The organism is uncultured Agrobacterium sp. (assembly GCF_913777885.1).
Classification (GTDB): domain Bacteria; phylum Pseudomonadota; class Alphaproteobacteria; order Rhizobiales; family Rhizobiaceae; genus Agrobacterium.
The window spans coordinates 336,625-393,965 of the sequence record NZ_CAJYTV010000003.1; the positions used below are offsets into that span (position 1 = coordinate 336,625).

Genomic DNA, 57,341 nt, shown 5'->3' on the forward strand with positions numbered 1-57,341 from the left:
TTCCGGGCCTAGCGGAATGTCGAGCGCATCGACATTTGTTCTGCCCTCCAGCATGGCGCGCGCATGATCGATCGCCATATATTCGAATTGACCGCCGCCGATCGTTTCCCAGATGCGGGTTGCCGAGACCAACATGAAGGTGCCAGCCTCACGCGGAGAAGAGCCCTTGACGGCTTCGATCTCCACGAGGATGGCCGGGGCTTGAGCGAGGAAGGCGGTCAGTGGTTCCGGCACGGGTTTGCCTCACACCTTCTTCAACCGCTCCACCGCCATCAGCACCCGCTCAGGCGTTGCCGGGGCATCGAGGCGTGGGCAGACCTTGTAATCGGCAACCGAGGCAACCGCCATGGACAGCGCTTCCAGCACCGAATTGGCCAGCATGAAAGGCGGCTCGCCGACGGCCTTGGAGCGGCCAATGGTGGGTTCGGCGTTTTCGGACCACTCCGCCAGCTTGACGTTGAAGATTTTTGGCCGGTCGGAGGCAAGCGGGATCTTGTAAGTGGAGGGCGCGTGGGTGCGCAGTCGGCCCTTGCCATCCCACCACAGTTCCTCCGTCGTCAGCCAGCCCATGCCCTGAACGAAGCCGCCTTCGATCTGGCCGATATCGATGGCCGGGTTCAGCGACTTGCCGACATCGTGGAGAATATCGGTGCGCTCCATCATATATTCGCCAGTCAGCGTATCGATGGTGACTTCCGAGCAGGAGGCGCCATAGGCATAGTAATAGAAGGGCGTGCCGCGTCCGGCGGCGCGGTCCCAGTGGATTTTGGGGGTCTTGTAGAAGCCTGCGGCAGAGAGTTGCACGCGGGCGAAATAGGCCTGACGCACAATATCATTGAAGGCGATTTCTTCATCGCCAATGCGGACGCGGTTCGGCAGGAAGGCGATATCCTGTTCCGTGACGTTCCATTTTTCCGCGGCAAACTTGATCAGCCGTTCCTTAATCTGACGGGCGGCATCGAGCGCTGCCATGCCGTTGAGATCCGTGCCGGAAGAAGCGGCAGTCGCCGAAGTGTTCGGAACCTTGCCGGTGGTGGTGGCGGTGATCTTCACCCGGCTGATATCCACCTGGAACGTATCGGCAATGACCTGCGCGACCTTGGTGTAGAGGCCCTGGCCCATTTCCGTCCCGCCATGGTTCAGGTGGATGGAGCCGTCATTGTAGACATGCACCAGAGCACCCGCCTGGTTGAAGGCGGTCATGGTGAAGGAGATGCCGAATTTGACCGGTGTCAGCGCAATGCCCTTGCGCAGGATCGGGCTTTCGCGGTTGAACGCGACGATCGCCTCACGGCGTGCGCGGTAGTCGCTGGAGGTCTCCAACTCCTCCACCACGCGGGCAATGATGTTGTCTTCTACTTCCTGATGATAGGGCGTAGTGGTGCGGCCCGAGCCGGTCTCGCCGTAAAAATTCAGCTTGCGGATATCGAGCGGGTCCTTGCCCACCGCATAGGCGATTTCCTCGATGAAGCGTTCGGCCCCGAGCATTCCTTGCGGGCCGCCGAAACCGCGAAAGGCGGTATTGGAAACCGTGTGGGTTTTCAGTGGCTTGGAGGCAAGCTTTACATGCGGATAGAAGTAGCTCGAATCCGCATGAAAGAGCGCTCGATCCGTGACGGGGCCTGAGAGATCCGATGAGAAGCCGCAGCGGGCGGCGTATGTTGCATCAACGGCATGAATGCGGCCTTCGTCATCGAAGCCGAGTTCGTAATCGACGCGGAAATCGTGGCGCTTGCCGGTGGCGACCATATCCTCGTCGCGGTCCGGACGGATTTTGACAGCACGCTTCAGCTTCTTGGCGGCAATCGCGCAGAGTGCGGCAAACTGGTTGCCCTGCGTCTCCTTGCCACCGAAGCCGCCGCCCATGCGGCGCACCTGCACGGTGACGGCATTGGAGGGCACTTGCAGAATGTGGCTGACGATATGCTGGATTTCGCTTGGATGCTGGGTGGAACTCCACACCGTCACCTCGTCATCCTCGCCGGGCACGGCCATGGCAATGTGGCCCTCGAGGTAAAAATGTTCCTGACCGCCGATGCGCATCGTGCCGGTCAGGCGACGCGGCGCGACATCCATCTCCACTTCAGCCTCACCGCGTTGCAGCACCATGCCGGGCGTCACCAGCGGCTCGCCATTTTCAAGGGATGAGTCGATATCGGTAAAGTGCGGCAGATCCTTGTAGGTGATCTTTGCTTTGCGGGCCGCATGGCGGGCAATCCCGCGGGTCTCGGCAAAAACCGCGAAGATCGGCTGGCTGTGGAATTGCACCAGCGTTTCGGCCAGCAGTGGCTCGTCATGGCGCCCACCGGAGGAGACATCGTTTTCCCCCGGCACGTCCTTGCCTGTCATGACCCAGACAACGCCGGGCGTTGCCTCGACTTCGGAGAGATCGATGGACAGGATTTCGGCATGCGCCCGGTCCGACAGGCCGAGCGCGCCATGGATCAGGCCTGCGGGTTCCGGGATATCGTCGATATATTCGGCACTTCCGGTGACATGCTTATGCGCTGAATCATGGCGAAGCGACCCGTGCATCTTGCCATCGACTTCGTTCTTGGCGCGTTCGAATGTGGTGGTGTCCATGTGTCAGACCTCCTCAAGCGCAAAGCGCCTGATTTCCTGCGGCGTCCCCGATGTCTCCAGGAAGAAACGGGTCAGCAGGTTCTTTGCCGTTAGCTGGCGGTACTGCGCGGTGGCGCGCCAGTCGGTCAGCGGCTGGAAATCCGCGTCGATGGTATCGCGTGCGGCATCCATGGTACTTTGCGTCCAGGCCTTGCCCTTCAGCGCCTCTTCCAAAGCCGTGGCGCGCTTTGGCGTACCGGCCATGCCGCCGAAGGCGATGCGGATATCGCTCACCGTGCCGTCTTCGCCAAGCGCGAGATGATAGGCGGCGCAGAGTGCCGAGATATCCTCATCGCGGCGCTTGGAAATCTTGTAGATGGCAAAATGAGTGTCGGTTGCAGGCAGCGGCACCTCGATCTTCTCAACGAATTCCCCGGGCAGACGGTCCTGCTTGCCATATTCAATAAAGAAAGTTTCGAGCGGGATCGTGCGGCTGCCGGAAGTGGAGCGCAGCGTCAGCGTCGCGCCGAGTGCAATCAGCGGCGGGGGCGTATCGCCGATGGGCGAACCATTGGCGATGTTGCCGCCGATCGTTCCCATGTTGCGCACCTGTTGCCCCCCGAGGCGGTCGATCAGGCGACCGAAAGCCGGGATATGGTCGGCAAGCGTGTTGAAGGCCTGCGCGTAAGTCACTCCGGCGCCAATCGAAATCATGCCTTCCGACACGGAGATCGATTGCAGCTCGCTCAGGTGATTGATGAAGATGACGGTCTTAAGCTCCCGCATCTGCTTGGTGACCCAAAGGCCCACGTCGGTGGAACCGGCAACGATAGTGGCCTTCGGTTCCGCAGCATAGGCATTGGCAAGATCGGTGAGGTTGCCCGGAATGATGGTGCGATGACCATCCTTGGTCACGGTGATCGTGTCGTTCTGCTGGATGCCCCAGAGACGCGACATGATGGTGGAGCGCTCGCTTTCGATGGGGTCGAAAAGCGTGCTGGGCCGTGCGGCGGTGACACTCTCGGCGGCTTTGACGATGGGCTCATAGCCGGTACACCGACAGAGGTTGCCTTGCAGCGCTTTCTCGATCTCAGCCCGCGAGGGCTTGTCGCTGGAAAGCCAAAGACCGTAGAGCGACATAACGAAGCCCGGCGTGCAAAAGCCGCATTGCGAGCCGTGATAATCCACCATGGCCTGCTGGACCGGGTGAAGCGTACCGTCCTTTCGCGCCAGATGCTCGATCGTGACGATATGGGTGCCATGCAGCGAGCCTAGGAAACGGATGCAGGCATTGACGCTTTCGTAGCGCAGCGAGCCTTCCAGCAACCTGCCGATCAACACCGTGCAGGCGCCGCAATCGCCCTCCGCACAGCCTTCCTTGGTGCCCGTCAGGCGTTTGCGCAGCCTCAGATAATCGAGCAGGGTTTCCGTCGGCGCAAAGTCCGACAGAGTGATCGTCTCGTTATTGAGGATGAAGCTGATTGCGTCTTTCATGCACTGCCTTCGTATCTGTTTCGGAGTCCACCCGAATGAAGTGATTTATTCGGGTCTATTGCGCCGTCCAGCCGCCGTCGATGGAAATATGCGTGCCGGTTATCTGCTTGGCCGCGTCACTTGCCAGGAAGAGCGCGGTGGCGGCCACATCCTCGACATTGACGAATTCCTTAGTTGCCTGCAGGCGTAAGAGAACATCGTTCTTCACGGCTTCCTCGCTGATGCCACGCGCCTTTGCAGTATCCGGTATCTGTTTTTCCACCAGCGAGGTCAGCACATAGCCGGGGCAAATGGCGTTGACGGTGATGCCGGTTTCCGCCAACTCCAGTGCAGCGGATTTCGTAAGCCCCATGATACCATGTTTTGCCGCAACATAGGCAGATTTGTATGGCGAGGCCACAAGCCCATGGGCGGAGGCGATGTTGATGATGCGGCCTCTGCCTGCTGTCTTCATCAGCGGGATGACGGCGCGCATGGTGTGGAAGGCGCTCGTCAGGTTGATGGCGATGATACGGTCCCATTGTTCCGGCGGGAATTCCTCCACCGGTGCTACATGCTGGACACCGGCATTGTTGACCAGCACATCCACCGAACCAAGCTTCTCATGCGTGGTCTTGACGAGGTCGAAAATCTCTTCCGGTTTCGTCATATCAGCGGGGTGATAGAGCACGCGGGTGCCGCTTTCTGCCTCCATCAAAAGCCTGTTGCTTTCGATATCGTCGGAATCGCCGAAGCCGTTCAGCATGACGTTGCAGCCATTATTGGCGAAGGCTTGCGCGATGCCTAAGCCAATTCCGCTGGTCGAGCCGGTAACGATCACTGTCCTTAGCATGCGTTCCCCTTTTTTGACGTCGATGCAAGACTTTAGACAACGTTATGCTCAAACCGGGGGAACTGGCAATTGGATTCGAAACGGACGCCGCTTGTGGCTTGACTTTGTCTGTTGAGCATATTGTGGTGCGCGCGATTGATTTCAGGGAGGAATGAATGGGCGGATACGTTATCGCCATTGACCAGGGCACCACGTCGACGCGCGCGATCATCTTCGATGAGTCCATGAAGGTTGTCGGATCAGGCCAGAAGGAGTTTCGCCAGATCTTCCCGAATTCCGGGTGGGTGGAGCACGATCCCGAGGAAATCTGGGAAACGGTCGTCTGGTCGATCAAGGAAGCTCTCAAGAAAGCCAATCTGCAGGCATCCGACATTGCAGCCATCGGCATCACCAATCAGCGTGAGACGACGCTGATCTGGGACCGCGAAACCGGCAAACCGTTGCACAATGCCATCGTCTGGCAGGACCGGCGCACGGCAAAGCTTTGCGACAAGCTGAAAAAGGCCGGCCACGAAAAGATCTTTGCCAAGCGCACCGGTCTGCTGCTCGACCCATATTTTTCCGGCACCAAGCTTTCCTGGCTGCTCTCCAATGTGAAGGGTGCGCGCAAGCGGGCGGAGAAGGGCGAGCTTTGCTTCGGAACGGTCGATACATTCCTCATCTGGCGACTGACTGGCGGCAAGTCCTTCGTGACCGATGCCACCAATGCTTCGCGCACGCTGATGTTCAACATCGAGAAGAATGTCTGGGACAAGGAACTCCTCGACATTCTTGATGTGCCGAAATCCGTGCTGCCGGAGGTTCTGGATTGCGCCGCAGACTTCGGCGTGGCGGATGGCGAGCTGTTCGGCGCGGAAATCCCGATCCTCGGTGTCGCCGGAGATCAGCACGCCGCTGTTATCGGGCAGGCCTGCTTTTCGCCGGGCATGCTGAAATCCACCTACGGCACAGGCTGCTTTGCGCTGTTGAACACCGGCGAGGACATTGTCCGGTCCAAGAACCGCCTCTTGACGACGATTGCCTATCGTCTGGACGGCAAGTCCTATTACGCGCTGGAAGGTTCGATCTTCGTTGCCGGTGCTGCGGTCCAATGGCTGCGCGACGGGCTCAAAGTCATCGGCTCTGCTTCGGAAACCGGGACGCTGGCAGACAAGGCGGATGATGCGCAGGAGGTGTATCTCGTGCCGGCCTTCGTCGGTCTTGGCGCGCCCTGGTGGGATGCGGAAGCGCGTGGCGCGATGTTTGGCCTGACACGCGGCACCGGTCCTGCGGAGTTCGCGCGCGCGGCACTGGAAGCCGTCTGCTATCAGACGGGTGATCTTCTGGATGCCATGCACAAAGACTGGAAGAACGACGATTGCGATATCGTCCTTCGCGTCGATGGCGGCATGGTGGCTTCCGATTGGACCATGCAGCGCCTGTCCGACTTGATCGATGCGCCGGTGGACCGTCCCGTGATCCTTGAGACGACGGCACTCGGTGCCGCCTGGCTTGCGGGCAGCCGGGCAGGGGTGTGGCCGGACATGAAGGCCTTTGCCGAAACCTGGGCGCGCGACCGCCGCTTCGAACCGAAGATGGATAACGAGGTTCGTGCACGTAAGCTGAAAGGCTGGAAGAACGCGGTGCGCCGCACGCTCAGCAACATCTAAGCTTCAGCGCAGACCCATCGAGAAAATCGAAGTTTCCGGTTCAGATTTTGAATTTGCGCCGGTGACCTTCGATGTCTATCTCAAGAGTTCAATCGAGTTTAGGAAGACGAGCATGGAACTTGGCCTTTACACTTTCGCCGACGTCAATCCCAACCCGGCCGACGGGCGTGGGCCGGAAGGTGCGCGCCGCTTGAAGAACCTGCTGGAGGAAATCGAGCTGGCCGACCAGGTGGGTCTCGATGTCTTCGGTTTGGGTGAGCATCACAGGCCTGACTATGTAGTGTCGTCGCCCTCGACTGTGCTGGCAGCCGCTGCGGTGAAGACGAAAAACATTCGCCTCTCTAGCGCCGTTTCGGTCCTGAGTTCGGACGATCCTATCCGCGTGTTTCAGCAATTCGCCACCGTCGATCTGCTCTCCAATGGCCGGGCGGAAATCATGGCGGGGCGCGGTTCCTTCATCGAGTCCTATCCGCTCTTCGGCTATAATCTCGAAGACTACGACGACCTCTTTGCCGAAAAGCTCGATCTGCTTCTGGCGGTCAGAGATCAGGAAATCGTTACCTGGTCCGGCGAAAAGCGCGCCCCGATCAATGGGCGTGGCGTCTATCCGCGTCCCTTGCAGGAGGCGCTGCCCGTGTGGATCGCAGTTGGCGGCACGCCGCAATCGGTGGCGCGTGCCGGAGCCATGGGTCTGCCGGTAGCGCTGGCCATCATCGGCGGTGAATATCGCCGCTTTGCGCCGCTATTCGATCTTTACCGGGAAGCGGCGCGCCGGGCAGGCCAGCCGGTTGAGAAGCAGAAGACCAGCATCAATGTCCACGGCTTCATTGCCGATACCACCGACAAGGCAGCAGACCAGTTTTATGGCCCGCAGGCGGAGGTGATGAACCGCATCGGCCGCGAGCGCGGCTGGGGCCCGACGAACCGGGCGCATTACGATATGGCGCGAAGTGCCGAGGGCAATCTTTTCCTCGGTGAACCGGAACTGGTGGCGGAAAAGATCATCAAGGCGCATGGCGTCTTCAAGAATGATCGCTTCCTGTTGCAGATGGCAATCGGCCTGATGCCGCATGATCAGATCATGCGCGGGATCGAACTCTACGGCACGAAAGTCGCCCCAATCGTCAGAAAAGAATTGACTGGCACTGCCGATAAGGTGAAAGCCACGGGATGATCGGGCGCCTTTTGGCGCCCTTTGCTGAAGACAATGCGCAGGATATGGACGCAGAATGGTTATCTCGACGGAAGAAGAGCTCGACAAGCTGAAGGATGTTGGCCGGATTTGCGCGCTTGCGATGCAGACCATGGCCGACGCGCTTGAGCCGGGGATCACCACTGCCGAACTCGACGCCATTGGTCGCAACATTCTTGAAAGCAATGGCGCGCAGTCGGCGCCCGAGTTCTGCTATGAGTTTCCGGGCGCCACCTGCATCAGCGTCAATGAGGAAGTGGCTCACGGTATTCCCGGTCCGCGTATCATCAAGGCGGGCGATCTCGTCAATATCGATGTCTCCGCCGTCAAAGATGGCTTCTTCGGCGATACCGGCTCGTCCTTTGCGGTGCCGCCGGTCAAGAAGGAGATCGAGCGTCTTTGCCGCGATGGCAAGCGCGCCATGTGGACCGGCTTGCAACAGGTCAAGGCTGGCCGCCCGCTTGCCGATATCGGCAACTCCATCGGGGCTTTCGCCAAGAAGAACCGCTATACGCTGATCACCAATCTCGCCAGCCACGGCATTGGTCGCTCGCTCCATGAGGAGCCGAAGGAACTTGCCACCTGGCCGGACAAGGATGAAACCCGGATCATGACGGAAGGCCTGGTGTTTACCGTCGAGCCGTTCCTCTCCATGGGCGCCTATTGGGCCGAGGATGGCGATGACGATCCGTGGACGCTATTCAGCGACCCGAGCGCACCGACCGTGCAGTTCGAACATACGGTGGTGGCCACCAAAAACGGACCGCTGATCCTGACGCTTGCCGAGTAAAAGGAACTGTGTTGCACGGCTGCGCTGTAGTGCCGTCGTAATGATCAAGCCGGACTTGCCCGTTTTGCCTTACATCTTCGTAACTTAGCGTTTGCTGCATTGCGTCGTGCAAATCTCTGGCCTAATTTCTCCCCAAATCTGCTTCGCCAATAACGGCTGATCTCAAGCTCGCGAGAGTTCGAACGTGTTTCATTCCTTCTTTCCCAAACCCAAGCTGTTTTTTACCTCTGCCATTGTTTGGGCGCTGGTTGCGATCTTAGGCTGGTATTTTGTTGTCGATCCGTGGGGGCGTTCTCTTGGCTACGTGATGCCTGAGCAGGAACCCTACGATCTCACCTATTTCCTCGTTCCAGCAAATCTCTTTTTCTATTCATATCTGGCGCTTTGCCTTGCAGCTTTCGGTCTGTTCTGGACCATCGTTGCACGGGAGCATCCGTGGAAATATTGGTCTGTCTGGGGCTCGCTTCTGATCATTGCCGTCACCTATTTCGGTGTCCAGGTCACAGTCGTCATCAACAACTTCCGCCGCCCCTTTGGCGACCTTTTGCAGAATGCGCTCAGCAAGCAACCCGGTATCACCACCTGGGATTTCTACAGCCTGCAGATCGTCTTCGCGAAGCTTGTCTTTTTCAGCATGGCGGTGTCGATCCTGACCGACTTCTTCACAAGCCATTATATCTTCCGCTGGCGCACGGCGATGAATGATTTTTACATGTCGAAGTGGGAGAAGCTGCGTCATATCGAAGGTGCATCCCAGCGTGTGCAAGAAGACACAATGCGCTTCTCGGCTACCCTGGAAGGCCTTGGCATCACGCTGATCAATTCCGTCATGACACTCGTTGTGTTCCTGCCGATCCTTTTCGGGCTTTCGAGCTATGTGAGCGAGTTGCCGATCATCGGCGAGGTGCCGCACGCGCTGTTCTGGCTTGCCATCCTCTGGTCTGCCTTCGGCACCGTGTTGCTGGCGACGGTCGGTATCAAACTGCCGGGGCTTAACTTCCGAAACCAACGTGTCGAAGCCGCTTATCGTAAAGAGCTTGTCTACGGTGAAGATCATGCGGACAGGGCCGACCCGATCACGGTCAAGCAGCTCTTCTCAAATGTGCGGAAGAACTATTTCCGTATGTATTGGCACTATCTGTACTTTAATGTCGCGCGGTATTTCTACATTCAGGCAGATGCCGTGTTCCTGCTGCTGATGCTCGTCCCGACCATCGTTGCCGGCAAGATCACCTACGGTATCTATCAACAGATCGCTACCGCTTTCGGTCAGGTCAGCAATTCGTTCCAGTATCTGGTGAACTCCTGGACCACGATCATCGAGCTGCTCTCGATCCATAAACGCTTAAAGGCATTTGAAGCGGCCATTGATGACAAGCCTTTGCCGGAAATCGACCAGCGCTATTTGAAGCGTGAAGCTGAAGAGGGCGAGTTGGCTGCAAATAAGCCCACATAACGTGGGTTGAAGCCCTTAATGCTGTCTTTTCTTGATCCTCGGGCTCGACCCGAGGATTTTTGTTTCAACGGTTACGAATGGTCTGGTAACGCACGACCATCACTCGGAACAGGTCGTTTGTTCCTCTGCGCAATGCAGTGCACAGGCAACGAGACCCACCGCTACCGCTCTCTCACCCTTGCGACTTTTCCTTCCGCCGCGCATCGATCATCGGCATCGCTTCTTCATAGCTGACGCAGGCGACATCGTCCTTCTTGCAGACTTCGCGCAGCAGGCGCTCATAGGCGTTCCAATAGGCGCCGCCATTCATCTTGACGAAATGAAAGCCGAGCTGGAGCGGGATGCGTTCGCCCCCATATTGCTTGTCGAATGCGGCGCGGAAGGCCTTGTAGGCGCGCTCTTCGAATTCGGCGGATTTGGCAGGTGTCTCGATCGCCATGGAGTGGCGGACGAAGAGATTGTAATCCATGGCGATGATCGGCCGGTCGCCCGGTCCTTCAGGGATCAGCGGCAGACCGAAATGTTCGATGCCGTCCTTGCGGATGGGCCATGCCGGTCCTTTGGTGATGCTGGTGGCGTCGAAGACGAAGCCGTGCTTCTTCTGGGCTGCGGTGAGGGCATCGCTCTGCGATAGATAGGGTGCGCGAAAGCCATTGATGCCCCGCACGAAATCGTGCCAGCCCTGCGGCTCCTCATCCTTCTTGCCGATTGCCGCCCAGGCGTTTCCAAGCGTGCTGGTGAAGGTGGTAAACTCTGCGTCCCATTGATCCGCCGTCCAGTTGCCGCCATCGAAATGGCCGCAGGTGTGGTTGGCGATTTCGTGGCCTTCCTGGTGAGCGTCCCAGATGTGTCGCAGGCGCGTTGCCACCTCTTCCACCGACTGGCCGAAGCCGACATTGGAGCGGCCGAGTTTCTGGCCGGGGCCCTGATAGCTCTTGGCGCTGGTCTTGCGGTCCATCACCAGCGTGCAGGCAAGAAAATAGGTGAAATGCGCGCCGACTTCCTTGGCGGTCGCGCGGCTTCTTTGCCAGAGCGCGTTGTCGCCTGCGCCATCAAAGGAAACCAGCACCAACTGCTTTGGCTTGGGTGACGCTTGCACATCTTCCGCCTGCGCTATCGACGCAGAGGCAAGGAGGAGGGGCAGGAGGGCAAGCGAACGCAACATCAGGAACCACGCAGAATTTTCAAAAGCGGCCTTTTGAGCTTGGAATAAGGCGAAGCTTTGATTTCACTGGCTTTTCGGGGGATTTAGCCATAACTCATTGTCAAAAGATTATCTTCCCTTCCGCGCAAGGACGCCAACATGTTTCTGCTTGTCGTTTCCCTCATCCTGTTCTTCGCCACCCATTCTCTCAGGCTGGTTGCTCCAGCGTTCCGTGCGCGTCTGATCGACGGGCTGGGCGAAAAGCCCTTCAAGGGCGTCTATTCGCTCGTCAGCATTTTTACCATTGCCTTCGTCGCTTATGCCTTCAATGAAGCGCGACAGGTGACGGGGATGCTTTATTACCCGCCAGTCTGGATGGCGCATATCGCCGTGACGCTGATGCTCATTGCGATGATCTGTCTTGTGGCAAGTGCCCTGCCAGCCGGGCACATCGTAACGAAAACAAAGCATCCGCTGGTGCTGTCGGTGAAGATCTGGGCTTTTGCGCATCTTCTCGCCAATGGCGAGACATCGTCCGTCATCCTGTTTGCGTCGTTCCTCGCCTGGGGCGTGGTGATGCGGATATTCCTGAAGCGACGTGCGCGTGCGGGCGAAAATCTCGTTCGTCCGTTCGTTTCGGCGCGTGACGATCTGATCGCGGTGCTTCTCGGCATCGTGCTGTGGGCCGCTTTCATCTGGAAGCTGCACGAATGGTTGATTGGCGTCCAGCCGATTGCGATGTAGGAAACTGACGTTTCCCCCTTACATCTCAAGGAAAATAGGCTAGAAGGCCCACCAATAAATGTGGTTGGCCTTTTTGCGGCTTGCCGCAACAAGATTGCCTTGGCATGTCCGCAGACCGATCGGCGTTCGCCTCTCGGTGCGGGTAACGGAGAATTCGATGGCGCACGAGAATGATAGCTTCATCCGCGAAGTGAACGAGCAGATCCGCTCCGAGCGGTTGAGCAATTTCTGGGGACGTTATGGTGCGGTCGTGATTGGCGCCGCCATTTTGATCGTTCTGGCTTCCGCTGGCGCCGGCATCTACGAATATTGGAGCAACAGCCGTGCCTCGGCTTCCGGTGACCAGTTCGCCAACGCCTTGAAGCTTGCCTCCGAAGGAAAGAACGACGAAGCGCTAAAGGCCCTGTCCGATCTGGAAACGGCTGGCCACGGTTCGTATCCGGTTCTGGCCAAGTTCCGTGCGGCCACGCTTTTGGCGCAGAAGGGCGACGCCGCCGGAGCCGTCGCTGCGTTTACCGCAATTGGCAACGATACCAGCGCCCCCCAGATTTTCCGTGACATCGCCAAGGTGCGCGCGGCGTGGCTCCTCGTTGATAATGGCACCTACGAGCAGGTTTCAGCGCAAGCAGAGGCCCTCTCGGATGACGCTCAGCCGCTGCGCAATTCGGCACGCGAAGCGCTCGGTCTTGCTGCTTACAAGGCCGGTAACTTTGCCCAGGCAAAGCAGTGGTTCGAACTCATTACCGGCGATGCTCAGGCACCGCGCAATGTCGCGCAACGCGCGCAGATCATGCTCGATAATATTGCCGCATCCGGCAAGGCAGCGTAAATTCTCATTTCCTGCGGCACGTTGCTTGGCCCATGGGTGGGGCATGACGTGCTGCAAAGGTTTTCTGTTGAAGGCGTCGGACCGGAGCCCGTTGGGTTTCCGGTCCGACGCTATAGAAGTTAGGGCACTATCATGACTTTCACCGTCGCCATCGTCGGACGTCCGAATGTCGGCAAATCCACGCTTTTCAACCGTCTGGTCGGAAAAAAGCTGGCGCTCGTGGACGACACGCCGGGTGTTACCCGCGACCGTCGTCCGGGCGACGCAAAGCTCATAGACCTGCGTTTCACCATCATCGATACCGCAGGTCTCGAGCAGTCCGCACCGGAGACGCTGCAGGGCCGCATGTGGGCGCAAACGGAAGAGGCGATCGAGGAAGCCGATCTGACGCTCTTCGTCGTGGACGCCAAATATGGCCTTACTCCCGCCGACGAGACACTGGGTGAAATGTTGCGCCGTCGCGGCAAGCCCGTCGTGCTCGTTGCCAACAAGTCCGAAGCGCGTGGCTCGGACGGCGGTTTCTATGACGCCTATACGCTCGGTCTTGGCGAGCCATGCCCGATTTCCGCCGAGCATGGTCAGGGTATGATTGACCTGCGCGATGCCATCGTTGCCGCTATTGGGGAAGATGTTGCTTTTCCGCCGGACGACGCTTTCGAAGAGGCCGAAACCGACGTTGTGCTTTCCGGCGACGAGGAAGAAGACGAAGATTACGAGCCCGCCTATGACGATACCAAGCCACTGCGTGTGGCGATTATTGGCCGTCCGAATGCTGGTAAGTCGACGCTGATCAACCGCTTCCTCGGTGAAGACCGTCTTCTGACCGGCCCGGAAGCCGGTATCACGCGTGACAGTATTTCGGTCGAATGGGACTGGCGCGGCCGCACCATCAAGATGTTCGACACGGCCGGTATGCGTCGCAAGGCGAAGGTGACGGAGAAGCTCGAGAAGCTTTCGGTGGCGGATTCGCTGCGCTCCATCCGCTTTGCCGAAACCGTCGTCATCGTCTTCGATTCGACCATTCCTTTCGAAAAGCAGGATCTGCAGCTCGTCGATCTGGTCATTCGCGAAGGCCGCGCTGCGGTTCTGGCCTTTAACAAGTGGGATCTGGTGGAAGACGCACAGGCATTTCTTGCCGATCTGCGCGAAAAGACTGAGCGCCTTCTGCCACAGGCGCGCGGCATTCGTGCCGTGCCGATTTCCGGGCAGACGGGCTACGGCCTCGACCGGCTTATGCAGAACATCATCGACACCGACAAGGTCTGGAACCGCCGCATCTCCACCGCCAAGCTCAACCGTTGGCTGGATATGCAGGTCACCCAGCATCCGCCACCGGCTGTATCGGGCCGTCGTCTGCGCCTGAAATACATGACGCAGGTCAAGGCTCGCCCACCGGCCTTCATGATTTCCTGCACCCGGCCTGAGGCTATTCCGGAATCCTACACGCGCTACCTCGTCAATGGTCTGCGCAAGGATTTCGATATGCCGGGCGTACCGATCCGGGTGCATTATCGCGGCTCCGACAATCCGTTCGAGCACAAGGCGAAGAAGCGGTAGTCGGTGTGAAGTTGAGGCACGCGTAAGTCCGTCACTCCACGCTCTGCGTCATCCTCGCCCTGAGGCGAGGATCCATGTTTGGAAGCGCTTGATGGTGACGTTATGGATCCTCGGCTCAAGGCCGAGGATGACGGCAGAGGAATTGGCGGCGCGGGAGAGAGCGTCTTTTGTCCATGCCAACATCGCGACCTATCGCCCGCATGCGTCTTATGAACTTGAAATGACAGGTCAAACATCATGCTGATCAAGCAGAGCGACTATCATCGCATCTATCGCGTCATCAACAGCCTGCTTCTCGACGAGAACGCCGATCCGGCGACGGCGTCTATGTATTTCAGCACGTTCGGCGCGTTCATTCTGGAGCATCATTACAAGGTGAAGGCGAAGCCGAAGGGTGGGCTGGCGGCCTATAACCTCGGCGGCACGATGCTGCTCTTTGCCGATCATCGCGATGACGGGCATGTGACGGGTGCTGGCGAAAACTTCCATTGCTGGGTGGAGGCGGAGGACTGGGTCATCGATTTCATGGCACCGGCGTTTCCGCAGGCCGCGCAGGGTCTCTCGGTTCCGGCTAAGATGTTTCAGAAGCCCTTGTCATCCATGGCTTCTTCCATCAACGACCTTTCGCAGTCGGGCGACTTCTTCTTCAAGCATGAAGCAGATGCGATGGCCAAGCGCTTTGCCGACTGGCGCAAGCACGGGATGATAGGTGATCTCGCCTCGATCGCCGCCGGCTGGTTTCGCAAATCGCCGAAGCAGATGCAGAGTGACATCTCGGTCAGCGACAGCAACGGCAAAAGCCGCACTATTCCGCTTGTCGGCAATATGCTGATCGGTTCGTGGTGAGTAAATAGGACGGCCTGCGTAACCTCGCGGCAGCCGCCTGACGTCAATCAGCAGCCCGACCCCGTTCTAAAGATAACGGCAGTCGCGTCCTGACGCCTTCTGACAGTAATGGGCGCGTGCGTCTACTGAAAATGCAGGCCGCTCACTCGTAATCCGCTCACAGCGCATGGGCGGCGCAGAAGCCCGGGAGGCCGCTGGTTGCCGCAGAGGTCACATTGTCAAGGAACTGGCGCGACGCCTTTTCCCAGGAGTAGTTGCGGGAAACCGCAAGAGCTGCTTCCGGTGAGCAATCCAGCGCGGCAAGGCAGGCTTTGCGCAAATCCTCAGACAGCGCACCGGCTTTCGGATGACCGCCGAGAATATCAACCGGACCGGTTACCGGAAAGGCTGCAACGGGAACGCCGCTCGATAGCGCTTCCAGAATGGTGTTGCCGAAGGTATCGGTTTTGGAGGGGAAGACAAAGACATCGGCCTGAGCATAGGCCCTTGCCAAGTCTTCACCGGTCTTCACGCCGGTAAACAGGACGTCTGGGTGTTTCTGTTGGAGCTCGGTGCGCGCGGGTCCGTCGCCCACCACGACCTTGGAGCCCGGCAGATCAAGATCGAGAAATTCGGGGAGGTTCTTTTCCACCGAAACGCGGCCGATCGTCATGAAAATCGGGCGGGGCAGGCCGAAGGGGCGTTCGTCCTTCGGCATGGGACGGAAGAGCTTGGCGTCGATGCCGCGGCTCCAGCGCTTGAGGTTCTTGACGCCCTTGGATTGGAGTTCCGTCTCAAGGCTTGGCGTTGCCACCATGCAGGCGCTGCCGCCATTGTGGAACCAGCGTACGAAAGCGTAGAGCCAGCTTTCCGGCACGGGGAAGCGGGCCGCCACATATTCCGGGAAGCGCGTGTGGTAGCTCGTTGAAAAGCGCATACCGTGCTTGATGCACCAGCGGCGCGCCATGAAGCCCAGTGGTCCTTCCGTGGCAATATGGACGTAGGACGGCTGCCCCTTCTCAATCTCTGCCGAAACGCGTCGATAGCTTGCGACTGAGAGACGAATTTCCGGATAAGTGGGGCAGGGTATCGAGTGAAAGCTTTGTGGCGTGACCATGCAGACGTCCACGCCCATGCGCTCAAGCTCGGCATTGGTGTTCTCGATGGAGCGGACGACGCCGTTGACCTGTGGATGCCAGGCATCCGTGACGATGGTAATTCTGGTCATGCTGTGCCGACCCTCGCGCGCTTGCGACTCCCGGTGATTTACCGGCCTTCGCGTGTATGCGACGGGCGTGTTACAGCATCATGTCACAGCCTATCCAACAATCCCCGTTGGCTGCCTGCAAATGACCATTTCCCATGCTTGCGGTGCTGATCGACGCTCGGCAGGCGGCGTTCCGGTTCCCGAAATCGACATTTTCCGCAGCACAACGACAGGTCTCGAACAGACTGTCCTCGTCTTTTATGCCTTGGGCAGGAGCTCGGGGCTGATCAGAGCGCCATGGTGACCGATGACGGTTGCCGCTGCCTTGGCGGCAAAGGTTGCGGCTTCTTCCGGTGTGCTGCCGGTGACGAAGCGTGAAAGGAAGGCGCCGTTGAAGCTGTCCCCGGCGCTCGTTGTATCCACGACCTTGACCGCCTGAATGGCTGGCGCATGGCTGCGCTCACCGCCGAAATCGAGTGTCGCGCCCTTTGCGCCATCTTTCACCACGATATTGGCGACGCCGAGTGCGCGGTAGCGGGCAATGGTGGCTTCCACATCGACATCGCCGAAGTTGCTCGCCTCGTCATCGAAGCTTGGCATGACGAGCGTAGCCGCGCGCGCGCCGTTTGTGATGGTTTCCAGCATGATCTCGCGATTGGCCCAAAGGCGGGGGCGAATATTGGGGTCGAAGACCACCTGTTTTCCAGCGGCTTTCGCACGACGCAGTTCAGACAGGAAGCTGTCGACCGCTAGCGGGGTGGCAAGAATGGCGAGCGTGATGCCGGAGAAATAGACGATATCGGCAGCCTCGATGGTGCTGCGCAGATGGTCGGCATCGGTGGCAAGCTGGCGGGCGGCAGAGGTGCTGCGCCAATAGCTAAAGGTGCGCTCGCCGTCTTTCAGATTGATGAGGTAGAGGCCGGGCGTGCCGCCCTGGATTCGGGAGATGTGTTTCGTGCCGATGCCAGCACCTTCGATGAAGGACAGCATTTCCTGAGAGAGCGGATCGTCACCGAGCGCGGTGAAATAATCCACCGACCAGTCCTGCGGCAGGCAGGCGCGTGCATACCAGGCGGTGTTCAGCGTGTCCCCGGCAAAGCCCTTGCGCAGAAGACCGTCGCCAGCCTGCGAGAGCTCCACCATGCATTCGCCGATCGAAAGAAACCGTCCACCCACTGCACTCTCCTCGTGTCGTGACGCTTCGCCATTACGACGCCACAGCCCCGCTTGCAAGGGCGGTGGATGCCGTTTGAAGGCGCGATCTCACATTCAATCGGCATTCGCCGTTTACGGATCAGTCCGGGCTTTATATGGTTGGGCACCTTCACTTCGGAGATCGTTCATGCCGCAAGCCACGTCTACCACCGGACACAGAGTTCACGATGCAGACTGGTGGAGGGGAGCGGTCATATACCAGGTCTATCCACGCTCGTTTCAGGACACGACGGGGGACGGTTTCGGCGATCTTGCCGGCATCACCAAACATCTGCCCTATATCCATGCGCTCGGCGTTGATGGTATCTGGCTCTCGCCGTTCTTTACCTCGCCCATGGCGGATATGGGTTATGACGTTTCGGATTATTGCGACGTGGACCCGATGTTCGGCACACTTGCGGACTTCGACACGCTGATCGCCGAGGCGCATCGGCTGGGACTGAAGGTCATCATCGATCAGGTGATTTCGCATACGTCCGATCAACATCCGTGGTTCAAGGAAAGCCGGGCCAGCCGCACCAATGCGAAAGCGGACTGGTATGTCTGGGCAAACCCGAAGCCGGATGGCACGGCGCCCACCAACTGGCTCTCCGTTTTCGGCGGCCCGGCCTGGGAATGGGATGGAGTGCGCAAGCAATATTACATGCACAACTTCCTCGGCTCGCAGCCGGACCTTAATTTTCATAATCCGGAGGTGCAGGATGCACTGCTGGAAACCGTCCGGTTCTGGCTGGAGAGGGGTGTGGACGGTTTCCGCCTCGACACGGTCAACTACTACTTCCACGACAAGCTGCTGCGTAACAACCCGCCGCACGAACCCGATAGCGACGATGCCGGTCTCGATGCGCCGGACGTCAATCCCTATGGTATGCAGAGCCATCTCTACGACAAGACACAGATCGAGAATCTCGCCTTTCTCAAACGCTTTCGTACTCTTCTGGATGAGTATGAGGGGCGAATGACCGTGGGCGAGGTGGGCGATGGCGCACGTTCGCTGAAAACGGTTGCTGCTTACACGGCGGACAATGACAAGCTCAACATGTGCTACACCTTCGATCTGCTTGGGCCGGACTTCACAGCCAGCCATATTCGCGGCGCAGTCGATGGTTTCCAGAAAGCCGTGACCGACGGCTGGGTGTGCTGGGCCTTCTCCAATCATGACGTGATACGCCATCTGACGCGCTTTGCGGAAAATGTGGAGGAGCAGACCCGTGTCGCGAAACTTGCGATTTGCGTGCTGGCATCGCTGCGCGGCTCCATCTGCCTGTATCAGGGAGAGGAACTGGCGCTGACGGAGGCCGACCTTGCCTTCGAGGATCTGCGCGATCCCTATGGTATCCGCTTCTGGCCTGCCTTCAAGGGTCGCGACGGGTGCCGCACGCCGATGGTGTGGGAAACAGGCAAACCGCATGCCGGCTTCACCACCGCCGAAAAGCCTTGGCTGCCGGTTCCCTACGCCCACGCGATGCTGGCCGCCGACGGGCAGGAGCGCAAGCCGGATTCGGTTCTCAATCACTATAAGGCGATGCTAGCCTTCCGGCGCAGCCATTCTTGTCTTCGTGACGGTGCTATGGAGTTCCTGGAAACCAATCAGGATGTGCTGGTCTTTACCCGTCACAAGAACGGCGAGAGACTGCTCTTTGTCTTCAATTTGACACGCCGGCCCGTCGACTTCCGTCTGCCGCCGGAGCTTCGCCTGATCGAGCATCTGGGACTGCCGGGGTTTGAGCCGACATTCCACAATGACGGCGTGAAGCTGGAGCCGCTGGATGCCTTTTGCGGTCGCGTGGAGAAGGTGTGATCGGTTAAGCTTTCACTTGGCCGGTACGCCTTCACGCGACATGCTTTCTCAGATCACGCCCTTGGTCATCTCCGGATCCAGGCTGATGATGAAGCGGCGCAGGAGTGTCCTGTCGAACTGCTCTTCATGCGCCATCATCCAGGTCAGGGCCTGTTGCGACGACCAGCCTTTCTTGTAGGAGCGGGCCGAGGTCAGCGCGTCGAACACGTCGCAGATCGTGCTCATCCGAACCTCGTTGCTGATCTTGTTGCTTTTAATTCCGTTCGGATAGCCCTTGCCGTCCAGACGTTCATGATGAGAAAGGCAGATGTCCAGAACGATCTGAGGCATGCCCTCCTGCTTCTTCAGAATCCGATGGCCTTGTTCAGTGTGATTTTGAACGATAATTCTTTCTTCAGCGTCGAGCGGTCCCTGTTTGTGCAGGATGTGGATCGGGATTGCGAGCTTGCCGACATCATGCAGCAGGCCTGCAATACACAAGAGCTGGACGGTCTTTTCATCCATCTCGAGCGACCGGGCAAAGTGGACAAGAAGCGCTGCGACGGAGAGCGAATGCACGAAGGTGGCCGTATCGCGCGACCGCAGGCGAGACATGCCCATGAAAAGCGAGGGATTTTCGTCCATAGTCCGGCCAACGTCGTCGGCAAGCGGAGTGAAGGCATCTATGCTGATGTCTTTACCCTCGAAGACGCCCTGAAGAAGCGTTCTTGTCTCGTCCGCCTGAGAATGAATCCGCTGCGCGACGAGAAGTTTTTCCTCTTTGGTTGCAGACTTCATGCTTTTTGAGGCCGGTGAGGCGCTGCTGTCCCGAACGGTATTGTTGCCAAGTGCGGTGTTGATGAAAACGCCGCTGACTTTGCCGTTCAAGATTGATGCCAGTTGAGTAGCGTCTTTGACAACAAAACGTCTCCCAACGGATGAATCGTTTTGCCACGGACCTTCTATCGCTTCGACGAACATCCCAATTTCAAGTTGATTTTTGTCGATGCGCTTTATGACCAATATTTCTCTCCCATCTTATCGGTCAAGGATAGATGTATATATGATAGTTACGCTGTATTAAATTGATGTTATCATCTGATTGATCGTGAAGTAAAACTCCAGCTCAATGCATGGTTTTTATTGTCATTCCGCGACTTTGCCCATTTTTAGTCAAGGCGCTTCATCAATGAGTTGGAAGAGATCCACGTCTACCAGCCCTTTGTCCGAAAGTTTGAGATGTGGAATGACCGGAAGCGGTAGAAACGCGACCTGCAAGAATGGTTCCTCCAGCGTGGTGCCAAGCGCATAGGCGGCCTTGCGCAGCGTGTGCAGCGTATCGCGCACCGTCTCATAGGGCTCCAGGCTCATGAGACCGGCCACCGGAAGGGCAATCTCGCCAGTGATCTCGCCATTCTCTACCACAACGAAGCCACCCTGGATTTCTCCTAGGCGATTGGCAGCAAGCGCCATATCGTCCTCGCTGACGCCGACGACGCAGATATTGTGGCTGTCATGCCCGACGGTGGATGCAATGGCGCCTCTCTTCAGGCCGAAGCCCTGCACGAAGGCGTTGGCATGGTTGCCGTTCTTTCCGTGCCGTTCGATGACGGCCACTTTGATGATGTCGTTGTCGAGATCGACGGTCGTCTGATTGCCATCGCTCGGCAGTTTGAAACGGCGATGTTCGGTGATGATCTTGCCTGGCAGCACGCCGAGAACGGACGTTTTTCCTTGCCTTGCCGGCACACCGAAATGTGCCGCAAGAACGGGCCGCGCCTTGACGCTGTCGAGGCCGACTGGTGCGACGGGTTTGCGCGTGGCAAAAAGCTCTGGCGTAACGTGTCTGCCCGCAGAAAAGACCATGTCCGCTTTGCAGTTCTGCAATGTGTCGATCACCACGAGATCCGCGCGCCAGCCCGGCGCGACAAGACCTCGGTCTCGTAGGCCGAAGGCTCTTGCCGCCGAGATCGAGGCTGCGCGATAGATGGCAAGGGGCTCTACGCCGTTGGCGATTGCGGTTCGGATCATATAATCCAGATGGCCTTGCTCGGCGATATCGAGGGGATTGCGGTCATCGGTGCAGAGAGCCAGATAGGGCGACAGGCGTTCTGTGATGATCGACATCAGCGCGTGCAGATCCTTGGACACGGACCCTTCGCGCACAAGAACATGAACGCCCTTGCGAATTTTTTCCAGTGCCTCTTTTGCGCTTGTGCATTCATGCTCTGTGCGGATGCCTGCCGAGAGATAGCCGTTAAGCCCTGTCCCGGAGAGAAGAGGCGCGTGCCCGTCGATATGCTGCCCTTGAAACGCCTCGAGTTTCGCCATGCAGATCGGGTCTTTGTGGATCACGCCCGGAAAATTCATGAACTCTGCCAGGCCGATGACCTTGGGGTGATCGCGGAAGGGGAGAAGCTTTTCAATGGGAAGGTCAGCGCCCGCCGTTTCCAGATGCGTGGCCGGTACGCAGGAAGACAACTGGACACGGATATCCATGATGGTCTGCAGTGAAGACTCCAGGAAAAACTGAATACCCTGCGCGCCCAGCACATTGGCGATTTCATGCGGATCGCAGATCGCGGTCGTCACACCATAAGGCAGAACGCAGCGGTCGAACTCATGCGGCGTGACCAAAGATGATTCGATGTGCAGATGGGTATCGATGAAGCCGGGAACGACGATCTTGCCGCTGATGTCGATTTCCTCGACACCTTGATAGGTCTCACAGGTTCCGACAATCGTATCGCCGCAGATCGCAATGTCGGAGGCGACAAGCTCGCCAGTGACAAGATCGAAAAAGCGGCCGCCTTTCAGGACGATATCTGCCTTTTCGCGCCCCGCACCCTGGTCGATCCTGCGTTCAAGTTCAGATCCCACGCTGTACCTCATTTCGATTCTTGCCTTGGCCAATTAAGCCCGGAAAGGCATTCCCATGCAAAAGAAAACCGGGCGCGAAGAACGCGCCCGGTCTATCAAGTCGATGTTTCGGTCGGATTGTCTGGTGTCGTACCGCTTACGTCAAGCCGCGACTACGAGGCTGAGGCAAGCGAGACGCCACGCATCACTGTGCCGAAACGATCTTGCCGCCCTGCCACTTGTAGAGCGAGAAGGCCTGCGAGGTCAGGTCGCCCGTTTCGCCATAGGTCAGCTTGCCGATGGCAGTCGCAATCGGTTCGCCGCTTTTCAGCGCCTTGGCAACAGCTTCGGAATCTTCAGCAGAGCCGGCCTTTTCGATGCCGGCTTTGAGCACTTCCACGGCTGCGTAAGCGTTGAGCGTGAAGGCTTCTGCCGGGATGTTAGCGGCCTTGAGGGCTTCGGACGCAGCCTTGGAATCGGCGCTCTTCGTCGCATCGGCGGCATTGGTGAAGATGGTACCGTCGGCAGCCGTACCGCCGATGTTGGCAAATTCGGAGTTGGACAGACCGTCACCGGCAATCACGGTCGCCTTGGCGCCGATGTCGTGCAGCTGACGGACCAGAAGGCCGGCTTCAGGATGGTAGCCGCCGAAATAAACGACATCCACGCCTTCCGACTTCAGACGCGCCGTCAGCGCGCTCAGGTCCTTTTCGCCCGGTGTCAGGGCGTCATACATGACTTCCTTTACGCCACCTTCGTTCAAGGTCTTCTTGAACGCATCCGCGAGGCCTTTACCATAGGCGCCCTTGTCGTGAATGATGGCGATCTGCCGGTCCTTCAACTGCGCCAGAACAAATTTGGCGGCGACTTCGGCCTGCTGATCGTCACGACCGCAAGTACGGAAAATGTTCCAAAGATCACGGCTGGTGAGATCCGGTGCAGTCGCCGTCGGCGTCACCATCACAACGCCGTTTTCAGCGAAAACGTCGGAGGCCGGAATGGCAACGCCTGAGGTGACGGGGCCAACGACGAACTTGACACCATCTGCAACCAGCTGGTTTGCGGCAGATACGCCCTGCTTCGGTTCGCCTGCGTCGTCCGCCAGCTTGAGGACAACTTTCTCACCGAGAATGCCGCCATTCTTGTTGATGACATCCACGGCTGTCTGGGCGCCGTTCTTCACCTGATCGCCATAAGCGGCAACTGGACCCGTGAGCGGTGCTACCAGACCGATGACGATATCGGCATGCGCTGCCGGTGCGAAGGCCACGGACGCGGCAAGGGCCAGGCCCGTCAAAATCTTGGTTTTCATTCAATTTCTCCTTGGGTTGGGCGTCTTGCCCGATGCGACCCGGCTGTGGTCACGCGAGCTTGCTCAAAGCAAGCCGTCGTCTGCCGGGCAAAGGAGTTCCGTTTCACATTTGAATTCCGTACCCCGGCGCTCGTTGTGGCAAGGCGATGGCAATTTAGCAAGCCGTGTTTGATCCGAAACGGTCCCGCCGGCGTAAAAGCTCAGGTAAAAGCTATGTTATCGCGAGCATGCTACGATCTGCGCTGCTTGCCCTGAGTATCCTGATATCACGACTGGCTTTTGCGACGAGCGGGGAGGATAATGCGGGCATGCTGTCGTCCGATGAAGAATTTCTACGCACCCTTCCTGTCTTCCGGCATTTCGAGGACGTCGCGGAGCCAGCACTTTATCGACCTCTGCCGGACGGCTGGGTGCTGGCGCTTGCCGATATCGTCGATTCCACTGAAGCAATCGCCAGCGGTCGATACAAGGCTGTCAACATGGCCGGCGCCGGTGTCATTTCTGCCGTTCTCAACGCGCTTCAACGTCACGACCTGCCGTTTGTTTTCGGAGGAGACGGCGCGGCGATTGCCGTCCCGCCCAACGCGATCGATGCTTCCCGCGACGCTCTCTCGAAGGTGCGGGCGTGGGTCAGCGACGATCTTGGGCTGGCATTGCGAGCGGCCATCGTTCCGGTGACGGAAATCCGGGCGCAAGGACTGGACGTACGCGTGGCGCGGTTTCAGGCGAGCGACGATGTTTCCTATGCGATGTTTTCGGGTGGGGGAAACAATTGGGCAGACATGCAGATGAAGGGCGGACGCTATACGGTTGAGAGCGCTACACCCGGCGAGCGGCCCGACCTCTCAGGTCTTTCGTGTCGCTGGAACCCCATCGAGGCGCGGTACGGAACCGTCGTGTCGATCATCGCGATGCCGCGTCCAGGTGGCGACATGACAGGCTTTCGGCGACTGGTGGCTGACATCGTAAGCCTTGCCAACGAGGATGGTCGCGGTGGACATCCGGTTCCGGTCGAAGGGCCTCCGCTTGGCTTCATTCGCGATGGACTCGTCATGGAAGCCAAGGCGCTGTCCGGCTTCGGCGATCGGCTGTCGCAACTGCGCAAAGGGTGCTGGGTGGCGTTTCAGACAGTGTTGATTAGTGTTCTCTACCGGCTGCGAAAGCCAATCGGGCGCTTCGATCCGGTTCAGTACAAAAGTGCGGTGGCCAGCAATACGGATTTCCGCAAGTTCGACGATGGTTTGAAGATGACAGTCGATGTGGATAGCCACCGCCTATCCCTGATCAAGGCGCGGCTAGGAAGCGCCGAACGGGACGGCGTGTGCTTCTACGGTCTGCATGAGCAGGGCGCTGCGTTGATGACGTGCATCGTCCCGAGCCCGCTCTCGCGAGACCACATGCATTTCGTGGACGGCGCCGCCGGTGGCTATGCGCGTGCCGCGCAAATACTCAAGGAGCAAGCGGCTTTATCAGCCTGAAACCTAAGGGATCGTACCCGTTCGAAAATCGGGGCCGCTTTTCGGAAAAGCACGATGCTTCGATAAAAAACATAAAGCGTCCTATGTGCGTCCAACGAGACGCGCATAGGACGCTTTATTGCCGAGAGATCGCCGTTTCCTCTGACGAGCAACTCTGACCTGAGTGCAGTGTGCGCGCAGACATACGTGAAGCAATTGGTATTCAAGACCATAAAGCCGATGGGCAATTGCCGAACAATATCCGGCGTTGCTGGCTGGCCGACGTTAAGCAAAAACCAGGAGCAGCGGACTCTATCAGCTGCTCATGCGTTCAGGCTGCAGACTTGTTATCGCTTTGCGCGCAATAAATCTCTTCCAGCGTCGCCAGGACTTTTTTGACGGAGTCTGATGTGCTGGAATAGTAGATCGTCTGCGCATCGCGGCGCGTCTTGACCAGCCGCTGTGCGCGGAGCTTCGAAAGGTGCTGCGATAGTGCCGACTGGCTCAATCCAACCTGCGTTGCAAGAACGCCCACCGGGACTTCGCCTTCGACGAGGCTGCACAGTATCATCAGCCTTTTCGGGTTTGCCATTGCCGACAGAAGGCCTGCCGCCGAATTGGCTTGTTCTGATAATGTCTGCGTCGTCATTCACGCTCTCCTGAATCGAAGCCGCCCCTTGGCCACTCCCCTGAGGCACGAATGCCCCCAATAGGTGATAGTGTATCAATGCGGAACCCGGACTGTATATACCTAAATCTAAGGTAAAGGCTATTCTTTATTAGTGTTTTGTTGAATAATATATTTCGGTTTGGTCGGTGTATTTTTTAGCATCATTTTCTGAATTTCGGCATTTCAGATGAAAAATAAGAAATGTTTATCGCCAAACAGACGGTCAAATGATCTTTTTTGTTTTTGGGCAGTTTTTGGGCTCCACCATCGGTGTTTTAGGCTTGGTGTCATGACCGCCTAAAATCAAGTGCTAACCCATCTCAGGTAGAACCGGGTCCTCGGTGTGACGCGCGGGTGGGTTCTACTCTTGCGTGCTTGGGCGATTGTCATTTTTGTTTGATCTGTCTTTGGACAGCGCGCTCAGTCATCTTCAGGCGTTGCGATCTGTTGTTTGCCTGCAGAGCACCGCTTGATCTGTGGTGCTCTGCTTCTTCGTGTCAAGGCAGCTCTTCGGTTTAGGCCGCTGATCGTTTTGCCGCGAGGACATCATCGATTGCGATGACGCGTCAAACCGCGAACGATATCCTCCGGGCCGATCGTGCCAATAACCGCGCCGTGTTCGACAATGCCGATGGTGCCTGGCTGTTTTGCCATCGCGTCCAGTATATCGACCAGCGGCAAAGAGGGACGGGCGGTCGCAACGACCGGCATGTTGCCGGTTTCTGCCGTTACGCCAGGCCGCATGACATCTGCTGCCGTCAGCATGGAAATCGGGTTCATGTTCTGAACGAAATCCGCGACATACTGATTGGCAGGGTTGCGAACGATGTCCTGCGGCGTGCCACATTGGATAATGCGACCGCCTTCCATCATGGCGATGCGGTTGCCGATGCGAAATGCCTCGTCGAGATCGTGGCTGACAAAGAGGATCGTCTTCTTCAGCCTGCTCTGGAACTCGAGAAGCTCATCTTGGAGACGGCTGCGGATCAAGGGATCGAGAGCTGAAAACGGCTCGTCCATCAGAAGAATCGGCGCACCGGTCGCAAAGGCCCGTGCAAGGCCAACGCGTTGCTGCATACCGCCCGAAAGTTCACCCACCTTGCGGTTGGCCCAGTCGGACAGATTGACGAGTTCGAGCTGTTCGGCCACCCGCTTCTTGCGTGCGGCTTCCGGCATGCCTGAAAGCTCCAGCCCGAAGCCGACATTGTCAGCCACATTTCGCCAGGGCAAAAGGCCGAACTGCTGGAAGACCATCGATACGGTGCGTGCACGAAGGTCTCGCAGTACCTTCGTCGATGCCATGTAGGGATCGACAAAGCCGGTGTCGGTCTTGACGCTGACATTGCCGCGCACCACAGGGGCAAGCCGGTTGACGGCGCGTAGCAAGGTCGATTTGCCAGAGCCCGACAAACCCATGAGGACGAGGATTTCGCCCTCCTTGACCGACAACGAGGCATTGGCGACGCCAAGGACCAGGCCGGTTTCCTTGTTGATGTCGCTGCGGGTTCGCCCTGCATCGATCATAGGGAGGGCGGCGCTGGGATTGTCGCCGAAGACGATATCGACGTTTCCGAAGATGATTGCGTCACTCATGCCTCATCCTCCGAGCCTGGCAGGCGAAAGAGCCGGTCCAAAATGATCGCGACGATGACGATGCAAAGACCCGCTTCGAAGCCCATCGCTATGTTGACGGTGTTCAGAGCGCGCACGACAGGCACGCCAAGACCGTTTGCGCCGACGAGCGCCGAGATGACCACCATGGACAGTGATAGCATGATGGTCTGGGTCAGGCCCGCCATGATCTGCGGCATAGCGAAGGGCAGTTCGACCTTGCGCAAGACCTGTGACGGCGTTGCGCCGAAAGCCACTGCGGCCTCCACCAGCGCCGGCGGCGTGGAAATGATGCCCAGACGTGTGAGGCGGATGGGAGCGGGGACCGCGAAGATCACGGTTGCGATGAGGCCCGGTACCATGCCCAGTCCGAAAAGCACGAGTGCAGGGATGAGATAAACGAAGGTCGGGATCGTCTGCATCAGGTCCAGCGCGGGGCGCATGACGCTATAGACCCATTTTCGCCGAGCCGCGAGGATGCCAAGCGGAATGCCGATCAGCATACAGACCGAGCTTGCGGCGATCACGAGCGCCAACGTTTCGGTCGTTGCTTTCCAGTATCCGAGATTGATGATGAGAAGCAGGCCGAGGGCTGTGAAGAGCGGCATGCCAATCGAGCGTCTCATCCAGGCGGAGAGCGCTGTCAGTATCGCTACTATGACAAGGGGGTGGGGCGCCTGGAGGACATAGAGGATGGCGTCGATGACGCTTCCGAAAATAAAGGCTAACCAATCGAAAAAGAAAGAAAGATTTGTGGTCAGCCAGTCAATTGCCTCTTTGGCATAGCGACCGACCGGTAAACGATTTTGGGGTGCACTGAGCCATTCCACGGTAAGATTTTGCCTTTCGTGAACGGGTTCATTTATTCGGCTTCCGACGCTCAAGCGTTCGGAAGCCGGGCGTGATAGGAAATTTACCGGCCGTTACAGGCCGATATTCTTCTTGGCTGCCGCCAGCGCATCGCCGCTGCCGTCCTTGGTCTTCACGCCTGCAAGCCATGGCTCGATAACGCTCGGGTTGGCCTTCAGCCATGCGGTGGCTGCGGCTTCGCCTTCCATGCCGTCATTCAGGATTTTGCCCATGATCTCGTTTTCCATCGGAAGCGAGAATTGCAGGTTCTTCAGGAAGGTGCCGACATTCGGGCATTCATCCAGATAACCCTTGCGAACGTTCGTGTAGATCGTCGCGCCGCCGAGATTCGGGCCGAAGACGTCATCGCCGCCGGTTAGATATGTCAGCTTGAAGTTGGAGTTCATCGGGTGGGGTTCCCAGCCGAGGAACACGATGGGCTCACCGGCCTTATCGGCGCGTGCTACCTGCGCCAGCATGCCCTGCTCGGAGGATTCCACCACCTGGAAGTCCTTCAGACCAAAGGTATCTTTTTCGACCATGCCGAGAATGAGGCGGTTGCCGTCATTGCCGGGCTCGATGCCGTAAATCTTGCCGCCGAGTTCGCTGCTATGGGTTGTGATATCCTTGAAGTCCTTGATGCCGAGTTCGGCACCCTTGGCATTTGTGGCGAGTGTGTATTTCGCGCCAGTCAGGTTCTCGCGCACGGTTTCGACGGATTTGTCTTCGCGATAAGGCTTGATGTCGCCTTCCATCGTCGGCATCCAGTTGCCGAGGAAGACGTCGATGTCCTTGTTTTTCAGAGAATTGTAGGTAACCGGAACGGAGAGAAGCTTGACGTCGGTTTCGTAGCCGATGCTTTTCAGGATAACAGATGCGGTGGCTGTGGTTGCGGTAATGTCGGTCCAGCCGACATCCGAGAAGCGAACCGTTCCGCAGCTTTCGGCTTCAGCCGCCATGGCGCTCGTGGAAAGGACTGCGATTGCGGAGACTGCCGCGGCAAGAACCAGACAGCGTCGATGTTGTGCAAGCATTGCTTACTCCCTTTTTTGTTCCCTTATCATTATCAATATCCGCCAATCACAATCAACTCATGCGTATTTGCGTGGGCAATGGCGCTGTTTGCGACATTGTCGGCTACCGGCTGCGACGAGCGGAGCGAAAGCTGTGACTTTTGCGCTTGCACCCTTCCTTCCGCTCTGCGTGCGGGGCAAAAGAGCACAAACCTGGATCGGAGGCCATGATGGCGAAGCTCTATTTCAACTATTCGGCAATGAATGCCGGAAAATCCACCATGCTTCTGCAGGCCTCCTACAACTACCAGGAGCGTGGAATGCGTACGCTCATTTTTACCGCAGCCTTCGACAACAGGGCGGGTGTGGGCAAGGTCGCATCGCGCATCGGCTTGTCATCGGATGCGATGATCTTCGAAGACAGCACGGATATTTTTGCCGAAGTTGCGCGACTGCACTCGGAGGAGCCGGTGGCTTGCGTCTTCATCGACGAGGCGAACTTCCTTTCGGAGCACCATGTCTGGCAGTTGGCGAATATTGCCGACAGACTCAATATTCCGGTCATGACCTACGGTCTGCGCACGGATTTTCAGGGCAAGCTTTTTCCCGCATCGAAAGAACTTCTCGCCATCGCGGATGAGCTTCGGGAAATCCGGACCATCTGCCATTGCGGTCGCAAGGCCACCATGGTGGCGCGCTTCGACGAAGGCGGCGCGGTCGTCAAGGAAGGTGCCCAGATCGACGTCGGCGGCAATGAAAAATATATTTCCTTCTGCCGTCGCCACTGGGTCGAAGCGGTGAAGGGCGAGTGAAGGCACGCTTCTGGCACGGCGCCAGGATATCACGCGCAATTTGACTCTGGTCAAAGAGGCAGCGCTCGTTCAGGCGTAGGACCTTTTGCCGACGGACCGCATCGAGCGGTTCCCTTTCAGGAGTTAGCGCAATGCAGAACAGGGTTCTTCACCTTCTCACCGCGGCAGTCGTTGCCGGCATCTTTAGCTTTCCGGCTGCGGCTGCCGAGATCGAGATCAAGATGCTGAACAAGGGGGCGGATGGCGAGGCCATGGTCTTCGAACCCGCAGCGGTCAAGGCGAATGTCGGCGATGTGATCACCTTCGTTCCAGTCGACAAGGGCCATGACGCCGCCTCGATCAAGGAGTTGTTGCCGGATGGCGTTGCCGAGGCCAAAGGTAAGATGAACGAGGCGCTGAAGGTGACGGTGGAGAAAGAGGGCGCCTACGTTTTCAAATGCACGCCGCATTTTGGCATGGGCATGGTGGCGCTGGTGGTTGTTGGCGATGCGCCGAGCAATCTCAATGCGGTCAAGGCGGGAAAAATGCCGAAGAAGGCACGCGATCGCCTGGACGCGGAGCTGGCTAAGCTCAATCTGTGAGGCTGCGCACCGCTCGACGGTGTGGTGATGCGCTCGTCCTTTAATCCATCGCGTAGAGATCGGGCCTTTCGTGGATAAATGGAAGCGAGGGGCCTACTGGAAAGCACGGTGCTTGGTTCAAGGACGACAGGGCGCGTCGCCATCTTTTCAGATACGCTCCCAGCTTCGATTCTCTGTTGAATGCATGGCGTTATCGCAAAACCTTTGCGCGTTTTTTTCTGGATCATGCTTTAGTGCCAACTCGATTCGGGGAGAGGAACGCCATGGCGAAGACGCCGCCACTGGAAGGTGAAATTGAAAAGGTCAAGGCGGCAGTGAGCGCGATGCGCCTGGCCGAGGCTGATCTGCTTGAGCGGCTCAAGCGCTTTTCCGTAACAGGGAATGTCGCCGTCAAAGAGGAGCGCGATGATAGTGCCGAGCGGCAGGCTCTCGATGCGGTCTTGGCGCGTTATGACGACGCCGAGAAAAATTTTGCCAATCTCACACTCTCCCTGTCCGGCGAAATCGAGAAAGCCTTTGAAAGCTTTCACGCGGCCAGTGAGCGTACGCGCTATGAAAAGCTCATGACATTCTTTTCCCGCAGCAAGGCCATGAAACTGAGGGCCGAGCGGGTGAAAAAACTTGCCATCGCACAGGAGCTGAAGCGATTGCTTTTTCTGTGCGATGATGTGGCCGCACTTCTGTCGGAGGAGAAACGCGCTGCGTCCGACCTTCATGAAAAGTGTGAAACGCCGCTGGTCGACCTTATGGAAAAGCGTCGGGAAGCGGCAACGACGATTGAAGCCGGGCGACAGCGGCTCAAAGAGATCAACGCGACCCTGGCCACCGTGCAATGGAAGTTGGGAAGCGTTACGGATGACAAGCGGCGGGTGGTGCTGGAGGCCGAGCGCGAGGCGCTTTCTCTCACGCTTGAGGAGCAAGAGCGGGACTATCGCCTGACGAGGGCGCGCCATGAACGGCTCGAGGAGCATATTCTGTTACAGGAAGCTCTTTCGCAGCAAGCCACCCAGCGCCTTTCAGCGCATGCAACGCTTTATAACATTCTGGTGCTGGATATGGAGCGCGCCATTCAACTCTACGGCGCAGTAACGATGACGCTCGACGGGCTGATGCAGGATATATCCCAGGTGGACAATGTCCCGCGACCGCATCTTCTCGATCTTTTGAGAATACACGCCCATAATACCATCACGCTCGATGATATCGATAAGCGCCGGATGCCGGTGAAGGATGCCTTTGCGCGTCGTTACAGGGTCGCGCGCGCTCGCGTGGTCGCCATTGAAAGCACGGGTCAGACCTAAAAAGATGGCTGCGCGCTTTGCAACGCTCCAGCGCGCACCTATTTGAGGATGGCGTCTTACTCAGATAGGGGTTGGCCGTCCGATGACAATCGAGAGAGGTGAGCATGCTTGATTCCGTTTTGGCGTTTTTTCGGCGCATTTTCAGCGCGTTTGGAAGGGGCCTTTCCGTCATCGGCGCAGCGCTGATCTGGCCGTTTCGCGCCCGGCGGGGCCACGCGGGCGAACGGACATGGATGATACAGGCGCCGCTCGCCGTCTGTCTCGTGCTGCTTTTTGGTCTTTATGGCTATTTCATCTGGCAAACCCAGGTCTGGAAGAACTTCAATCCGGATTATGTCGACGATTACAAGCTTTCGACCCGTACCGTTAGCGCCGGGCAGGAACTGCCAGCCGCTCCGGCAACTGTGCCCCAAGCGCAAACCGGCGCGCAGCCTGCGGCCGAAGCAACGACAGCTGCTGCGGCTCCGGTAGCGCCAGCGTCGTCTGCGCGCAGCTGCCAGCCTTCCGCCACGGTGGATGTCGCGGCAGGTCTCATCGACTTCAATGTCGACCAAAATGCCTGGATATCCTCGATGCTGCTGTACAAGCTCGGATTGTTCGGCATGGATTGGGACAGCACGCCTTTTCTCGATAACAAGGCGTCTTTCCAGCGCGGTGTAAACCAGGCGGTTCGCCGCACGGCAGTAGAGCTGGTCGATACGCTCGGTCGCGTTCGCGGTACCTCTGGCATCAATAACGACCTTCAGAATGCTCGCGGCAATCTGCAATATGACGAATATTCCTGGTATTTCGGTCTGAGCCCCTTCGGTCCGAAGACGCCAACGCCAAGCTATTATCGTTCAGCGGCGGAGAGCCTGCGCAAGTTCAATGTCAGCCTCAGCCAGTGTACCTCGGTTTTCGATACGCGCGCGGACAATTTGATCCAGTTCATCGATCGTATCGCCAACGATATCGGCGGCACGTCCGCAATCCTTCGTGAACGCTCCGAGAACTACAATGGCGGCTGGTTCGACACACGCGCAGATGATCGCTTCTGGTTCGCCTATGGCCAGCTTTACGGTTATTACGGCATCCTCTCGGCGGCGGGCGTGGATTTCCAGCAGGTCATTCGCGAGCGCAATGTCACAAGCCTATGGAACGATACGCTGGCGCAGACGCGGGCAGCTCTTCGGATACAACCATTCGTTATCTCAAATGGTGACGAAAGCGGATGGATCATGCCTTCGCATCTTGCGACGATGGGTTTTTACGTGCTGAGAGTGCGCTCTAACCTAGTGGAACTGCGCTCCGTCCTTGACCGCTGAACTGAGATCGCGCTTCCGGTGAGTTTTCATCGGGAGGGCGGTCAGTGTTTAAGGTCTAAGTCCTTGTCGAGCTGCGATATTTTGCTTTTTAAAAAGGTTTGCAGACGCTCAACTAATGACCTTCAGCCGGATCGCCTTGGCGACGAGCTGCGTTCTGTTGACGCAGTCGAGCTTTTTGATGGCATTGTTGAGATAGGCATTGATGGTGTGGTCCGAGAGAGACAGGATCTGACCAATCTCGGACGACGTTTTGCCGTGGGATGTCCAGCGAATGACTTCGATCTCCCGCTTCGTCAAGGATCTCGGCACCGCCATTTCAGCCTTGCGAACGCGGTCGTATACGTCGAACGCGTGGATGGAGATGATGCCGATTTCGTTGAGGACGGCTTGGCTTGGCTTTGGCGCCCGACCTTCGAAACGCAAAACGTAACGACGGCCGTTCAGAAAATTGATCGGTGCGATCACGCCCGTGTCAATGCCTTGTCGTGCCAATCCATCTTTGATGACTTGGCAAACCGAGGACGAAAAGACCTCTTCGCGCATAGACCAGTACTGCGGTATCGACGAGTGGGCGATCTTTCCCAGGATGGGACATTCCAGCAGCGTGGAATGCTCGTCCATTGCCCTGATGAAGCTGGCAGGTAGTGTCGTCTCGAGGATAATAGGGGCTAGAAGCTTTTCCTCCGTGCACGGTACTTTCATCAACGTCACGTGCGAGAAGCCAAGAGTCTGCGCCATGGCGGAGACAGTTTTCAACCAATCGGAACGGTTCTGAGAAGCCAAGATTTCCTGACTGAATAGTGACTGCCGTTCCAATGTCGTCATCTTAACCACATTCAATGCGCTCATATGTTATGCTTGAGGCATATATCAATCACCACAAAATTCCACCCCTTACTTCCAATAGTCACACATTTGAATGTGCCGCGGATTCTTTTAATCGTTTAAACTTGAATAACCGTTCGCTGGTTGCCGAAAAGCAAGCAGCGAGCGTTATGGTGTGGGACCTTCACAAGCGTTGCCGGAGCAGGGCTTCACAAGTCGGGGTCGACCTTGGGCGCTTTCTGCTTGTTCATTAGCTTTTCCAGGAAGCCGAGCATTACCGCCGAAACAACGAAGGCAAGATGGATAATGGTGAACCACATCAGCTTGCTGTCGGAATATTGGTTGGCGTTCAGGAAAATCTGCAACAAATGGATGGAGGAGATAGCGACGATGGACGAGGCGACCTTGATCTTCAGGCTGCCTGCATCCAGCTTACCGAGGAACGAGACCTGATCGTCAGCTTCATCGAAACGGCTGACGAAGTTTTCGTAGCCTGAGATCATCACCATGACGATCAGGCTCGCTACCAATGCGGCGTCGATCAAGGCCAGCATGGCGAGGATCATCTCGGCGTCGGTGTAGACGAAAACGTTTTTCGCGATCTTGAGAAACTTCAGGATGAAGGAAAAGGCATAAACGCCGAGAGCTGCGACAAGGCCGAAGTAAAACACGACCAGAAGCCAGCGGCTTGAAAGAATGATCCGTTCGATAATGAGTTCAAGTGATTTCATATTGGCGGGGCGCCTCCGGCCTGCGTTGCGATACGTTGACGATCGTAGAGCGGTGATCTAGGCGGAAGAAATTGATCTTCAAGTCAGTGGTGTTCGCAAATCTTGGTTATCAGCGTTTTTTGGCGCTTGAGCCGTATGCAACTGGTCTCCGGCCTAGTGTCACATTATCGCAACAGATTGCATCCGGCTAAATGATGATAATTATTATCATGTTTATTATGTTGACTCGAACTATCATGTTTTCTACTCCTCCGTTCACGGCATAGCCGTCACATTTCAGCACATATCCGTCGAGCTAGCCCGAGGCTGTAGCGCGCACCGCCGCGCGTGCTTCTTGCCGCTCGTCATCAGGGGGTCAATCATGCTTATCCGCGGTTCTCAGTCCGCCTTGTTCGTCTGCACGGCGCTTGCGCTTGTGCTGTCCACTACCGTTGCCGCAGAGGCGCAGACCGCACCCACACAGGACGATCAACAACCCACCGTGCTGAAACGAATCATTATCAAGGGTGCGCGGACGAAGCCTGGGAACGCCGTGTCGTCCGACACTCCATTCGCCAGCGAAACGACTGCGGAAGAGATCCGCAAGAAAGATATTGGCAGCCTCAGCGACCTTGGCAATACGACTGAGCCGGGCGTCGATTTTATTGCGCCGAAGCCTGGCAAAATTGGCGGCTTGTTTGTTCGTGGTCTGGGAGGCGCGCGCGTCACGACGCTCGTTGACAACATCCCCGTTCCATTCTTTGAGAATTTCGCCCGCTCAGGGCAGGCAACCTCGACAATGAGCAGCGGGGCCTCCAGTTTCGATTTCTCTGCGTTATCTGCCGTCGATATTCTGCGCGGGTCCGATTCCAGCCGCGTAGGCTCAGGCGCATTGGCCGGAGCACTGGTGCTGAGAACGCTGGAGCCGGAAGACCTGATCGGTGAAGGACGCGAGTGGGGCGGAGTGGCTAAAACGACCTATGATAGCGAGGACAGAAGCGCAGGCGGTACACTTGCAGTCGCGCGCAAGATCGAGAACACGTCCGTGTTGTTTCAGGGATCCTACAAGCGGGGGCATGAAACAGACAATAAGGGCACCGCTGACATTTTGGGTATCCGCAGGACCAAGCCAAACCCCGGCGATTACGACCAGAACAATCTGATGTTCAAGCTTCGCCAGGATCTGGAGGGAGGCCACCGCATCGGCATTACGGCGGAACGCTACCAGATGAACAGTGATACCGACCTCAAGACGTTGCACGGCACTTATCTGCCTGGTGCGTATTCCGGTTACGACGATACGCTGCGTGAACGGCTGTCTCTCGATTACGAGTTCGAGGCGCCATCCGCGGACGCTGTGATCGACACGGCGCGATTGACCGCTTACTGGCAGGCTTTATCGAAAGAGTCCGGTTCTGGAGGTTTGCAACTCAACGGCCAGCCCATCGCGCGCGAAGACTTCATGCGCGACAGTACCTTCGGGCTCGTCGGCGGTCTGACATCCACGTTCGATACGGGCAGTCTCGACCACACCGTTCGCATCGGAGGAGATGCCTCGACCTTTGATTTCAAGGAATGGTTCACCTCTGTCACCGGCTCTTCCGCCGCGGCGTCTTCGGCGGATATTCCGCATGTCAACGGCAATCGCCTCGGCCTTTACGCAGAGGACGAAATCGCCTTTGGCACGAGCGGCTTTCGCCTGACACCCGGCATCCGTTTCGATTACTTCGATTACGATCCCTCGGGCGATATCTCTACTCATCCGTCCTACGCCACTCTCGGACTGCCCCAGGATCGCAATGGCTCACGGTTTTCTCCGAAACTGATGGCGAGTTACGATCTGACGCCGGAGGTTCAGGTTTTCGCCCAATGGTCCACCGCTTACCGTGCTCCCACAGTCAACGAACTCTATCTCAGCTTCCCCAATATCGCCCGCGGTTATGCAGTGGTGGGAAATCCCTATCTCGAACCGGAAACCAGCAATGGCTTCGAAGTCGGAGCGAAATATCAGAACGGTGATACAACCGGGGGCATCACTGCTTTCCATAACAAATATCGGAACTTCATAGAGCAGGATCAGACGACCACATCGCTCTTTCCCGGCCCGGGTGGTAGCCCAACGGGCTCCTTGTTTACCTATATTAATCGCGCGCACGTGGAGATTTCAGGCGTAGAGGCAAAGGTGAGACACGAGTTTTCCAACGGCTTCTTCGCGCATGCTTCTCTTGCCTACGCCTATGGAAAGGATACTGACACGAACGAGTTGATCCGCACGGTAGCGCCGGTCAAATCGATTGTTGGTATCGGTTACTCTGATGAGTCTTGGGGAACGGAACTAACAGGAATATTTGCGGGAGGGATGCGTGATGACCATGATGACGCGACTTTCGATGCTGGCGGTTACGGCATCGCCAACGTGACTGCCTGGTGGGAGCCGACGCAGACCAAAGGGCTTCGCATTCAGGCCGGGGTCTATAATATGTTCGACCGTAAATACTGGAACGCAGTGGGTGTTCGTGATGTCAATCCGAATACCGTCTCAAGCAGTAACCAGCCTGTTGATTTCTATTCCGAGCCGGGCCGCAGCTTCAAAATTTCTCTGACACAGAAATTCTAAGCCGCTCGTCTTTAATCATGGAATGGGCGGCCTCGGTCGCCCATGTCATTTCAACGGCAGTACAGATACCCGCCCTTCCGCTCCAGCACGTCCAAATGCAGATGGTCCTGATGGGTGGCATCGCTGCCGGGGGAGAGGACTGTACGGAAAAACAAACAGGCGGCGGTGGTAATGGAGCGTTGGAAGGCGCCTTCCATGGTGCCGTCTTCGGCCCTCGGTTTCATCACCAGAGGTTCGCCCTTGTCGAATGTCATCGTGGCAATGTCGACGGCATTGCCCTTGGCGTGTTCGGACATCTTGCCCGTGGCCGCACTATTGCGGTTGCGGCAGATATAGGTGGAGGCGTTTCCAAAGGCTGTGACCTGGCGGTCGGGCATGGCGATTTTGGCGGTGGGGAGGACGATGTCCTTCGTCCAGCGGGAAAGCGCGAGCGCTGCCTCGCAACGCATCGTTCCCTTCGGCTCGAGCTTGATGCCGGGCAGCACCGCGGCGACTTCCAGCGGCGAGGCAATGCCGCAACCATCTTCCTCGCCCTTGATTGGCTCGATCTCTCGAAACTCGGCGCCAAGTTCTTTCAGTTGCGACAGACAGGCTTTCAGCTCTTCCGGGTTCTCCTGCTTCACTGGTTCGGGCGCGGGTTCTTCGGCTTTCTTTTCCTCGACTGGTTTGCCGTCGGCAGGCTTTCCATCCGTGGCTTTGTCCGTCTCCTGCTTTCCATCCTCCGATTTCTTCTCGCTAGCCGTCTCGCTGGCTTTATCGCTCCCTGCCGGTACAGCCTCCTGAGAGCTTGGGGTCTCGGGTTTGTCCTGCGGCTTTGGCACCGTGTTTTCCGGCGGGGGCTGGACCTGCTCTTGCGAGGCCTCGCCTTTCCTCGGTGAGGTTGGCTGTTCAGGCGTTTCCTGCTGAGGTTTGGCTTCTGGAACTGGAACCTGTTTGGGTGGTTCGGATGCAGCGATCAGCAAGGATGCCGCGGCCAGAATGAAGAAACGTTGAAGCATGTTGGTCTGTCGCCCCCTGTTGCGCAATTGGTTGCGCGAAAGCGACAACGCGCCAATGAGCCATCCGGTTCAGGCGTGCCCGCAAATCCGCTTGCCAAGGACGCCTGTTGCCGCTAACAATTTCATCCATGAACACAACGTCGAAGAACATTGCGATCTGGTGGTGGGGCAGCTAAGGCGGCCTTGACCAGTCATGTTCACACGACACGTCCAAGCCGCCCGAAATTTCAGGCGGCTTTTTTGTTATTTTGCCGCCGGTCATCAACGGGTCTAAAAAACGGGAACTGCAAGTAAATGGTTACAATCACTCAGGATGACGGTTCGGAAACCTACCAGACCAAGGGCGGCATCAAGGTCTCGCGCACGCGTCGCGCCGCCGATTATGCCAGCGCGATCGACAGCTATGTCGACGGTCTTGATTCCCGTCGCGGCGCGGTCTTCTCATCCAATTACGAATATCCTGGCCGCTATACCCGTTGGGATACCGCGATCATCGATCCGCCGCTTGGCATTTCCTCCTTCGGCCGCAAGATGTGGATCGAGGCTTATAATGGTCGCGGCGAAGTGTTGCTGTCCTTTATTGCAGAGAAGCTGAAAGCAACACCGGATCTGACGCTGGGTGCATTGACGGCTCGCCGTCTCGATCTCATGGTCAATGAGCCGGACCGTGTCTTTACCGAGGAAGAGCGTTCCAAGATCCCGACGGTCTTTTCGCCGCTGCGCGCCATTGTCGATCTGTTCTATTCCAGCGCGGATTCCGCCATCGGCCTTTTCGGTGCCTTCGGTTACGATCTTGCCTTCCAGTTTGACGCCATCAAGCTTTCGCTGCAACGCCCGGAAGATCAACGCGATATGGTTCTCTTCCTGCCGGATGAAATTCTGGTGGTGGATCACTATTCCGCCAAGGCCTGGATTGATCGCTACGATTTCGAAAAGGCCGGTGTGACCACACTCGGCAAGTCGGAAGAGACCGCGCAGGAGCCGTTCAAGACAACCGACACGATCCCGCCGCGTGGCGACCATCATCCTGGCGAATATTCCGAACTGGTGGTGAAGGCGAAGGAAAGCTTCCGCCGTGGCGACCTTTTCGAAGTAGTGCCGGGCCAGAAGTTCATGGAGCGCTGCGACAGCAATCCATCGGCCATTTCCCGTCGCCTGAAGGCGATCAATCCGTCGCCCTATTCCTTCTTCATCAATCTCGGCCATCAGGAATATCTGGTCGGCGCCTCGCCGGAAATGTTCGTGCGCGTCTCCGGCCGCCGTATCGAGACCTGCCCGATTTCCGGCACCATCAAGCGCGGCGACGACCCGATTGCCGATAGCGAACAGATCCTCAAGCTACTGAACTCGAAGAAGGATGAGTCCGAACTGACCATGTGCTCGGACGTCGACCGCAACGACAAGAGCCGCGTCTGCGAGCCGGGCTCAGTCAAGGTCATTGGCCGCCGCCAGATCGAGATGTATTCACGCCTCATCCACACGGTGGACCATATCGAAGGCCGTCTGCGCGACGATATGGATGCCTTCGATGGCTTCCTGTCCCATGCCTGGGCTGTAACCGTCACCGGTGCGCCAAAACTCTGGGCCATGCGGTTCATCGAGAAGCATGAAAAGAGCCCGCGCGCATGGTATGGTGGCGCCATCGGCATGGTCGGCTTCAATGGCGACATGAACACCGGACTGACGCTGCGCACCATCCGCATCAAGGATGGGATTGCAGAAGTCAGAGCAGGGGCGACGCTTTTGAACGATTCCATTCCACAGGAAGAAGAAGCGGAAACCGAACTGAAGGCATCGGCCATGATTGCAGCCATTCGCGATGCGAAAGCCCAGAACTCCACCGTCGGCAAGCGTGATGCCGCAAAGGTCGGAACCGGTGTGAAAATCCTGCTGGTGGATCACGAAGACAGCTTCGTGCATACGCTCGCCAACTATTTCCGCCAGACGGGTGCAACGGTATCCACCGTACGCACGCCCGTTCCGGCAGAAATCTTCGAGCGCTTCCAGCCGGATCTCGTGGTTCTGTCGCCTGGACCTGGCAACCCCAGCGATTTCGATTGCAAGGCGACGATCAAGGCTGCGCGTTCTCGCGATCTGCCGATCTTCGGCGTGTGCCTCGGGCTTCAGGCGCTGGCGGAAGCCTATGGGGGCGAGTTGCGCCAACTGGCAATTCCCATGCATGGCAAGCCCTCGCGCATCCGCGTGCTGGAACCCGGTCTCGTCTTCTCCGGCCTTGGCCGCGAAGTAACGGTCGGTCGCTACCACTCCATCTTTGCCGACCCTGCTACGCTCCACCGCGATTTCATGATCACGGCGGAAAGCGAAGACGGCACGATCATGGGGATCGAGCACACGAAGGAGCCGGTCGCGGCGGTGCAGTTCCACCCGGAATCGATCATGACGCTCGGCGGCGATGCCGGCATGCGGATGATTGAGAACGTGGTGACGCATCTGGTGCGCAAGGCAAAGACCAAGGCTGCCTGATTACAAATCCTTGGCGGCGTCTTTGGACGCCGCCATGTCTCCTGCTTTGCGTGAGCGCTGGTGAAAGTCCTAAAATATATATTTCTGGTTTTCTTGCTGGGCTTCATCGGCATTGCGCTTGGCGTGGCTGTGCCGAGACCACTTACGCACAGTGAGACCACCACCGGCGAGACGTCCCGCCGTATCCTGGTTCTCAGCAACCCCATCCACACCGATATCGCGGTGCCGGCGGATGCGGAGTTGTTGTCGCGCTTTGCCTTTCTGCGCGATGCCGATCTCGAGATCGATCATCCTGGTCTTCGCTATATCGTCTTCGGCTGGGGCGGGCGGGCATTCTACACCCAGACACCCACATGGGCCGATCTGCGACCGATGCCTGTGTTGAAGAGCCTTACCCTTGACCGTTCGGTCATGCATGTGGCGCTGGCTGGCGATATCGCTCTTGCCGACCCCAGCGTCTTGCCTGTTGATCTGTCTGCTCCGGGATATGAAAGACTGATCGATTTCATTGCCGCGAGTTTTTCCCAGGCGGATGGCGAGCAGGTCCCGCTTCCCGGCCAGTCCTACGGCAAGGACGATGCGTTTTTTGAAGCCGAAGGTTGGTTCAATGTGCTGGTGGGCTGCAATATCTGGACGGCTGCCGCGCTTCGACAGGCGGGCGTGAGCACCGGTTGGTGGACGCCCTTGCCGCGCCTTCTGACGGCGTCTTTGCGGTTGCATAATGATGCGGGCGTCTTTTCCGCAGGGTTTCTTCCGGTTGGCAGATAGCGATAGCGACAGTCGAGCCGGTGAATTCTGTGGCTTATATCCCTCGGTCCTGAACGACATCTCCGCCGCAACACTTCGTCTCCCCGCGAATTGACACGGCCCCATCGCTCGGATGACATAGCGCCACAAAAGCCCTGCGCAGAGAAAGTCCAACAAATGCTCGACTTGCACCAACTGCTGATCGTCTATGTCGCCTATATCATCGCAGTTGCGAGCCCAGGTCCGAGCAATATGACGATCATGGGGAACGCTATGAGCCAGGGCAGGGCGCCGGCCATCGTGCTCGCGCTTGGGGTCATGACGGGCTCTCTCACCTGGGCGGCTATTGCCGCGACGGGGCTATCGGCTGTGCTCGCCACCTATGCCAATGCGCTCTTCGTCATCAAGATCGCCGGTGGCTTCTATCTGCTTTATCTCGCCTACAAATCCGCACGCTCTGCCTTTGCCAAGGCTCCGCAGGCTGAGCCCGGCATTGCGACAAGCAGCAGGGCGGATTATGGCAAGCTTTATCGCCGTGGCCTGCTGCTGCACCTCACCAATCCGAAGGCGGTTCTGGGGTGGCTCGCCATCATGTCGCTTGGCCTCAAACCCGGCGCCGGGCCTGCAACGCTTGCAGCGATTATCTGCGGGTGCGCGTTGCTCGGCCTCGTGATCTTCTGCGGTTATGCCCTGCTATTTTCAACGGCACCCGCAATCCGGATTTATCAGAAAGCCAAGCGTTCCATTGAGGTGACGCTGGCGCTGTTCTTTGGTTTTGCAGGCATCAAACTGCTGCTCAGCAGGGTTTAGCGAGCGCGGCAGATGGCGGTCGGATCGAAGCCGACCGGTGGCAATCCATTTCAGGCAGCCTGAGATCGGAGCCCCATCGTGAATGGAGCACGGCAAAATTTGCAGATCAATGACGCGATGAGAACCGATATCGCCAACTCGGTTCTATGCTGGCTGGCAACCGTCGATGCCGATGGGACGCCCAATGTCACGCCGAAGAAAATCTTTTCCTCCTTTGGTGACGATCGTATCGTCGTGGCTGACATTGCCTTCAGCAATACTGTTCGAAATATCCGCGCGCACCCTGCGGTATGCGTCAGCTTCATCGACGTCTTTCGCCAGCGTGGCTTCAAAGTGACGGGCCAGGCTGTGATTATCGGGCCAGACGACACTGATTTTTCCACTGTTGGCGCGCGGTTGTTGCAAATGGGGGGCGATGATTTTCCCATCCGCCATATTATCTCCATCCAGATGGAGAAGGTTTCCCGTATCCTGGCGCCAAGCTATCGGCTTTTCCCGGATCGAACCGATGGCGAGAGGATGGCGAGCGCCTATCAAACCTATGGTGTCGCGCCCATCCGATCCGGCCCGGCTGGCAGATGTGTCTGCGCGCCTCGATCAAGCAAGCGTTTTGATGTTCGGAAAGTGAGTTTTCATGTCGAGCGACAAACCATCCTTCACCCGCGTCTGCCCCATCCTGCGCATCTTCGATGAGACCAAGGCGCGGGAGTTCTACGTCAACTTCCTCGGCTTTTCGGTGGATTGGGAGCATCGCTTTGGCGATAATTTTCCGCTCTACATGCAGGTCTCGCGTGCAGGCCTCGTCCTTCACCTAAGCGGGCACCATGGCGATGCGACGCCTGGTTCGACTGTGTTTGTCGAGACTGTCGGTGTGGAAGCCTACCAGCGCGAGCTTGCGGTGAAAGATTACACCTACATGAGGCCCGGCATCGAGCCGCTGCCCTGGGGACTGCAGATGGAGGTGACCGATCCTTTCGCCAACCGCATCCGCTTCTGCGAGCGGCAAGAGGCGAAAAGCGCTTGACCCTGCGGTCAGATTAAATCATAGAACGCGCCAACAGCGAACCGCCTGCACGAACCCTCGTGCGGGCGGTTCGTGCGTTTTAAGGGTCATTTCTGCAATTCGTTTGCATCTGCACGGGGTTTCGTCATGAATGCTGAAGGTAACGCTCTCGTCCGAAAGCTGGCTTTCTGGGGCATTCCGTTTTCGTTTCTCGTCCTTGGACTGAAACTCTCGGCATGGTGGGTCACGGGCTCGGTCGCGCTTTTGTCCGACGGTCTGGAGTCGACCGTCAACGTGGTTGCGGCCTTCATTGCCTATTTCGTCATCCGTTATGCGCAAAAGCCTGCCGATGACGATCACCAGTTCGGCCATCACAAGGCGGAATATATATCTGCCGTGGTCGAAGGTGTGTTGATCGTCGTGGCCGCTCTCCTGATCGTCAAGGAAGCCTGGGGCGGATTGTTCGAGCCGCGCTTGCCAGAGGCGCCGGTGCTAGGTCTGGCGATCAACGCCTTTGCGGGCGGACTGAATGCCGTCTGGGCAACCATTCTGATCCGCGTCGGTCGCAAGCATGCTTCGCCGGCGTTAACGGCCGATGGTCATCACATCATGTCGGATGTCGTGACTTCGATCGGTGTCCTGATTGGCCTCGTGCTGGCGATCGTCACGGGCTATGCGATCCTCGACCCGCTGCTCGCCATTCTGGTTGCCATCAATATTCTCATCCAGGGCTCCAAGGTCATTCTCCATTCGCTCGGCGGGCTGATGGACAAGGCGGTGGAGCCAGAGGAGGACGAGGCGATCAAGAAGGCGATCGCGGAAAATTCCGCTGGCGTGCTCAATGTGCATGACTTGAAGACCCGCAGGGCAGGGGCGGCGGCTTTCATCGATTTTCACGTCGTCGTGCCCGCCAGCATGTCGGTGGGCGCGGCGCATGAGATTTGCGATCGCCTTGAAGATGCCATAAGGGGCGTGATACCCGGCGCCACGCTTGCCATTCACGTCGAGCCTGAAAGCGAACAGGCCCATGGCGTCCGCGTCAATGTTTTAGAACCAGGAGTTTAAGCCATGTCAGTGACGGATGTTTCCGGCCTGTCCCAGCTGGGCGCGCAGGTCGCGGCCCCTGAAAATCCAGAAAGTGCCGTTCTGGAGCGCGTCCCGAACGGCAATGCGGGAACGGATTACGTCGTGCGCTTCACTGCGCCGGAATTTACCTCGCTCTGCCCGATGACCGGACAGCCGGATTTTGCCCATATCGTCATCGATTACATTCCGGGTGATTTCCTGGTGGAATCGAAGTCTCTGAAGCTCTTTCTGCATTCCTTCCGCAATCACGGCGCATTTCACGAGGATTGCTCGATCTACATCGCCAAGCGCCTCGTCGACCTGCTGTCGCCGAAGTGGTTGCGCATCGGCGCCTACTGGTATCCGCGCGGTGGTATCCCGATCGATGTTTTCTGGCAGACCGGGCCAGCGCCCGAAGGCGTCTGGCTGCCGGATCAAGGTGTAGCGACCTATCGCGGTCGCGGCTGACAGCCTGTCCAGCAATCTCCGCTGGTTACCTAGAAATCGTGGCGTCTACGCTTTGGATTGTTAGGCTACGGGAGTTCTGGCACAGGCTTCATAGAGGCTCAGACGAAAGAGCTATCGTCGCCTGAGTCGAAGTCCATGTCGTTGCTGCTATCGTCATAACTCGTGTCGTTGTCGTCCGGCGTATAGTCCGCCTGCTGGACGTCATTGTCGTTGTTATCGGCGTTGGCCTGCTGTGGGTCGTCGCCGTAATAGTTGTTGATCACGGTTTCTTCGACCGGCGCATTGCCAACCGGGTTGCCGCCGGAAAATGGCGATCCCCAGCCGGATGAGGCCATGTGGTTGGAGAAAATTCCGCTCAAGGAATTGGCGAGCAGCATGCCGCCGGCCACGCCCGCTGCAGTGCCAAGCGCACCCTGGAGGAATCCTCCGCCTCCGCCACTGGCGCGTCCGAAGCCGGAGGCCTGCTGGCTCCACGGACCGCTCGGCTGCTGCGCATCCTGACTTCTACCCCAGGGTCCAGCGGTCTGCCCGGACATGTCGTTGCGGTAGGTCGACTGCGGTTGTGGCGGCTGTGGGGTTGGTGCAGGAGCGGGCGCCTGCGGCTGGTTGGTGCCGAATATGGAGCTCAGAAAACCGCCCTGGGTGCCGCGCTGCTGGTCGCCGGCGCCGGATTCGAGCTGGTGGATACGCTCTTCAAGCTGCTTGATGTGGGCGGCTGCGGCTTCCAGGCCCTTTTCCTGCACGATCACGGCCTGTGCAAGGTAATAAGGCGCGTAGTGCTGATCGCGAACCGACTGGTCTATCAGCGCTTCCGCTTGAGGGTCCCGCGGGGTGGACGATGCGGTCCTGATTCTGTCGAACAGGCCCTTGAGCAGTTGGGTTTCTTCTGGTGACATCTCTTGCCTCCTTGGCATGTCGAGAAACGCATACCAAGGAGGTAGAGTTCAAATCGGATTTTTCAAAGCCCCGATTTCTTACATTTCTGTAATCCGATACCTCATCCGCCGAAGGCAAGGGAGAGGCCGGCGAGCGCTGTCAGGGCGCCAGCGATACGGGCGGCGGTGGAACCGAAGCGCGAGACGCCCAGACCAAGGGCCACGCCGGCAAGATGCAGAAGTGCCGTGGCGATCATGAAGCCGATGCCGAACTGCAGCGCGCCCGCCGTTCCGAGTTCACCGCCATGGGCATGGCCATGGAAGAGCGCGAAGACACCGACGATGGCCGCTGCCGCAATGGTCGGCACTTTGGCTGCCATGGCCACCAGAAGGCCAAGGCCGATAACGGAGGCGAGAATGGCAGGCTCGACGAAAGGCAGATGAACACCATAGACAGCCAGGAAGAAGCCCACTGCCATGGTGCCGACGAAGGCTGCCGGAACGGCCCATAATGCATTTTTGCGGCCATCTGTCGTGGCGATCTGCGATGCCCAAAGACCAACCGCCACCATGGCGAGGATATGGTCCGCGCCGAAAAGCGGATGCGACACGCCGGCCATGAAGGAGCCGTGCTCTTCCGGGTTCAGGTGGGCAAAAGCGGGCAGGGTGGTGGCACCGAGGCTGGCGCCGGCAAGAATAAGTCTTTTGAACATCGTTCCCTCTTCTAATGTGTGGTCGGGTGCCGGCCGTCCTTGGGATAACGGTCACACCTTATCGCAGCCAACGATATGTCGATTCAGAAGAGCCTGTCCATGCGGCATTTGCCGGTGGTCCATGGATTGATCGCTTTTATTAAGCAGTTCCTCGCCTTGTCTTTTTCGCTCATTGTTTTACGACACAAATCACACTATGTCCGATAGGTACTGAATTATGTTGGAGACCGTCCGTATGAACGAAGAAGAAGACGACAAGAGCAAGGAACTGCCGATCGGTAAGGAAACGGAAGCGAATCTTTTCAAGTCGCGTTCGATCTTCATTTATGGCGGGATTACCCAGGAACTGGCGCAGAAGGTCTGCACGCAGCTTGTCGCCCTTGCTGCTGCAAGCGATGACGACATCCGCGTCTACGTCAATTCGCCAGGCGGCCACGTCGAGTCCGGCGACAGCATCCACGACATGATCAAGTTCATCAAGCCGAAGGTCTATATCATCGGCACGGGCTGGGTCGCATCTGCTGGTGCGCTGATCTACGTATCGGTGCCGAAGGAACGTCGTCTTTGCCTGCCCAACACCCGCTTCCTTCTGCACCAACCCTCCGGTGGCACGCGCGGCATGGCTTCCGATATCGAAATCCAGGCTCGCGAAATCATCAAGATGAACCAGCGCCTAATCAAGATCTTCTCCAAGGCCACTGGCCAGACGGAAGAAAAGATCGCCAAGGACATCGATCGCGACTACTGGCTCGGCGCAGACGATGCCGTCTCCTATGGTCTCGTCGGCAAGATCGTCGAGCACCAGTCGGAAGTCTGACGGACTTCGCGACGTATCGATGTAAATGAAAGCCCGTGCCGGTGAAAGCTGGCGCGGGCTTTTGCTTTGTGGTCAAGCGAGAATGCCGGAAGGTACTCGGAATGCCTGCAACGGCCTTGCACGACTCTGCGTTTTTTGGTCAGCCTCTGAGCGAAATATTATGCGGGTAGGCCATGTTCAAAGATTTCTCCCTTCAAGCCTTGTTCATGGGCTGCCTCACGGCTTTCGTCGGCTTTGCCAGCTCCTTCGCCGTGGTGCTGCAGGGCTTGAAGGCTGTCGGCGCAACGGATTTCGAGGCGGCATCGGGGCTGATGGCGCTGTCCGTCTCCATGGGGCTTTGCGCCATCGTGTTGTCGGTTGCGACGAGACTGCCGGTCAGCATTGCATGGTCTACGCCGGGTGCTGCACTTCTGGCGACGACGGGTGTCATCGAAGGCGGCTTTCCGGCAGCGGTGGGTGCTTTCATCATCTGTGCCGCGTTCATCATCATTGCAGGCTTGTTCAAGCCGCTCGGTCGGGCAGTGGCCTCCATTCCGGCACCGCTTGCCAATGCCATGCTCTCCGGCGTCATCATTGGTCTCTGCTTTGCGCCGATCAAGGCCATCGGCTTCAATCCCGCACTCGGTCTGCCGATCATTCTGGCTTGGATCGTCGTCGGCGCGTTCAAGCGCCTTTTTGCCGTGCCAGCAGCGCTTGTCGCGTTCGTGCTGGTGATGATCTTTGGTGTGGACATTCCCGCCGGGGCTTTCGATGCGCTGGCGCAATCGCTTACACCGCCGATGGAATGGGTGACGCCGAGTTTCAGCCTGCATGCCGTGGTTTCCATCGCCCTGCCGCTTTTCATCGTCACCATGGCGTCTCAGAATATTCCCGGCATCGCGGTGTTAAAGGTCAACCATTACGATCCGCAGCCCGGACCACTCTTTGCCACGACAGGCTTCTTCTCAATTCTTTCGGCACCCTTTGGTGGCCATGCGGTGAACCTTGCGGCGATCACCGCTGCGATGTGTGCGGGCGAGGATGCCCATCCCGATCCCAGGCGCCGCTACTGGGCGGCAATCATTGGCGGTGTCGGCTACATCATCCTTGGCCTGCTGGCCGGTGTCGTCACCGCTTTCGTTGCGCTGGCGCCGCCCATTCTTATCCAGGCGGTGGCGGGGCTTGCACTCGTCGGTGCCTTTTCGGGTTCGGCGGTTGCAGCCTTCAAGGAGCCGGAAACACGCGAAGCGGCAGCGATTACATTTCTCGTAACAGCGTCCGGGCTTTCCTTCGCGGGGATTTCCGGCGCTTTCTGGGGACTGCTTGGAGGAGGGTTGATGATGGCGCTTCAGCGGGCGGTGGTCGCTATAAGAGCGCGTTCTCTAAAATGACGGGTGACGGCAGAAGATTACTTGTCAGATCAAAAACCGCTGTTTATAGAAAATGCATGACCAATTGCACCGAGACCTTTTCCGGCATGAGCGCGCAGATTTCTGCGAATGCTTCGCCGTGCGGTGCACTCTCGCTTCTTAGCCTCGACCTTACACGCGGTTGCCGGGTCCAGTGAGGAGCGCCCGGCGGCCGAAAGCCCGCTGGTGCCAATGCTCCTCAACTCGAAATCTCATTTCATTCTGGATTTAAGGCCCGACCAAGGGCACGGCGTCTGCCAGTGGCTTATCAGCCCGCGGATGCTTGAAGGAGCAAAACGATGGACGCGAAGACAAACACCATTTCCAAGGGCATGCCTGAAGCCGGCGTCAAATATCGCCCCTATCCCACCATCAACATTCCCGATCGCACATGGCCAAGCAAAACCATCGAGAAAGCGCCGATCTGGTGTTCGGTGGATTTGCGTGACGGCAACCAGTCGCTGGTCAATCCGATGGGTCATGACCGTAAGGCACGCATGTTCAAGCTGCTGTTGGACATGGGCTTCAAGGAAATCGAGATCGGCTTCCCGTCCGCCTCGCAGACGGATTTCGACTTCGCCCGCTGGTGCGTGGAAGAGGGCAATGTACCCGATGACGTGTCGCTGCAGGTCCTGGTGCAGTGCCGCCCGGAACTGATCACCCGCACCTTCGAGGCGCTGGAAGGCGCCAAGAACCCGATCATCCATTTCTACAACTCCACCAGCGAATTGCAGCGCCGCGTGGTATTTGGCAAGGACGTCCATGGCATCAAGCAGATCGCCGTCGATGCGGCGAAGATGATTACCGACATGGCGGCGAAGGCCGGCGGCGGTTACCGCTTCGAATATTCGCCTGAAAGCTTCACCGGCACAGAACTGGAAGTGGCGCTGGAGATCTGCAACGCGGTGATCGACGTCGTGAAGCCGACGGCCGACAACAAGCTGATCCTGAACCTGCCCTCCACCGTGGAAATGGCAACGCCCAACATCTATGCCGACCAGATCGAGTGGATGTGCCGCAACATCGACAACCGCGAAAACGTCATCATTTCGCTGCATCCGCATAACGACCGCGGCACGGGTATCGCGGCCACCGAACTCGGCCTGATGGCCGGTGCCGACCGCGTGGAAGGCACGCTGTTCGGCAATGGCGAGCGCACAGGCAATGTGGACGTGGTGACACTGGCTCTGAACATGTATACCCAAGGTGTGGACCCGGAACTGGATTGCACCGATATCGAGCGCATCAAGGCCGTCTACGAATATTCTAACGAAATGACGATCCCTGAGCGGCACCCTTATGTCGGCGAGCTGGTCTACACCGCCTTCTCCGGCTCGCATCAGGATGCGATCAACAAGGGCATGAAGGCGATCAAGGTTGCCAATCACCCGGTCTGGGAAGTGCCCTATCTGCCGATCGACCCGAAGGATGTCGGACGTTCCTACGAGGCGATCATCCGTATCAACTCGCAGTCCGGCAAAGGCGGCATCGCCTATATCCTGCAGGAGGATTACGGCCTCAACCTGCCGCGCAATCTGCAGGTGGAATTCCGCGAGGACATTCAGCGCATCACCGATGAGGAAGGCGTGGAACTGCCAGCCAAGCGCATCTATGAACGCTTCATGGAGCGCTATGTGACGCAGTCCAATGCACGCCTGAAATTCGTCGATCACCACACCTATCCGGCAGGCGATTTCAAGGGCGTGCGCGTCGTGGCCGCCGAAATCATGGACAAGGGCGAGGTGAAGCGGATCGAGGGCAAGGGAACGGGTCCGATCGATGGCTTCATCAACGCGCTGTCCACCTATCTCGGCATTGATCTGTCGGTGAACGACTATTCCGAACACTCGCTGCAGCACGGCTCCAACGCATCGGCCATCGCCTATGTGGAAATGGAGCACCCGGGCGGCAAGCTCTTCGGCGCGGGTATTAACACCAACATCGTGGGTGCTTCGCTGGAGGCAATCGTGTCTGCCGCCAACCGCGTGTTGGAAGAGCGGGCGAAGTAAGGCTGGTACTTCGCCTCACTCTGTAACAAGGAAAAGCCGGAGGAAGCCTACTCCTCCGGTGCCTGCTCCACCGGGTTGCCGAAGCCCAGGGGGCGGCCATTATGGTAGAAGACGCGAATGTCTTCCAGCTCGATGCCGGTTGATTTCTCGTTGAGGCTGAAACGTTCGCAGGTCACGTCCCATGTTCCGGGGCCGCCGGAGATATTGAAGAGGTTATAGCCGGCGCGCGGCTTTTCTGCTCCTGGTCCCTGGCTTGCGGATGCAATGCCGACGACGGGGATGTGGTCCTGACCCCTATGGGTGCTTAGCCAGTAAACGGTGTTGAGGTGGGTGTGGCCGTGCAGTACGAGTTCTGCGCCGCCGGTGCCGAGTGCTGCGGCAAAGCGGCGAATGCCGATCATGCGTTTATGGGTCGCGGCAGCACCACGCACCGGCGGGTGGTGGATCATCACCACGCGAAATAGCCCCTGTTCACCGGCCTTTTTCAGCAGATCCGCCGTGGCGCGTGCCTGGCGACGGCCGAAATAGCCCGTCGCGGAAAAGGGTGGTGTGGCGATGGAGGTAGAGCAGCCGATGAGCGCCACAGGGCCGCGAACCCGCATATAGGGGAAAATCTTCAGGTCCTCGTTCCAGCTATCCGCATCGCCATCGCCGCGCACATAAGGATACCAAGCGGCCATGGCCTTGTCGTGCGCGCCGGGAACATAGGCGTCGTGGTTGCCGGGTACGACCGAGACTTTCAGCGGATCGCCCACTTCCTCCAGCCAGTCGGCGGCGGCGCGGATTTCGATGCCGGTGGCGAGATTGACGAGGTCGCCAGTAATTGCGACGTGATCGGGCGCCTTGGTTTCCATATCGTCCACCAAACGCTCCAGCGTATCGGTGAAAAGATGCTTGCGGCGGTTGAGCCGCCAGTTCACAAAGCCGGTGATGCGCTTGGAGGCCAGTTCGCGGAAAGTGAGCTTGGGCAATGGCCCGAGATGAACGTCAGAAATATGGGCGAGCTTGAACATGGGGTCAGACATATCGTATCCGTGTTGAGGCGTGCAATGCGAAACCTCGGTATTTCAAGGGGATAAGCGCTTCAATCGGGCAAGTTGACGGAGAGTTGAACTTTGAGTGAGAACCGCAAGCTCAGTGAAGGGTTCCGGCAGCTGTTTCGGAATATCGCCAAAAGGATCGTGCACGGGTTCTTTTTTATGCGCCGCGGCATGACCCTTGGGGTGCGCGCCGCCTGTTTCGATGATCAGGGACGCATCTTCCTCGTGCGGCATACCTACGTCTCCGGCTGGCACATGCCGGGCGGCGGTGTCGAGCGAGGGGAAACCGGATTGCAGGCGCTGCACAAGGAAATCCGGGAAGAGGGCAATCTGGTTGCCGTGTCTGTGCCGGAACTTGTCCATGTCTATTTCAACAATCGCACCAGCGACCGTGACCATGTGCTGTTCTATCGCCTCACTGTCAGGCAGACCGCTGTGAAGGCGGCGGATCGTGAGATTGCCGAGAGCGGGTTCTTCCAGCTCGACGCGCTGCCCAATGAGACCACATCTGCCACGCGTCGTCGCCTTGCGGACCTGTCCGGTCACGCTCCGCCTGACGATTACTGGTAGCGTCCCGCCAAGCGCGCGCGATCATGGGCTTTTTCAAGCTCCAGTTCAGGTCCGACCGGAACGATGCCGGTCGGGTTGATCGTCTTGTGGCTGCGGTAATAGTGCTCCTTGATGTGACGCATATCCACCGTCTCCGGCACGCCGGGCGTCTGGAACAGGTCTCGCAGATAGCCCGTCAGGTTCGGGTAATCGTGAATGCGGCGGATATTGCACTTGAAGTGACCGACATAAACAGGATCGAAACGCACCAGTGTGGTGAACAGCCGCCAATCGGCTTCGGTCTGTTCCGGGCCCAAAAGGAAGCGTTGGTTTGAAAGCTGCTCCTCAAGCATGTCCAGCGTCTCGAATACCTTGATGGCACTTTCTTGATAGGCGTCCTGCGTGGTGGCGAAGCCCGCCTTGTAGACGCCGTTATTGACGGTGTCGTAGATGAGGTCGTTGAGCGCATCGATTTCGCCTCGCTTTGCTTCTGGGTAGAAATCGAGTTCCGATCCGGTCAATGCATCGAAGGCGCTGTTGAACATGCGGATAATCTCCGCCGACTCATTGGAGACGATGGTGTTCTGCTGCTTGTCCCAGAGCACCGGTACGGTGACGCGGCCGGAATAGTGCGGATCGGCCTTGGTATAAACCTGCCAGAGAGCCGACGATCCGAAGAGATGATCCTCAGTCGCGCCCGGCACGCGCTCTGCCTCAGGCTTGAATTCCCAGCCATTTTCCAGCATCAGCGGATCGACCACGGAAACCGGGATGTAGTCTTCGAGTTTCTTCAGCTTGCGGAAGATAAGTGTGCGGTGCGCCCAGGGACAGGCAAGCGAGACGTAGAGGTGGTAACGGTCCTTCTCTGCCTTGAAGCCGCCCTGGCCGGAGGGGCCGGGCTCGCCATCGGCAGTGATCCAGTTACGGAACTGCGAGGCGCTGCGTTTGAAGTGCCCCTTGGTTTCCTTTGTGTCGTACCACACATCCTTCCAAACGCCGTCTACCAGCATGCCCATCTGCTATCTCCTTGTTTCGTCACTCACTCTAGGATGGGAAGGCGCTAAAGCGAACCCTCGCATCGATGAACAATGCGTTCTCGCTTCGTGAATGCGGCGGTGCGGCCTTTTGTTCTGGACCCTGCGATAATTTCCTGATATCCGCGATGTTCATATTGCTGAGGAAATTTTGATCTATGACCGAACCACGGACGCTCCGACGACGCTGACGCTCTTCTTGCCCTGTCAGGCAATGTCAGGCGCACCGTCACACATCGTCATGTCCGTATTCAACGTTCCGGTCTCCTCATGTCCAAGCACGAACTTGTCTACCTCACCGAGGACGCGTCGCACGACGCCGTTATCGAACTTATCAATGCAGAAGCTTTTGGTCCTGGCCGGCATACGCGGGCTGCCGCGCGCATCCGCGAGCAGGGGCCGCACGACCGTTCGCTCTCCTTCATCTGCGCCGATGATGGCGAGACCATCGCATCGGTGCGGATGACGCCGGTTCGGGCCGGTGAGGTCAACGGCCATATGCTGGGACCGCTGGCGGTGCGGCCATCGCACAAGAATATGGGGATCGGGCGTGAACTGGTGCGGATTGCGATTGCCGCCGCCAAGCGTAAGGGTTCGGACGCAGTCATCCTGATTGGCGATCCGCCCTATTACATGCCGCTCGGTTTCGAGAAGGTCGCTTATGGCGCGCTCGATTTTCCAGGTCCGGTCGACATGAACCGTGTGCTCGTGGTGCCGCTGGCGGATAACGTTCATCAGCGGCTCAGAGGCGAAATTGGCTGGCAGCCATTCGACGGCAAGACCGAAGAAAAGCAGGAAGAGCTTGTGTTCGAGCTGCCGCTCCGCGCTGTCGGTTGACGCAAAACGCTCTTTGACGCCTTGACACTGCCCGCCTGACCTAAGCAACGTGCGCCGCACATTGAGTTCGGGTCGCAAGGGGGCGATGATGACGTCGATTACGATGAACGATGCGTTGGATCGCGCAGGCGCCGGTGCTTATCAGCGCAGGCTGATGGGTATCTTCGGTCTGGTCTGGGCGGCGGATGCCATGCAGGTGCTGGCGGTAGGTTTTACAGCCGCCTCGATTGCCGCGACCTTCGGGCTGACTGTCCCGCAGGCCTTGCAGACCGGCACCGCCTTCTTCCTCGGCATGTTGCTTGGCGCCATCGGCTTCGGGCGCATGGCGGACCGCTACGGTCGCCGTCGCGTGTTGATCGTGACCGTTGCCTGCGATGCGGTCTTCGGTATTCTCTCGATCTTCGCGCCGGATTTCACCATTCTTCTCGTGCTGCGCTTCCTGACGGGTGCGGCCGTCGGCGGCACGCTGCCGGTGGATTATGCGATGATGGCGGAGTTTCTTCCGGCGAAGAACCGCGGCCGCTGGCTGGTTCTTTTGGAGGGCTTCTGGGCGGTCGGCACGCTGGTCGTGGCCCTTGCCGCATGGCTTGCGAGCCTTTCGGGCGTCGAGGATGCATGGCGCTACATCTTTGCTGTCACCGCCTTTCCCGCGCTGATCGGCATCGGTCTGCGTTTCCTCGTGCCGGAATCGCCGCTTTACCTTTTGAGGACCGGCCGTTCGGAAGAAGCGAAAGTCGTCGTCAACTCCATGCTGAAGACCAATGGTCGCGCGATACTGGATGAGCGGACCGGCATTGCGCAGTCTGAAGCGTCGAAAGGGCAGGGCCTGTTTTCGCCAGCACTTCGCCAGCGCTCCATCATGATCCTGGCCATCTGGTTTCTGGTCTCGGTCTCCTATTACGGTGTCTTCACCTGGATGCCGGCGCGCCTTGCGGGCGAAGGTTTCGGCTTTGTGCGTGGCTATGGATTTCTGGTTCTGGTCGCACTCGCCCAGATCCCCGGCTATGCGCTGGCGGCCTACGGCGTGGAAAAATGGGGCCGCAAGCCCACATTGATCGGCTTCTGCCTGCTGTCTGCTCTCGGCTGCCTGCTCTTCACGCTGACCACCACCGGCGCGATGATCGCCACGTCACTGCTGCTGATGAGCTTTGCGCTTCTCGGCACCTGGGGCGCGCTCTACGCCTATACGCCGGAGCTCTACCCGACGGAATCCCGCGCCACCGGCATGGGTGCTGCAGGCGCCATGGCGCGGCTCGGCGGATTGCTGGCACCTTCGTTGCTTGGCTATGCCATTGCGCAAGGCTTCGGATTTGCCGTCGGCATCTTTGCCGGGCTTCTGGTGCTGGCGGCCATCGCTGCGACCATGATCAATGCGGAGACGCGTGAGGTTAGCCTGTCGTAAAACTCGTGAGCACATCGACCAGCCTGAGCGGGTTGTCTCGCTCAGGCGTAATTCCTCAGACCAGTGATTTCTTCAGATAGGTCATGGCGTAATCCGGCCCGAAATCTGCAATCACGCCAAAAATCTCGTACCCGCATTTCTGATAAAGCGTCAACGCGTCCGGGCTCATCGTGTCGATGTAAGCGCCGGTGCAGCCGCGTTTGCGGGATTCATCCTCGGCCATGCCAAGAAGCTTGGGGCCGAGGCCCTGGCCGCGCAACTCTTGCGGAATGAAGAGGAGGGCGGTGTAGAGCCAACCGCGTGCGGTGTGGCCGGAGAGACCACCGATGACGGCGCCATCATTGTCTTTCAGCGCGATGACCAGATCTTTCCATTCGGCGGGGCCGAAGCGCTGGAGGTTGTAGCCTTTCAGGGCGGCGAGGATGGCGGCCTTGGCGCTGTCGTCTGCGCCATCGGCCAGTTCGATGTCGTAGTGCATCTTATCTGCCTTCGCGCCACCAGAGAGCGGAGAAGGCGAGCAGCAGGGCGCCGAGACCAGCAAAGCCGGCAAACAGCGGCAAGCTGTTGACGCCTTTGAGCACCGTCTCGTCCGTCATGCGGATCAGCATGCGATCATTATCGGCAACGCGAACCTCACCGCGCACGGGGAGAATATCCGGGAGGACGACGCGATTGGCATCATCGACCACGCGGTGGACACTGCCACGGGTCGCATCGGCCAACGGTTTCAGCGTGTCCGTTGTGGAGATCATTGCCTTGAATTCCGGTGCGTCCACAGCGCCGACATGGACAAGCGTGGTAAAGTCGCCATTGGAGACTTCGTAGAGGCCTGTCTCATTCATCCGGCGCTCGATCTTGTAGAGACCCGGATCCGTCTGGGTGAAGTTCATCGTCTCGGTCTTGCCGGATGGGAACTTCACTGTCGCTTCGCCAGGATTGTCGCCGATCGTCTGGCGGGTAATTTCCAGCATGCGGCCATTGGCGCGCGCGGTCAGCGCCTCTTCCTCAAGTTCCGGCTCCTTCATCAGCCAGTGGGCGATGCGGCGATAGAGCGCCACATGCGGACCGCCGCCTTCGAAGCCGCGCGCCCAGAGCCAGCCCTGGTCCGAAAGCAGCATGGCAACGCGGCCTTCACCCTGGCGGTTCAGCACCAGAAGCGGATCTTGGCCGCTACCCAGCATCACCGTCTGGCCCTGCGGCTGTTCGACGCCGACGGTGCGGAACCAGCGGCCCCAATGGGGCGGCTCATCGCCTGAGCCTTCCAGACCGCGCGTCACTGGGTGCTTCTTTCCGGCGTCCGAGAGGCGCGGATAGAAGGCCCCTTGATTCACCTGACCGGTTGGCTGGGCAGGCAGAACCGATTCAAGCGGCGTCAGCGCAATTGAATCCTGACCGGCATGTTCGGGACCGGCAGCAATCAGCAACGCACCGCCCTTTTCAACATATTGGGCGATGTAATCATAATAGAGGATCGGCAGCACGCCGCGATGCTGGTAGCGGTCGAAGATGATCAGGTCGAAATCGTTGATCTTCTCGACGAAGAGCTCACGCGTCGGAAAGGCAATCAGCGACAGCTCGTTTATCGGCGTGCCATCCTGCTTTTCCGGTGGGCGCAGAATGGTGAAATGCACCAGATCGACGGAGGTGTCGGACTTCAACAGGTTGCGCCAGGCACGTTCACCGGCATGCGGTTCGCCGGAAACAAGAAGCACGCGCAGGTTCTGGCGGATGCCTTCGATAACGTGGACGGCGCGGTTATTGGTGGTGGTGACTTCGCCCGGCAGTTCGGCGACGGAGAACTCCATCACATTGTTGCCGCCGCGTGGCACCTTGAAGCTGAAGGGGATCGGACGACCGGGTACAGCCTGAAGGTTGCCGATCTCTTCGCCATTCATCTTGATGGTG

The 57,341-nt window shown here is 58.1% G+C and carries 51 protein-coding genes (2 of these 51 only partly in view); 28 read left to right on the forward strand and 23 right to left on the reverse strand.

Features of this window, described 5'->3' with window-relative positions:
* The 4 genes in view from xdhC to QZ869_RS02650 are tightly spaced (at most 55 nt apart) and all read right to left on the reverse strand, a layout consistent with a single transcriptional unit that may run on beyond the window.
* A protein-coding gene (gene xdhC, locus QZ869_RS02635) for a xanthine dehydrogenase accessory protein XdhC (RefSeq protein WP_296102331.1) crosses the window boundary here: on the reverse strand, positions 1–234 show its start. Its footprint begins 597 nt before the window's first position; only the first 234 of its 831 coding nucleotides appear in the window; its start codon is at positions 232–234; the stop codon falls past the left edge of the window.
* 9 nt (positions 235–243) lie between these two features.
* On the reverse strand, positions 244–2,583 hold the full coding sequence (gene xdhB, locus QZ869_RS02640; protein ID WP_296102333.1) for a xanthine dehydrogenase molybdopterin binding subunit: 2,340 nt from the start codon (positions 2,581–2,583) through the stop codon (positions 244–246).
* 3 nt (positions 2,584–2,586) lie between these two features.
* Positions 2,587–4,056, reverse strand: coding sequence for a xanthine dehydrogenase small subunit (xdhA, locus tag QZ869_RS02645; protein ID WP_296102335.1), 1,470 nt, complete (start codon positions 4,054–4,056; stop codon positions 2,587–2,589).
* A gap of 55 nt (positions 4,057–4,111) precedes the next feature.
* Positions 4,112–4,888 carry a 3-hydroxybutyrate dehydrogenase gene (locus QZ869_RS02650; RefSeq protein WP_296019867.1) on the reverse strand — a complete coding sequence of 259 codons (777 nt, stop codon included), beginning with the start codon at positions 4,886–4,888 and terminating at the stop codon, positions 4,112–4,114.
* A gap of 155 nt (positions 4,889–5,043) precedes the next feature.
* Here QZ869_RS02650 and glpK point away from each other — a divergent pair, with 155 nt between their 5' ends.
* The 4 genes from glpK (at position 5,044) to sbmA (ending at position 9,975) form a co-directional block, all read left to right on the forward strand.
* Positions 5,044–6,537 carry a glycerol kinase GlpK gene (gene glpK / locus QZ869_RS02655; protein ID WP_296102337.1) on the forward strand — a complete coding sequence of 498 codons (1,494 nt, stop codon included), beginning with the start codon at positions 5,044–5,046 and terminating at the stop codon, positions 6,535–6,537.
* Between the two features lie 112 nt (positions 6,538–6,649).
* Positions 6,650–7,711, forward strand: a complete 1,062-nt coding sequence (locus QZ869_RS02660) for an LLM class flavin-dependent oxidoreductase (RefSeq protein ID WP_296077134.1) — start codon at positions 6,650–6,652, stop codon at positions 7,709–7,711.
* A 55-nt stretch (positions 7,712–7,766) separates the two neighbouring features.
* The gene (map, locus tag QZ869_RS02665) at positions 7,767–8,519 is read left to right on the forward strand and encodes a type I methionyl aminopeptidase (RefSeq protein ID WP_296102339.1); all 753 of its coding nucleotides are present in this window, start codon (positions 7,767–7,769) and stop codon (positions 8,517–8,519) included.
* 184 nt (positions 8,520–8,703) lie between these two features.
* Positions 8,704–9,975, forward strand: coding sequence for a peptide antibiotic transporter SbmA (gene sbmA / locus QZ869_RS02670; protein WP_113261591.1), 1,272 nt, complete (start codon positions 8,704–8,706; stop codon positions 9,973–9,975).
* Positions 9,976–10,147: 172 nt separating this feature from the next.
* On the opposite strand, the gene QZ869_RS02675 is transcribed toward sbmA, so the two are convergent.
* Positions 10,148–11,140: a polysaccharide deacetylase gene (locus QZ869_RS02675; protein WP_296102341.1), complete on the reverse strand. Its 993-nt coding sequence runs from the start codon at positions 11,138–11,140 to the stop codon at positions 10,148–10,150.
* A gap of 138 nt (positions 11,141–11,278) precedes the next feature.
* Between QZ869_RS02675 and QZ869_RS02680 the strand changes: the two genes are divergently transcribed.
* From QZ869_RS02680 to QZ869_RS02695, 4 genes are all read left to right on the forward strand, one after another.
* Positions 11,279–11,863, forward strand: a complete 585-nt coding sequence (locus QZ869_RS02680) for an NnrU family protein (protein WP_296102343.1) — start codon at positions 11,279–11,281, stop codon at positions 11,861–11,863.
* 157 nt (positions 11,864–12,020) lie between these two features.
* Entirely contained in the window at positions 12,021–12,692 is a 672-nt protein-coding gene (locus QZ869_RS02685) for a tetratricopeptide repeat protein (protein WP_296102345.1), read from the forward strand.
* Between the two features lie 132 nt (positions 12,693–12,824).
* Positions 12,825–14,249 (forward strand): ribosome biogenesis GTPase Der, encoded by a 1,425-nt coding sequence (gene der, locus QZ869_RS02690; protein ID WP_113261587.1) that lies wholly within the window; start codon positions 12,825–12,827, stop codon positions 14,247–14,249.
* A 237-nt stretch (positions 14,250–14,486) separates the two neighbouring features.
* Positions 14,487–15,095, forward strand: coding sequence for a DUF2026 family protein (locus QZ869_RS02695; RefSeq protein WP_296102347.1), 609 nt, complete (start codon positions 14,487–14,489; stop codon positions 15,093–15,095).
* A gap of 157 nt (positions 15,096–15,252) precedes the next feature.
* Here the strand turns inward: QZ869_RS02695 and QZ869_RS02700 are convergent, their stop codons facing one another.
* Both QZ869_RS02700 and QZ869_RS02705 read right to left on the reverse strand, forming a co-directional pair.
* Positions 15,253–16,302: a bifunctional monoglucosyl/glucuronosyl diacylglycerol synthase gene (locus QZ869_RS02700; RefSeq protein WP_296102348.1), complete on the reverse strand. Its 1,050-nt coding sequence runs from the start codon at positions 16,300–16,302 to the stop codon at positions 15,253–15,255.
* A 237-nt stretch (positions 16,303–16,539) separates the two neighbouring features.
* Positions 16,540–17,457, reverse strand: coding sequence for a sugar kinase (locus QZ869_RS02705; protein ID WP_296077491.1), 918 nt, complete (start codon positions 17,455–17,457; stop codon positions 16,540–16,542).
* Positions 17,458–17,623: 166 nt separating this feature from the next.
* Between QZ869_RS02705 and QZ869_RS02710 the strand changes: the two genes are divergently transcribed.
* A complete protein-coding gene (locus tag QZ869_RS02710; protein ID WP_296102350.1) occupies positions 17,624–19,297 on the forward strand; it encodes an alpha-glucosidase family protein in 1,674 nt (557 codons plus the stop codon).
* A gap of 48 nt (positions 19,298–19,345) precedes the next feature.
* Here QZ869_RS02710 and QZ869_RS02715 read toward each other — a convergent pair whose 3' ends face one another.
* The 3 genes from QZ869_RS02715 to QZ869_RS02725 all read right to left on the reverse strand — a co-directional run bounded on the left by QZ869_RS02715 (position 19,346) and on the right by QZ869_RS02725 (position 23,447).
* The gene (locus QZ869_RS02715; RefSeq protein ID WP_296077495.1) at positions 19,346–20,299 is read right to left on the reverse strand and encodes an HD-GYP domain-containing protein; all 954 of its coding nucleotides are present in this window, start codon (positions 20,297–20,299) and stop codon (positions 19,346–19,348) included.
* Between the two features lie 150 nt (positions 20,300–20,449).
* The gene (gene ade, locus QZ869_RS02720; RefSeq protein WP_296082055.1) at positions 20,450–22,156 is read right to left on the reverse strand and encodes an adenine deaminase; all 1,707 of its coding nucleotides are present in this window, start codon (positions 22,154–22,156) and stop codon (positions 20,450–20,452) included.
* A 184-nt stretch (positions 22,157–22,340) separates the two neighbouring features.
* Positions 22,341–23,447: a branched-chain amino acid ABC transporter substrate-binding protein gene (locus tag QZ869_RS02725; protein WP_296102352.1), complete on the reverse strand. Its 1,107-nt coding sequence runs from the start codon at positions 23,445–23,447 to the stop codon at positions 22,341–22,343.
* A gap of 308 nt (positions 23,448–23,755) precedes the next feature.
* Between QZ869_RS02725 and QZ869_RS02730 the strand changes: the two genes are divergently transcribed.
* Positions 23,756–24,925 (forward strand): DUF3095 domain-containing protein, encoded by a 1,170-nt coding sequence (locus QZ869_RS02730; protein WP_296014501.1) that lies wholly within the window; start codon positions 23,756–23,758, stop codon positions 24,923–24,925.
* Between the two features lie 310 nt (positions 24,926–25,235).
* Here the strand turns inward: QZ869_RS02730 and QZ869_RS02735 are convergent, their stop codons facing one another.
* The 4 genes from QZ869_RS02735 to QZ869_RS02750 all read right to left on the reverse strand — a co-directional run bounded on the left by QZ869_RS02735 (position 25,236) and on the right by QZ869_RS02750 (position 28,993).
* Complete coding sequence (locus QZ869_RS02735; RefSeq protein WP_296014500.1) at positions 25,236–25,553, reverse strand: helix-turn-helix transcriptional regulator; 318 nt, start codon at positions 25,551–25,553, stop codon at positions 25,236–25,238.
* A 567-nt stretch (positions 25,554–26,120) separates the two neighbouring features.
* Positions 26,121–27,167 (reverse strand): choline ABC transporter ATP-binding protein, encoded by a 1,047-nt coding sequence (choV, locus tag QZ869_RS02740; RefSeq protein ID WP_296040478.1) that lies wholly within the window; start codon positions 27,165–27,167, stop codon positions 26,121–26,123.
* Complete coding sequence (choW, locus tag QZ869_RS02745) at positions 27,164–28,015, reverse strand: choline ABC transporter permease subunit (protein WP_296014496.1); 852 nt, start codon at positions 28,013–28,015, stop codon at positions 27,164–27,166. Before choW ends, choV begins: the two co-directional genes overlap by 4 nt.
* A 93-nt stretch (positions 28,016–28,108) precedes the next feature.
* Positions 28,109–28,993, reverse strand: a complete 885-nt coding sequence (locus tag QZ869_RS02750) for a choline ABC transporter substrate-binding protein (protein ID WP_296102555.1) — start codon at positions 28,991–28,993, stop codon at positions 28,109–28,111.
* Positions 28,994–29,277: 284 nt separating this feature from the next.
* Between QZ869_RS02750 and QZ869_RS02755 the strand changes: the two genes are divergently transcribed.
* The 4 genes from QZ869_RS02755 (at position 29,278) to QZ869_RS02770 (ending at position 33,045) form a co-directional block, all read left to right on the forward strand.
* Positions 29,278–29,859 carry a thymidine kinase gene (locus tag QZ869_RS02755; RefSeq protein WP_296014495.1) on the forward strand — a complete coding sequence of 194 codons (582 nt, stop codon included), beginning with the start codon at positions 29,278–29,280 and terminating at the stop codon, positions 29,857–29,859.
* Between the two features lie 131 nt (positions 29,860–29,990).
* Positions 29,991–30,440 carry a pseudoazurin gene (locus tag QZ869_RS02760; RefSeq protein WP_296102354.1) on the forward strand — a complete coding sequence of 150 codons (450 nt, stop codon included), beginning with the start codon at positions 29,991–29,993 and terminating at the stop codon, positions 30,438–30,440.
* 263 nt (positions 30,441–30,703) lie between these two features.
* On the forward strand, positions 30,704–31,741 hold the full coding sequence (locus QZ869_RS02765; protein WP_296102356.1) for a hypothetical protein: 1,038 nt from the start codon (positions 30,704–30,706) through the stop codon (positions 31,739–31,741).
* A 104-nt stretch (positions 31,742–31,845) separates the two neighbouring features.
* Positions 31,846–33,045, forward strand: coding sequence for a DUF2333 family protein (locus QZ869_RS02770; RefSeq protein WP_296102358.1), 1,200 nt, complete (start codon positions 31,846–31,848; stop codon positions 33,043–33,045).
* Between the two features lie 108 nt (positions 33,046–33,153).
* Here the strand turns inward: QZ869_RS02770 and QZ869_RS02775 are convergent, their stop codons facing one another.
* Together QZ869_RS02775 and QZ869_RS02780 are read right to left on the reverse strand one after the other, a co-directional pair.
* Positions 33,154–33,894: a LuxR family transcriptional regulator gene (locus tag QZ869_RS02775; RefSeq protein ID WP_296014490.1), complete on the reverse strand. Its 741-nt coding sequence runs from the start codon at positions 33,892–33,894 to the stop codon at positions 33,154–33,156.
* 185 nt (positions 33,895–34,079) lie between these two features.
* Complete coding sequence (locus QZ869_RS02780; protein ID WP_296102359.1) at positions 34,080–34,601, reverse strand: TIGR00645 family protein; 522 nt, start codon at positions 34,599–34,601, stop codon at positions 34,080–34,082.
* Between the two features lie 361 nt (positions 34,602–34,962).
* Between QZ869_RS02780 and QZ869_RS02785 the strand changes: the two genes are divergently transcribed.
* Entirely contained in the window at positions 34,963–37,197 is a 2,235-nt protein-coding gene (locus tag QZ869_RS02785) for a TonB-dependent hemoglobin/transferrin/lactoferrin family receptor (protein ID WP_296102361.1), read from the forward strand.
* Between the two features lie 50 nt (positions 37,198–37,247).
* On the opposite strand, the gene QZ869_RS02790 is transcribed toward QZ869_RS02785, so the two are convergent.
* Positions 37,248–38,195, reverse strand: coding sequence for an extensin family protein (locus QZ869_RS02790; protein WP_296102362.1), 948 nt, complete (start codon positions 38,193–38,195; stop codon positions 37,248–37,250).
* Between the two features lie 294 nt (positions 38,196–38,489).
* Between QZ869_RS02790 and QZ869_RS02795 the strand changes: the two genes are divergently transcribed.
* The 7 genes from QZ869_RS02795 to queF all read left to right on the forward strand — a co-directional run bounded on the left by QZ869_RS02795 (position 38,490) and on the right by queF (position 44,772).
* Complete coding sequence (locus QZ869_RS02795) at positions 38,490–40,679, forward strand: anthranilate synthase (RefSeq protein WP_296102363.1); 2,190 nt, start codon at positions 38,490–38,492, stop codon at positions 40,677–40,679.
* A gap of 60 nt (positions 40,680–40,739) precedes the next feature.
* Positions 40,740–41,447 (forward strand): TIGR02117 family protein, encoded by a 708-nt coding sequence (locus QZ869_RS02800; protein WP_367115306.1) that lies wholly within the window; start codon positions 40,740–40,742, stop codon positions 41,445–41,447.
* A 156-nt stretch (positions 41,448–41,603) separates the two neighbouring features.
* Positions 41,604–42,236, forward strand: coding sequence for a LysE family translocator (locus tag QZ869_RS02805; protein WP_296102365.1), 633 nt, complete (start codon positions 41,604–41,606; stop codon positions 42,234–42,236).
* Between the two features lie 117 nt (positions 42,237–42,353).
* On the forward strand, positions 42,354–42,929 hold the full coding sequence (locus QZ869_RS21740; protein ID WP_367115308.1) for a pyridoxamine 5'-phosphate oxidase family protein: 576 nt from the start codon (positions 42,354–42,356) through the stop codon (positions 42,927–42,929).
* A complete protein-coding gene (locus QZ869_RS02815) occupies positions 42,871–43,260 on the forward strand; it encodes a glyoxalase superfamily protein (protein WP_296102369.1) in 390 nt (129 codons plus the stop codon). Before QZ869_RS21740 ends, QZ869_RS02815 begins: the two co-directional genes overlap by 59 nt.
* Positions 43,261–43,386: 126 nt before the next feature.
* A complete protein-coding gene (locus QZ869_RS02820; protein ID WP_296018002.1) occupies positions 43,387–44,304 on the forward strand; it encodes a cation diffusion facilitator family transporter in 918 nt (305 codons plus the stop codon).
* A 3-nt stretch (positions 44,305–44,307) separates the two neighbouring features.
* Entirely contained in the window at positions 44,308–44,772 is a 465-nt protein-coding gene (queF, locus tag QZ869_RS02825; protein WP_274101999.1) for a preQ(1) synthase, read from the forward strand.
* A gap of 98 nt (positions 44,773–44,870) precedes the next feature.
* Here queF and QZ869_RS02830 read toward each other — a convergent pair whose 3' ends face one another.
* Positions 44,871–45,668: a DUF2076 domain-containing protein gene (locus QZ869_RS02830; RefSeq protein ID WP_296102371.1), complete on the reverse strand. Its 798-nt coding sequence runs from the start codon at positions 45,666–45,668 to the stop codon at positions 44,871–44,873.
* 101 nt (positions 45,669–45,769) lie between these two features.
* Positions 45,770–46,360, reverse strand: a complete 591-nt coding sequence (locus QZ869_RS02835; RefSeq protein ID WP_296102373.1) for a HupE/UreJ family protein — start codon at positions 46,358–46,360, stop codon at positions 45,770–45,772.
* 235 nt (positions 46,361–46,595) lie between these two features.
* Between QZ869_RS02835 and QZ869_RS02840 the strand changes: the two genes are divergently transcribed.
* The 3 genes from QZ869_RS02840 (at position 46,596) to leuA (ending at position 50,574) form a co-directional block, all read left to right on the forward strand.
* Complete coding sequence (locus tag QZ869_RS02840) at positions 46,596–47,177, forward strand: ATP-dependent Clp protease proteolytic subunit (RefSeq protein ID WP_144621303.1); 582 nt, start codon at positions 46,596–46,598, stop codon at positions 47,175–47,177.
* 173 nt (positions 47,178–47,350) lie between these two features.
* Complete coding sequence (locus tag QZ869_RS02845) at positions 47,351–48,547, forward strand: benzoate/H(+) symporter BenE family transporter (protein WP_296040439.1); 1,197 nt, start codon at positions 47,351–47,353, stop codon at positions 48,545–48,547.
* A gap of 317 nt (positions 48,548–48,864) precedes the next feature.
* Positions 48,865–50,574: a 2-isopropylmalate synthase gene (leuA, locus tag QZ869_RS02850; RefSeq protein WP_296040436.1), complete on the forward strand. Its 1,710-nt coding sequence runs from the start codon at positions 48,865–48,867 to the stop codon at positions 50,572–50,574.
* Positions 50,575–50,621: 47 nt separating this feature from the next.
* Here leuA and QZ869_RS02855 read toward each other — a convergent pair whose 3' ends face one another.
* Complete coding sequence (locus tag QZ869_RS02855) at positions 50,622–51,587, reverse strand: metallophosphoesterase (protein WP_296102560.1); 966 nt, start codon at positions 51,585–51,587, stop codon at positions 50,622–50,624.
* A gap of 186 nt (positions 51,588–51,773) precedes the next feature.
* Here QZ869_RS02855 and QZ869_RS02860 point away from each other — a divergent pair, with 186 nt between their 5' ends.
* On the forward strand, positions 51,774–52,184 hold the full coding sequence (locus QZ869_RS02860; RefSeq protein WP_296102561.1) for an NUDIX domain-containing protein: 411 nt from the start codon (positions 51,774–51,776) through the stop codon (positions 52,182–52,184).
* On the opposite strand, the gene QZ869_RS02865 is transcribed toward QZ869_RS02860, so the two are convergent.
* Positions 52,175–53,179, reverse strand: coding sequence for a glutathione S-transferase family protein (locus QZ869_RS02865; RefSeq protein WP_296102374.1), 1,005 nt, complete (start codon positions 53,177–53,179; stop codon positions 52,175–52,177). The two genes, QZ869_RS02860 and QZ869_RS02865, sit on opposite strands and share 10 nt — an antisense overlap.
* Positions 53,180–53,467: 288 nt before the next feature.
* Here QZ869_RS02865 and QZ869_RS02870 point away from each other — a divergent pair, with 288 nt between their 5' ends.
* Positions 53,468–54,034 carry a GNAT family N-acetyltransferase gene (locus tag QZ869_RS02870; RefSeq protein ID WP_296040432.1) on the forward strand — a complete coding sequence of 189 codons (567 nt, stop codon included), beginning with the start codon at positions 53,468–53,470 and terminating at the stop codon, positions 54,032–54,034.
* A gap of 88 nt (positions 54,035–54,122) precedes the next feature.
* Positions 54,123–55,436 (forward strand): MFS transporter, encoded by a 1,314-nt coding sequence (locus QZ869_RS02875; protein WP_296102375.1) that lies wholly within the window; start codon positions 54,123–54,125, stop codon positions 55,434–55,436.
* A gap of 55 nt (positions 55,437–55,491) precedes the next feature.
* Here the strand turns inward: QZ869_RS02875 and QZ869_RS02880 are convergent, their stop codons facing one another.
* Together QZ869_RS02880 and QZ869_RS02885 are read right to left on the reverse strand one after the other, a co-directional pair.
* A complete protein-coding gene (locus QZ869_RS02880; RefSeq protein WP_296102376.1) occupies positions 55,492–55,914 on the reverse strand; it encodes an N-acetyltransferase in 423 nt (140 codons plus the stop codon).
* Between the two features lies 1 nt (position 55,915).
* Positions 55,916–57,341, reverse strand: partial view of a hypothetical protein gene (locus QZ869_RS02885; RefSeq protein ID WP_296102378.1) — the 3' portion only. 656 nt of this gene lie beyond the right edge of the window; the window shows 1,426 of its 2,082 coding nt (coding positions 657–2,082); the start codon falls outside the window, past its right edge — the gene reads right to left on this strand; its stop codon occupies positions 55,916–55,918.

Excerpts from the sequence above, each read along its gene's own strand:
- QZ869_RS02805 (WP_296102365.1), top strand. The coding sequence starts at position 41,604 with ATGCTCGACTTGCACCAACTGCTGATCGTCTATGTCGCCTATATCATC.
- QZ869_RS02855 (WP_296102560.1), bottom strand. The coding sequence starts at position 51,587 with ATGTTCAAGCTCGCCCATATTTCTGACGTTCATCTCGGGCCATTGCCC.
- QZ869_RS02765 (WP_296102356.1), top strand. The coding sequence starts at position 30,704 with ATGGCGAAGACGCCGCCACTGGAAGGTGAAATTGAAAAGGTCAAGGCG.
- QZ869_RS02785 (WP_296102361.1), top strand. The coding sequence starts at position 34,963 with ATGCTTATCCGCGGTTCTCAGTCCGCCTTGTTCGTCTGCACGGCGCTT.
- QZ869_RS02880 (WP_296102376.1), bottom strand. The coding sequence starts at position 55,914 with ATGCACTACGACATCGAACTGGCCGATGGCGCAGACGACAGCGCCAAG.
- QZ869_RS02755 (WP_296014495.1), top strand. The coding sequence starts at position 29,278 with ATGGCGAAGCTCTATTTCAACTATTCGGCAATGAATGCCGGAAAATCC.
- QZ869_RS02870 (WP_296040432.1), top strand. The coding sequence starts at position 53,468 with ATGTCCAAGCACGAACTTGTCTACCTCACCGAGGACGCGTCGCACGAC.
- QZ869_RS02875 (WP_296102375.1), top strand. The coding sequence starts at position 54,123 with ATGACGTCGATTACGATGAACGATGCGTTGGATCGCGCAGGCGCCGGT.
- der (WP_113261587.1), top strand. The coding sequence starts at position 12,825 with ATGACTTTCACCGTCGCCATCGTCGGACGTCCGAATGTCGGCAAATCC.
- QZ869_RS02675 (WP_296102341.1), bottom strand. The coding sequence starts at position 11,140 with ATGTTGCGTTCGCTTGCCCTCCTGCCCCTCCTCCTTGCCTCTGCGTCG.
- QZ869_RS02700 (WP_296102348.1), bottom strand. The coding sequence starts at position 16,302 with ATGACCAGAATTACCATCGTCACGGATGCCTGGCATCCACAGGTCAAC.
- QZ869_RS02760 (WP_296102354.1), top strand. The coding sequence starts at position 29,991 with ATGCAGAACAGGGTTCTTCACCTTCTCACCGCGGCAGTCGTTGCCGGC.
- xdhB (WP_296102333.1), bottom strand. The coding sequence starts at position 2,583 with ATGGACACCACCACATTCGAACGCGCCAAGAACGAAGTCGATGGCAAG.
- QZ869_RS02725 (WP_296102352.1), bottom strand. The coding sequence starts at position 23,447 with ATGAAAACCAAGATTTTGACGGGCCTGGCCCTTGCCGCGTCCGTGGCC.
- QZ869_RS02680 (WP_296102343.1), top strand. The coding sequence starts at position 11,279 with ATGTTTCTGCTTGTCGTTTCCCTCATCCTGTTCTTCGCCACCCATTCT.
- QZ869_RS02815 (WP_296102369.1), top strand. The coding sequence starts at position 42,871 with ATGTCGAGCGACAAACCATCCTTCACCCGCGTCTGCCCCATCCTGCGC.
- QZ869_RS02835 (WP_296102373.1), bottom strand. The coding sequence starts at position 46,360 with ATGTTCAAAAGACTTATTCTTGCCGGCGCCAGCCTCGGTGCCACCACC.
- QZ869_RS02830 (WP_296102371.1), bottom strand. The coding sequence starts at position 45,668 with ATGTCACCAGAAGAAACCCAACTGCTCAAGGGCCTGTTCGACAGAATC.
- QZ869_RS02750 (WP_296102555.1), bottom strand. The coding sequence starts at position 28,993 with ATGGCGGCTGAAGCCGAAAGCTGCGGAACGGTTCGCTTCTCGGATGTC.
- QZ869_RS02730 (WP_296014501.1), top strand. The coding sequence starts at position 23,756 with ATGCTGTCGTCCGATGAAGAATTTCTACGCACCCTTCCTGTCTTCCGG.
- QZ869_RS02865 (WP_296102374.1), bottom strand. The coding sequence starts at position 53,179 with ATGGGCATGCTGGTAGACGGCGTTTGGAAGGATGTGTGGTACGACACA.
- QZ869_RS02860 (WP_296102561.1), top strand. The coding sequence starts at position 51,774 with ATGCGCCGCGGCATGACCCTTGGGGTGCGCGCCGCCTGTTTCGATGAT.
- QZ869_RS02650 (WP_296019867.1), bottom strand. The coding sequence starts at position 4,888 with ATGCTAAGGACAGTGATCGTTACCGGCTCGACCAGCGGAATTGGCTTA.
- glpK (WP_296102337.1), top strand. The coding sequence starts at position 5,044 with ATGGGCGGATACGTTATCGCCATTGACCAGGGCACCACGTCGACGCGC.
- QZ869_RS02660 (WP_296077134.1), top strand. The coding sequence starts at position 6,650 with ATGGAACTTGGCCTTTACACTTTCGCCGACGTCAATCCCAACCCGGCC.
- QZ869_RS02735 (WP_296014500.1), bottom strand. The coding sequence starts at position 25,553 with ATGACGACGCAGACATTATCAGAACAAGCCAATTCGGCGGCAGGCCTT.
- QZ869_RS02695 (WP_296102347.1), top strand. The coding sequence starts at position 14,487 with ATGCTGATCAAGCAGAGCGACTATCATCGCATCTATCGCGTCATCAAC.
- QZ869_RS02790 (WP_296102362.1), bottom strand. The coding sequence starts at position 38,195 with ATGCTTCAACGTTTCTTCATTCTGGCCGCGGCATCCTTGCTGATCGCT.
- xdhA (WP_296102335.1), bottom strand. The coding sequence starts at position 4,056 with ATGAAAGACGCAATCAGCTTCATCCTCAATAACGAGACGATCACTCTG.
- map (WP_296102339.1), top strand. The coding sequence starts at position 7,767 with ATGGTTATCTCGACGGAAGAAGAGCTCGACAAGCTGAAGGATGTTGGC.
- leuA (WP_296040436.1), top strand. The coding sequence starts at position 48,865 with ATGGACGCGAAGACAAACACCATTTCCAAGGGCATGCCTGAAGCCGGC.
- choV (WP_296040478.1), bottom strand. The coding sequence starts at position 27,167 with ATGAGTGACGCAATCATCTTCGGAAACGTCGATATCGTCTTCGGCGAC.
- QZ869_RS02685 (WP_296102345.1), top strand. The coding sequence starts at position 12,021 with ATGGCGCACGAGAATGATAGCTTCATCCGCGAAGTGAACGAGCAGATC.
- QZ869_RS02795 (WP_296102363.1), top strand. The coding sequence starts at position 38,490 with ATGGTTACAATCACTCAGGATGACGGTTCGGAAACCTACCAGACCAAG.
- QZ869_RS02840 (WP_144621303.1), top strand. The coding sequence starts at position 46,596 with ATGAACGAAGAAGAAGACGACAAGAGCAAGGAACTGCCGATCGGTAAG.
- queF (WP_274101999.1), top strand. The coding sequence starts at position 44,308 with ATGTCAGTGACGGATGTTTCCGGCCTGTCCCAGCTGGGCGCGCAGGTC.
- QZ869_RS02770 (WP_296102358.1), top strand. The coding sequence starts at position 31,846 with ATGCTTGATTCCGTTTTGGCGTTTTTTCGGCGCATTTTCAGCGCGTTT.
- QZ869_RS02775 (WP_296014490.1), bottom strand. The coding sequence starts at position 33,894 with ATGAGCGCATTGAATGTGGTTAAGATGACGACATTGGAACGGCAGTCA.
- QZ869_RS02710 (WP_296102350.1), top strand. The coding sequence starts at position 17,624 with ATGCCGCAAGCCACGTCTACCACCGGACACAGAGTTCACGATGCAGAC.
- QZ869_RS02845 (WP_296040439.1), top strand. The coding sequence starts at position 47,351 with ATGTTCAAAGATTTCTCCCTTCAAGCCTTGTTCATGGGCTGCCTCACG.
- QZ869_RS02820 (WP_296018002.1), top strand. The coding sequence starts at position 43,387 with ATGAATGCTGAAGGTAACGCTCTCGTCCGAAAGCTGGCTTTCTGGGGC.
- QZ869_RS21740 (WP_367115308.1), top strand. The coding sequence starts at position 42,354 with ATGAGAACCGATATCGCCAACTCGGTTCTATGCTGGCTGGCAACCGTC.
- QZ869_RS02780 (WP_296102359.1), bottom strand. The coding sequence starts at position 34,601 with ATGAAATCACTTGAACTCATTATCGAACGGATCATTCTTTCAAGCCGC.